We start from the raw sequence: 56,287 nt of genomic DNA, 5'->3' as shown, positions 1-56,287 counted from the left end.
CATGGAGGTCTGCGAGAAGATCAAAGCCAACCCCGAGACCGCCTCGATCCCGGTGATCCAGGTGTCCGGCAACGCGATCACGCCGGCCGACCGCGCCGAGGGGCTGGAGCGCGGGGCCGACGCGTACCTCTCCGAGCCGATCCAGCCCGACGAGTTCGCGGCGACGGTCCGGGCGATGCTGCGCTACTACCGGGCGCGGCAGCGGGCCGAGCGGATGGCGGCCCGGCTGAGCATGCTCGCCGAGATCACGTTGCTGCTGAACGAGGCGGAGGGCTTCGAGCGGCTGCTGTCGGTGGCCGCCGAGGGCTGCTCCCGGCTGGTGGACCGGTTCGCGCGGGTGCTGGCGGTGTCGCCGGACGGGACGCTGCGCAGGTTCGCCGCCGGGCCCGGCGAGGCCGCCTCGGCCCGGCCGGTGCGGCCCGACACTCTCGACAAGCTCACCGCCATCGCCGTCGGTGACTCCACCGGGGTGTGGACATTCGACCTGGACAATTCGAGATGGGCCGCCATCGTCCCCGACAGCGAGGTGGCCGGGGGCGTGTCGGGCGTGCTGTGCCGTACGAAGTCGGGCAGGCCGCCGGTCTTCGTGGGCGTGGAGTCGGACCGGCCGCTCGACGGCGACGAGATGAGCCTGCTGCGGCAGTTCGGGCAGGCGATCGCCCTGGCCGTCGACGCGGCCCGCGCGTACGCCGAGGAGCACACGATCGCGCTGACGCTGCAGCGCAGCCTGCTGCCCGAGACGATCCCGCCCGTGCCGGGCCTGCGGATCGCCGTGCGGTATCAGCCCGCGGTGGACAACGTGGAGGTGGGCGGGGACTTCTACGAGGTCCTGCGACTGGGCGACCGGGTGCTGATCGCGCTCGGCGACGTGCAGGGCCACTCGCTGCACGCCGCCACCGTGATGGCGGAGCTCCGATACGCGCTGCGGGCGTCGGTGATCGAGGCGGTCGACCCGGCCCGGTCGATGAGCCTGCTCAACGCGGTCCTGCGGCGCTATCACCCCCGGATGACGGCGACCGTCTGCATCCTCCTGCTCGACCCGGAGACGGGTGAGATCGAACTCGTGAACGCCGGGCACATCCCGCCGCTGATGGCGGGCCGGGAGGCGGCCTATCACCGGTTCGGGAACCTGCTGCTGGGCGTGGCCGAGGAGCGGTACCGGGTGGACCGGCTTCACCTGGCCGAGGGCGCCACGATGGTGCTGTTCACCGACGGGCTGATCGAGGACCGCGACAAACTGCTCGACGAGAGCCTGGAGATCGCCCGCCAGCAGGCCGAAGACGTGGGCGAGGACCTGGAGAGCTTCTGCGACCGGCTCATCGCCACGTTCGGAGCCCGCGAGGACGACGTGGCGCTGGTCGCCATCTGCCGCGCGCCGTGCTGACGTCACCCCTGCCGCTCACCGCCCGGTTGTCCACAGCTCCGTTGTCCACAGGGGGCGAGCCGGGGCCGCGACGGGAGCGGGGGACCGAATAGCCTTGGGGCATGCGGAGCCCTTTGCTTGACACATCCGGCGCGGTGGCCGCGCAGGCGCCGGACGAGACGGTGGCGGCCCACTACGGCGACCCCTACGCCGAGCAGCGCGCGCTCGCGGCGGGGCAGGCGCTGGTCGACCGGAGCGACCGCGAGGTCGTGCGCGTCGCCGGGCCCGACCGGCTCGGCTGGCTCAACGACCTCAGCTCCCAGAAGCTGGACACGCTCCGGCCGGGCACGCCCGCCCAGACGCTGCTGCTGGATGGCCAGGGCCGCGTCGAGCACCACCTGACCCTGGTGGACGACGGCGAGGCCGTGTGGGCGCACGTGGAGCCGGGCACCGGGGCGGAGCTGGTCGCCTTCCTGGAGAAGATGCGGTTCATGCTGCGGGTCGAGATCGCCGAGGTCACCTCGGACTACGCGGTGGTCTCCGTCGCCCCGCCCGCCCCCGCGGGTGAGCCGGTGGCTCTTCTGGAGGAGGGCCGCGCGCTTCCCGAGGGGACCGTCGTCATGGGCGGTGACCTGCTCGTGCCGCGCGACCGGCTGGCCGGTCTCCCGGAGGAGCTGGGCCTGCGCCCCGCCGGGCTGTGGGCCTACGAGGCGCTGCGCATCGCGGCCCACGTGCCCAGGCTCGGGTTCGAGACCGACCACAAGACGATCCCCCACGAGGTCGGCTGGATCGGCGTGGCGGTCCACCTGAACAAGGGCTGTTACCGGGGGCAGGAGACGGTCGCCCGGGTGCACAACCTCGGCCACCCGCCCCGCCGCCTGGTCTTCCTGCACCTCGACGGCAGCGTCGACGACCTGCCGCCCCATGGCGCCCCGGTGACGCTCGGCGTGAGCACCCCGGTCGAGGCGGAGCCGGAGGCGGCCGTGGAGGGCGCCGCCGAGCCCGGCCAGCTCGGGTTCGTGGGCTCCTCGGCCCGCCACTACGAGCTGGGCCCGATCGCCCTCGCGGTCGTCAAGCGGACGGTGCCGGTGGACATCGACCTGCTGGCCGGTGGGGTGGCGGCGAGCCAGGAGGTCGTCGTGCCGCCGGACGCGGGCCGCAACGTGCACATCGACCCCGCCCTGCGCCGCCGCGTCCGCTGACGGTTCCCCCGCCGATCAGCCCTGCTGGTCATGCGCGTCAACCGGCCGGGCCCATCCCCGGCCGGTGAAGATCACGCCTCGTCCGGAACCTGTGCCCCGGAGGCCCGCGTGGAGGCTCTCGTGGGGGCTTGCGCGGGGCTCAGACGTCGAGGACGAGGGTGATCGGGCCGTCGTTGGTGAGGGTCACCTTCATGTCGGCGCCGAAGAGGCCGGTCTCGACCCGCGCGCCGAGCGTCCGCAGCTCGGCCACGACCGCCTCCACCAGCGGCTCGGCCACCGGGCCGGGAGCCGCCGACTGCCAGGTGGGCCTGCGGCCCCTGCGGGCGTCGCCGTACAGGGTGAACTGGCTGATGACCAGCAGCGGGGCGCCGACGTCGGAACACGACTTCTCGCCGTGCAGGATCCGCAGCCCCCAGAGTTTGGCGGCGAGCCGCGCCGCCTCGGTCCGGCCGTCGGTGTGGGTGACGCCCACGAGCACGAGCAGGCCGGGTTCGTCGATCGCTCCGACGACACGGCCCTCCACCACAACCGACGCGGAACTGACCCGCTGTACGACCGCACGCATGCCCCCGGATTCTGCCATGTCCGGGGCCTTCGTAGACTGCGCCCCATGTCGGAGATAGTGGTAGAGGTCGTCCGTTCGGGATTCGTCGAGTCGGTGCACCGCGCACGCGTGCACGTGATCGGGGCGGACGGTTCCCCGGCCCTCGTGCGCGGGGACACGGCGAGCCTCGCCTCGCCGCGCTCCGCGATGAAGCCGCTGCAGGCGCTCGCGATGGTCCGGGCCGGCCTGCCGCTGGAGGGGGAGCTGCTCGCGCTGGCCGCCGCCAGCCACAGCGGGGAGTCCTTCCACGTCGACGGCACCCGGAAGATCCTCGCGGGCGCGGGGCTGGACGAGTCCTTCCTGCGCTGCCCCGAGGACCTGCCGCTGGACGAGGAGGCGAGCCGCCAGGTCCTGCGGCAGTACGGCGAGGCCCGCCGGATCTACATGAACTGCTCGGGCAAGCACGCGGCGATGCTCGCCACCTGCGTGGTCAACGGCTGGCCGGTGGACGACTACCTGCATCCCGGGCACCCGTTGCAGCGCGCGATCCGCGCCACGGTGGAGGAGCTCACCGGTGAACGGGTCGCGGCGACCGGCGTGGACGGCTGCGGCGCGCCGCTGTTCTTCGTCTCGATGGCGGCGGTGGCCCGCGCCTTCCGCCGCCTCACGCTCGCCCCCGACGGCAGCCCCGAGCGGCGTGTCGCCGACGCGATGCGCGCGCACCCCGAGTGGACGAGCGGCACGACCCGGGCCGAGGCCGTGCTGATGCGGGCCGTCCCCGGGCTGTTGGTGAAGTCGGGGGCGGAGGCGTTCGACGCCTTCGCCGACGCCGAGGGCCGGGCCGGCGCGGTGAAGATCGTGGACGGCGGCGGCCGGGCCCGCGTGCCCGTCACCGTCGCCGCCCTGCGCGCGGCCGGGATCGACGCCCCCGAGCTCGCCGGGCTCGCGACCACGCCGCTCTTCGGCGGCGGCGTCCCGGTCGGGGAGGTCCGCGTCCACGCCGTCTGACCGGCCGCCGTCACTTTCCGGCCGCCGTCGCTTTCCGGCCGCCGTCGCTTTCCGGCCGCCGTCACTTCCAGACGCGGTCGAGGAAGGCGGCGATCAGGGGAGCGATCTCGGGAAGCCGGTCCTCCAGCGCGAAGTGACCGGTGTCGAGTACGTGCAGTTCGGCGTCGGGCAGGTCGCGCAGGTAGGCGTGGGCTCCGGGCTCGGGGAAGAACGGGTCGTCGCGGCCCCACGCGATGAGCGCGGGCGGCTGGTGCCGGCGCAGCCATGCCTGCCAGATCGGATACCGCTCCACATTGGTGTGGTAGTCGAAAGCCAGGGCGACCTGTGCCTCCTTGCGTCCTGGCAGGTCGAGGAAGTGCTGGTCGAGGGTCCAGCCGTCCGGCGCCACCAGGGTGGGGTCGGCCGTCCCGCCCTCGTACTGGGCACGCGTCGCCTCCTGCGTCAGCAGCGTGCGCACTCTGTCCTCGTCGCCCTCGACGTCCGGGCGCAGCGCGACGAAGGCGCGGGCGCCCGCCGACAGCCCCTCCTCGTACGCGTTGCCGTTCTGCACGACGAGGCCGGCGATCCATTCGGGGTGCCGGGCCGCCAGCCGGAAGCCCACCGGGGCGCCGAAGTCGAAGACGTACATGACGAACCGGGTCAGCCCGAGCCGCTCGGCGAAGCCCTCCGTCACGTGGGCGAGGTTGTCGAAGGTGTAGGTGAAGCCGGTGGGCGCCTCGGTGTGCCCGAAGCCGGGGTAGTCGGGCGCGATCAACCGGTAGCGGGCGCCGAGCACGTCGATCAGCCGGCGGAACTGGTGTGAGGCCGAGGGGAATCCGTGCAGCAGCAGCATCACGGGGACGTCGCCGCCGCTCTCGTCCGGGACCGACTCTCGGTAGAAGACCCGTACGCCGTCGACGTCGACGTGCCGGTGACGCGTGCGCGGAACGGTGAACATCGCCATCTCCTAATGCTCCCTTCATTGACTTAGGCATTAGGTACGACGATCGTTAGCCTAATGCCTTTTCAAGGGATCTAGCATTAGACGCATGACCGATTTCGTCCCGCTGACCGGGGAGCCGCTCGCTCTCGATCTGATCAACACCCGGCCGCGCCTGTCGGGAGCCCCGGCCGATCTGATCGCCACGATCGAGGGACTGCGGGCCTGGCTGGCCCTGGAGGCCGATCGGCTCGCCGGAGTGCTCGACGCGGACGGCGTCGCGCCGCCGCTGAACGACCGCGACCTCACCGCCGTCCATGAGGTGCGGGATCACGCGCGGGCCGCCGTCGAGCGGGCCCGCCGGAGCGGCCGTCCTCCCGAGGCGGCCCTGCGAGGCATCAACCGGGCACAGCGGGCGGCGCCCGCCATCCGAGAGCTGACGTGGGACGGCACCGCCCTCACCGTGGCACCCCGCAGGGACGGGTCACCGGGCGTCCGCCTGGCCGCGGTGCTCGCCGAGGCCGTTGCCGATCTGCTGACCGATCCGGCGGTCGCGACCGTGCGGGAGTGCGCGGCCGACGACTGCGTCATGCTGTTCCTGCCCACGCATCCGCACCGGCGCTGGTGCTCGGCGACGCGATGTGGCAACCGTGCCCGGGTCGCCCGCCACTATCGGCGCCACCGCGCCGACTGACCCGGAAAGGGGGGCGGGGGATCAGAGGGAGCGGAACTGGCGGGATGACGAGATCGCGCCCGAGGTGGTCAGCGTGAACGTCCGCATCGAGTCGGCGAACCTGGACAGGTCCCACTCCGCCGGTCCCTGGTACCAGTACAGGTGGTCGGCCTGCCGGCCGTCGCCGGTGAACGCGCCGACGATCCTCGCCCATCGGTCCACGTTGTCGAAGATCACCGCGTACGGCAGGTAGCGGGAGAACAGCTCCACCCGGCGGTCCGGGGGCACGTCGTCGACGCTCGCGTGGGCGAGGTACTCCCGGAAGCCGAGCGTGTGCGCCAGCGCCTCGGCGCCCTTGGCGGTCTTGGCCGGCATGTACTGGCCGCCGAAGGCCAGGGCCGCGCCCGCGATGATCAGAGCCGGTCCCAGCAGGCCGTACGACGTGAACCAGGCGAGCAGGACCGTGGCGACCACCCCGAGCGCGAGCACCGCCACCCCGAGGGTGGTCCAGCGTGACCGCACCGAGTCGGGCCGCCGGGCGAACCAGCCCTGGTCCACCACGTCCTGGTAGAGCGCGTCGCGCACCGCCGTGAGGCGCGCGGCGAAGGACCCGTGCAGCTGCGACAGCAGCACTCTGTCGCGGCCGTCGAAGACCGCCTCCCAGAGTGCGCGCTCGTAGGGGAGGAGGTCGCCGATCGGGGCGCCGGGCAGCTTGACCAGGCACCAGTCCGGGGCCTCGTACGTCTGCCGGGGCTGCTCGTCGATCCGCAGGAAGCCGCGCACGGCGAGGTCGACGAGGGTCGCGGTCACGTCGACCACGTCGGCCTGCTCGTCGACCAGCGTGCCGATCTGCCCGGGCCGCACCCCGTCCGGCGGGGTGAAGCGCCCGTCGCCGTGTCCGCTGACCTGTCCCATCCAATCGCTTGTGGTTCCGGCGGCCTCACCGCCGATCACCCGGGCGTCGCGCCCGCGCGTCCAGTAGAGCAGCGCCACGCCGCCCAGCAGCAGGACCAGCAGCGCCGCGAGAGACCCGCCGGTCACCGCGTTGAGCGCGAACGCGTTCGACAGCTCGAACCTGCGTTCCAGGATCGGGGCCGCACCGGTCGCGCCCTTCGGATAGCCGACGACGACGGTGAGCGTCTGGCCCTGCCGGAGGTCCTGCTGCTCGAACGTGGCGGTGGCGCCGGTCTCGTCGACCGACGCGCCGGTGCAGGCTGTGGCCGCGCCCGGCTCGCCCGCGAAGCAGGACAGGTTCTGCACCCGGCCCGGGCCGGTCACGGTCACCACCGCCTCCCGCACCGGGCCGGACACCGCGAACCAGCGCAGCTCCTCACCCCCGCCGCCCGCGCCGTCGGCGACGGGCGCGACCGCGCCGGTCACGTCGTACTCGACCGTGCCGCCGAACGTCAGGGTCTCCCCGTCGTACGAGCCGCCCTTGACGTTGGAGAGGCGGTAGACGCGGTCGTGGCCGTCGTCGAAGCGGGTGCGGGTGATCGGCGTACGCCGCACCGTCCCGCCGGCGGGGGCGACCGTCTCCTTCACGTGGAGCACACCGTCCCGGCGGAGCTCCAGAGTCACCTCGTCCTTCTCGACCGGCGCCGTCACCGCGGCCCCTGCGGGCTGTGCGTACGCGGGTTGAGCGGGTGCGGGCGAGGCGTGCGCGGGGGAGACGGCGAGGACGGCGAGGGCGGCGAGCGGTGCCGCCGGTCCGAGCCGGCGCGCGAGATCCAGCATGAGCCGAAACCTTATCGGTCCCCTCCGACACGTTTCGCGGGGTCGGTAGGGTTACCGTCCATGGGACACACCCGGTTGTACCGGAACGGCGTCCTGGAGGCCGAGGGCTTTCCGGTCGCCGACGTCTCCGAACACGTCAAGGATCCCGCGGCCGTGGTGTGGTTCGACATGTGCGACCCCACGGAGGAGGACCTCCACGCGATCAGCGAGGAGCTCGGGCTGCACGCCCTGGCGGTGGAGGACGCGCTGCAACGCCGGCAGCGGCCCAAGCTGGACGTCTACGACGGCCACATGTTCCTGAGCGTCTACGTTTCGGCCTTCGATGCGGAGTCCGGCCGGGTGCGGGTCACCCCGGCCACCGCCTTCATCACCCCGAACGCGCTGGTCACCGTGCGGCAGTCGGACGAGTTCTCGATCGAGGAGGTGATGCGGCGCTGGGACGACGGGGCGGACCTCGCCCGGCACGGCGTCGCGTTCCTGCTGCACGGCCTGCTCGACTACGTGGTGGACAGCCACTTCGAGGCCGTCGAGGCGATGGACGAACAGGTGGAGGACCTGGAGGACACGGTCTTCGGCGAGCGGCCGGTCAGCCCCGGGGAGCAGCGGCGCACGTTCGAGCTGCGCAAGAGCCTGGTCATGCTCCGCCGGGTCGTGATGCCCATGCGGGAGGCCGTGAGCACGCTCCTGCGCCGCAACGGCACGATCGGCGACGGGGAGATGGCGCCGTACTTCCAGGACGTGTACGACCAGGTCCTGCGCGCGAGTGAATGGACCGAGTCGCTGCGCGACCTGATCGGCAACATCCGTGAGACGCAGCTGACCATGCAGGACAACAGGATGAACCTGATCATGAAGCGGGTGACCAGCTGGGCCGCGATCATCGCGGTGCCAACCTTGATCACCGGATTCTACGGCCAGAACATCCCGTTCCCCGGCTTCGGGCATCACTGGGGCTTCTGGACGTCCAGCGCGCTGATCGTGGTCGTCTCCGCCGCGCTCTACCGGGTGTTCCGGGCGCGCGACTGGCTCTGAGCCGGCTCTGAGTCGGCTTCGGGGCGCCGCCCCCGTCACCAGGGTCCGTACGGGCCCTGGTTGCCGCCGCCCTTCTGCTCGTTGACCGCGGGCTTCACGTCGGCGAGGTAGATGCCCGCCGCGATGACCGCCGCGATCGTGAAGATGCTCAGCGCGCCCAGGTACTGGACCGCCGCGGCGAAGGTGAACAGCGTCGCGAAGCCCAAGATGATCAGCCAGAGCTGCTTGGTCTGCTTGCCCGCCGCCGGGAAGGCCCGGGCCGGGATGCGCACGGCGTGGACCAGCGCCACGACGCACAGCAGGAAGGCCGCCAGGGAGAGCAGCCAGAAGATGATGGAGAGGATTCCGTGCAGCCCGAACATTGGTTCTCCGCATGGTCAAGGTCGCCGACGACCCCAGACTAATGGGCGCCGCCGACAGGTGGCGTGGACGGCGGCGGCCCGCCTCCCGGAGGGGGAGACGGGCCGCGGTGTCGCTCGCGCGGGCGGGAGATCAGCCGCGGTTCGCGGTGGTGGCGCGGGAGCGGCCGGCCGTGGTCCGCTTTCCTGTGGTGGTCCCGGTGGTGGCCTGGGCGGCGATCGCCGGCTCGGCGGTCTCCGAGACCTCGGTGAGCTCCAGCGCGGCCTCACCGCTCACCCGGCTGACGACCTTGCGGCCACGGGTGGCGAGGTCGTCGTACAGCCGGTTGATCTGGGTGGCGGCGGCGTCGGCGTAGCCCTTGGCCTTCTCCGGCAGCTCACGCGCGACGGTCTCGGCCCTGTCCTGCACGGTGAAGGCGTAGGCGCGGGCCTTCTCCGGCAGCTCACGCGCGACGGTCTCGGCCCTGTCCTGCACCGTGGAGGCGTAGGCGCGGGCCTTCTCCACGGCGAAGTCGCCGGCCCCGGTCAGGGCGTAGAACGGCTTGCTCTCGGTGATCTTCTTGGCCTGGGTGACGATGGTGGTCATGGGTTATCCTTCCTGCGAATCCGGCGTCAAGCCGTCACGCGAGGGAACCGGGTCGTCCCCGAGATGCGCAGCCGATTGCGGCGGTTGCGCGGCGCCGGCCCGGTTCTCCTTGCGGAACGACTCGTAGATATCGATGAGCACCTGGCGTTGCCGCGAGGTGAGCGCCACGTCGGCCCGGATCGCGGCCAGCACGTCGCTGTGCGGCTCGCGGTCCTCGATGAGGCCGGCCTGGACGTACAGCGCCTGGGCGGAGATGTGCAGACCCTTGGCGATCTGGTTCAGTATCTCCGCGCTCGGCTTGCGCAAGCCCCGTTCGACCTGGCTCAGGTAAGGGTTCGACACGCCTGCCTGCGCGGCGAGCTGGCGGAGTGAGATCTTCGCCTGCTGCCGCTGCTGGCGGATGTACTCACCGAGCGAGCCGACCTTGGGCAGTTCCATGTCCCCAGTCTGCATCGCACTGCTTGCAATTGCAAACTCGATGGCTAACTTCAGCTAACACCCAAGCATGCGCAAGGAAACGGTCGAGCCGGGAAGCGGTCTCAGCCGGGGAGCAGCCAGAGCAGCGGCGCGCTGGTCGCGAGCACCACCGACCCGGTCAGGATCAGGAAGCGCTGCGCGGGGGGAAGGGCCACCTCGGGACGCACGAGCCGGTCGACCCTGGCCATCACGCCCGACGACGCGGACGCGCCGAGCGCGCCCTGCGGGGTGGGCAGCGCGGCCGAGGTGCCGAACCGCAGCAGGGCCGTGGCCAGCCTGCGCGGGCAGCAGCGCCGGCGGGCGCGGTCGTCGGCGGCCATCTCGATCAGCAGCTCGACCGACGCCTGCGCGTCGCGGACCAGCTTCGACCACGGCAGGGCGCGGCGCAGGGCGGCGAACGGCAGCAGCACCAGGTCGTGGCGTTCGCGCACGTGCGCGGCCTCGTGGGCGAGCACGGCCTCCAGCTCGGCGGACGACAGCAGGTGCAGAGTGCCGTCGCTGATCACGACCTGCGACTTCAGCCCGGGCAGGCAGTAGGCGGCGGCGCCGGGGAAGTCGACCACCCGCACGCCGGGCACGGCCGGTTCGTCCCTGGCCACCAGCGCGAGCAGCAGCCGGTGCCTGCGGCGGGCCCGCAGCGTCTGCGCCCCCGCCGCGAGCGGCAGGGCCACCAGCACCGTGAGCAGGGACAGGCCCGCGACCAGCGCGGCCAGCCGGATCGCGTCGTACGGGTCGCGCACGCTGGAGCCCACACTCGCCAGGAAGCCCGCCAGGAACTCGGCCAGGCCGTGCACGACCCCCTTGCCGTACGGGCCGAGGGCGAAGGCGAGCAGGGCGCCGGTGGAGGCGAGGCCCCAGGTCACCCCGAGCGACTGCCACAGCAGGATCGCCGTGCGCGGGGCACGCCAGGTCCAGCGCGCGAAGGTCAGCCGCCACGCGGCCAGCGCGCAGGTCGTCGCGAGCGCGGCTAGGACCGCCGCCGCGATCACTCTTCCCCCAGCTCCGTGAGCGCTTTCCGGAGAATCTCGGCCTCGGTCCCGGAGACGGCCCGGGCGAAGCGGGTCAGCGCCGCGTCCCGGTCGCCGGTCATGTCGAGGGCTTCGAGCATGAGCTCGGCGACGTACGCGTCGCGGCTCGCGGCGGGCTGGTAGCGCCAGGCGCGTCCGTCCCGGGTGCGGGTGAGGAACCCCTTCCGGGACAGCCGGTCGAGCACGGTCATCACGGTCGTCGGCGCGAGGTCGCGGTCCTCGATGAGACGCCCGACCTCGCGGGCGGTGAGCGGTGCGTTCTCCGCCCAGAGGATGTCCATGATGCTGCGTTCGAGCTCTCCCAGTCCCTTCACACCTCCAAGGCTACCTGGGGTAGTACTACGTCCTGTAGAGAGGTGACGCACATGGACATCGTTCTGGTCGAGGGAGACATCACCGAGCAGCGGGTCGACGCGGTCGTCAACGCGGCCAACTCGTCCCTGCTGGGCGGCGGAGGCGTGGACGGGGCCATCCACCGGCGCGGCGGCCCCGCGATTCTGGAGGAGTGCCGGGCGCTGCGCGCCTCCCGGTACGCGGGAGGACTGCCCGCCGGGCAGGCCGTCGAGACCACCGCCGGACGGCTGCCCGCCCGATGGGTGATCCACACGGTCGGGCCCGTGTACTCGCGGGGTGAGGACCGATCCCATCTGCTGGCCTCCTGCTATCGGGAGTCGCTGGCCGTCGCCGACCGGCTGGGCGCCGCCACCGTGGCCTTCCCCGCCATCTCCACGGGGGTCTACCGGTGGCCGATGGAGGACGCCGCCCGCATCGCGCTGACCACCGTACGGATGACCACAGCGCGGCAGGCCGCCTCCACCGTCCGCGAGGTGCGGTTCGTACTGTTCAGTAATGCAGCCTATGCCGCGTTCGAGACCGCTCTCGCGGAGTCGCCCTGAGCGTCGGGCCGGAGTTCACAGCCACCTGATCATGTAGATCTCGTCCCGCTCGTCGCCAGGGGCCAGCCGGATCGAGCGGGGCACCCGGCCGACCTCCTGGTAGCCCGCGCTCGCGTAGAAGGCGTCCACTCCGGTGCCGCCGCGGCAGGTGAGCTGCAGCGCCTCCAGGCCGATGGACCGCGCGGCGTCGTCGGCCGCGCGCAGCAGGGCCCGGCCGTACCCCCTGCCCTGGTGCTTGGGGTGGACCATGACCCGCAGCACCCACCGCCAGTGCGCCCGCAGGAGCGAGTCGTTGTCGGCCAGGATGAGCCAGGCGGCGACCTCGCCGTCGTCGCCGAACCCGGCGAGGAGGCGGTCCGGGGCCGCCGGGCCGCCGCCGGAGCGGGTGCGGGCGAACGCCTTCTCCGCCGTCGGCCTGATGACGTCGGGCGTCACGGGAGGCACGAAGCCCACGGCGCCGTCCGCGTTGGTCACCTCCGCCCAGCAGTGCAGGAGCTGCTCGAAAAGCTCGGGGGTCATCTCCGGGTCGAGGACGAAACGCATGGCCCGGACGTTACCAACCGCCGGAGGAGCCGACGGGGGAGACGCCGCTCCAGGGAAGGGTCAGCTCGCCGAGCCGCCACCGTCCCGGGCCTCCCGTCGGCGGCAGGGTCTCCACAGGCCAGTCCCGCGCCACCAGCTCGGCCGCTTTGATCCAGCGCTGCCGGGCGCCGTACGCGCCGAAGGGGGCGCAGGTCGCCCAGGCGCGGTCCCAGTCCGCCAGGAACGCGTGCACCGGCTGCCCGGGCACGTTGCGGTGGATCAGCGTCTTGGGCAGCCGTTCGGCCAGGTCGGACGGCCGCCCGAAGCCGGTGAAGCGAGCCGCGAAGGTCAGCGTCCGCGGCCCCTCGGCGCCGAGCGCCACCCAGGTCGCGCGGTGGCCGATCTCCGAGCAGGTGCCCTCGACGACCACTCCCGAGGGGTGCAGGCCGGCGCGGAGCAGGTCCCAGTGCGCCCACGCCTCGTCCTCGCCGTACTGCCTCAGCACGTTGAACGCGCGGACGATCAGCGGCGGGCGGGGGACCGGCAGCTCGAAACCGCCCCTGACGAACGACAGCCCCTCCCGCTCGTACGGCCTGGCCGCCGCGACCCGCCCGGGGTCGATCTCCACGCCCACCACCTCGACCACCGGGCAGACCCGGCGCAGCCGGGTGAACAGCTCGGTCGTCGTGACGTGGGACGCGCCGTAGCCGAGGTCGACCACCAGCGGCGGCGCCGTCCCCGCGCGGCCCGAGCGCAGCAGCGGGCCGTACACGGCGGCGATCCAGCGGTCGCAGCGGCGCAGCCGGTTGTGCCCGGTGGTGCCGCGGGTGACCGCCCCGACGGGCCGTCCGGGCCGGGCCGGCCTCATGACCCGGACGTGACCCGGTGCACCTTGTGCTGGGCGGCCTGGGCCCGGGGCCGCACGACCAGCCGGTCGATGTTCACGTGGGCCGGGCGGGTCACCGCGAAGGCGATCACGTCGGCGATGTCGTCCGCGGTCAGGGGATCGGGGACGCCCTCGTACAGCTTGGCCGCCCGCTCGGCGTCGCCGCCGAACCGGGTCAGGGCGAACTCGTCGGTCTTCACCATGCCCGGGGCGACCTCGACCACCCGCACCGGCTCGCCGCACAGCTCCAGGCGGAGGGTCTCGGTCATCGCGCTCTGCGCGTGCTTGGCCGCGCAGTAGCCGCCGCCTCCCTCGTACGACACGAAGGCGGCCGTCGAGGTGAGCATCACGAGCACGCCGTCACCCGACGCGACGAGCTTCGGCAGCAGCGCCCTGGTCACCCGCAGGGCGCCGAGCACGTTCACGTCGTACATCCGCTGCCAGTCGTCCACCCGTGCCTCGGCCACCGGCTCCAGCCCGAACGCGCCGCCCGCGTTGTTCACCAGGACGTCGCAGCGGTCGAGCGAGCCGGCCAGCGCGTCCACCGACGCCTGGTCGGTCACGTCGAGCGTCACCGCGCGGACGCCCGGCACCTCGGCCGCCAGCGCGTCGAGCCGGTCCCGCCGCCGCGCCGCGGCCACCACCCGGTATCCCTCCGCGGCGAGCCGCCGGGCCGTCGCCTCGCCGATGCCGCTGCTCGCGCCGGTCACCAGCGCGGTCCTGAGCCCCGGACCGGTCACCGTCGGATCGGTCATCGTCACCGCCATCCTCCCTCCACGCCGCACTTCTGAGCGTCCCCGGGCACCCGGGTCCAGCCACGGGTCCAGCCACGGGTGCAGCCGCCATCCTCTCAGGGCCCCCGGTGCTCACACCTGTCGGGGAATCCGGTGATGATTTTGGTGGTTGTAAGCCTTTCGGAGGTGGTTCGGGTGTCGGTCTTTCGGCGTCGGGTCAACCGCGTCGCGACCATAAGCGTGCACACGTCCCCGCTTGACCAGCCGGGCACGGGCGACGCGGGCGGCATGAACGTCTACATCGTCGAGGTCGCCAAGCGGCTCGCCGCGCTCGGCATCGAGGTCGAGATCTTCACGCGGCGCACCGCGCGCGATCTGCCCCCGGAGGCCGAGCTGAGCCCCGGCGTGCTGGTCCGTCACGTCACGGCGGGGCCGTACGAGGAGCTCGGCCGCGCCGACCTTCCCGGACAGCTGTGCGGCTTCCTGTCCGGCGTCCTGCGCACCGAGGCGATGTACGACCCCGGCCGCTACGACGTGATCCACTCCCACTACTGGCTGTCCGGCCAGGTGGGCTGGCTGGCCAAGGAACGCTGGGGCGTGCCGCTCGTGCACACCATGCACACGATGGCCAAGGTCAAGAACGCCCTGCTCGCGGAGGGCGACAAGCCCGAGCCGGCGATGCGGGTGCTGGGCGAGGAGCAGGTCGTGGAGGTCGCCGACCGCCTGGTCGCCAACACCGCCGCCGAGGCGGAGGAACTGATCGACCTCTACAAGGCGCCGCGTGAGCGCGTGGCCGTGGTCAACCCCGGCGTGAACCTCGCCGTCTTCCAGCCCGCGTCGAAGGGCGCCGCCCGGCGCCGCCTCGGCCTGCCGCGGGACGCGCACGTGCTGCTGTTCGTGGGCCGCATCCAGCCGCTCAAGGCCCCCGACGTGCTGCTCAGGGCCGCCGCCCGGATGCTCGTCGAGGACCCCTCGCTGCGGTCGCGGCTCGTCGTCGCCTGCGTCGGCGGACCCAGCGGCAACGGCCTCGCCCGTCCCGCGCTGCTCAGCGACCTCGCCGCCGAGCTCGGCATCTCCGACGTCGTACGGCTCGCGCCGCCCGCCCCGCAGCAGGAGCTCGCCGACTGGTACCGGGCCGCCGACGTGACCGTCGTGCCCTCGCACAACGAGTCGTTCGGGCTGGTGGCGCTGGAGTCGCAGGCGTGCGGCACCCCCGTCGTCGCGGCGGCGGTCGGCGGGCTGCGCACCGCCGTCCGGGACGGCGTGTCCGGCGTACTGGTCGACGGGCACGACCCGCACGACTGGGCGCGGGAGCTGGGCCTGCTGACCGGGCGTCCCGACCGGCTCGCCGCGCTCGCCGCCAACGCCGTGGAGCACGCGACCGCCTTCGGCTGGTCGGCGACCGCCGCCCGCCTCGCCGAGGTCTACGCCGGCGCCAAGGCCCAGCTCCACCGGACCCCCATCGCGGTCAGCTCGTAGGAGTGTTGAAAAAGGGCTGCCCGTCGCGAGCGGGGATCCAGGTGGATGCATCGCAAGGCGGAGGAGGAGCTCGTAGCCGGAGGCTACGGGCGACGACGACAACGCAGCGAGGCGCCGCCTGGGCCACGCGCAGCAGGGCATGGCTTTTGAAACACGACTTAGGGTGGCGGGATGAGAACCGAGCTCGAAGCCGTGATCGAGTCGGCGCTGGAGTCCGCCGAGCTGTCCTACGAACAGCCCAGACCGGGCGCGTTCCTGGTGAAGCTGCCGGGCCGGCACAAGCTCGCCACCATGACCTGGCTCGTCGTCGGCGACCAGGCGCTGACCGTCGAGGCGTTCTTCTGCCGGCAGCCGGACGAGAACCACGCCGAGTTCTACCGATGGCTGCTGCACAAGAACGGCTCGATGTACGGCGTCCACTTCGCCGTCGACGCCGTGGGCGACGTGCACCTGGTCGGCCGGCTGCCGCTCGGCGCGGTCACCGGCGAGGAGATCGACCGCATCCTCGGCTGCGTGCTCACCTACTCCGACGAGTCGTTCGACCGTGCTCTCGAGCTGGGCTTCGCGTCGTCCATCAGGCGCGAGTGGGAGTGGCGGGTCAAGCGCGGCGAGTCGCTGGCGAACCTCCAGGCCTTCGCCCGGGTCGTCGACTCCTGACCAACGGGCCGTCAACCGTACGCCGATAGGATTGGCCGCATGGCTACTTTGGTGCTGCTGCGGCACGGTGAGAGCGAATGGAACGTCAAGGGCCTGTTCACCGGTTGGGTGGACGTCACCCTCTCGCCGACCGGCGAGGAGGAGGCGCGGCGCGGCGGGCAGCTGCTCCTCGAGGCCGGCATCCGGCCCGACGTGGTGCACACCTCGGTGCTCACCCGGGCCATCAGGACCGCGAACATCGCCCTTGAGGCGGCCGACCTGCTGTGGCTCCCGGTGAAGCGCTCCTGGCGGCTCAACGAGCGCCACTACGGCGCGCTCCAGGGCAAGGACAAGGCGCAGACCCGCGCCGAGTTCGGCGACGAGCAGTTCATGCTGTGGCGCCGGTCGTACGACGTGCCGCCGCCGCCGATCGCCGACGACGACGAGTACTCCCAGCTCGGTGATGGCCGCTACTCGCTGCTGCCGTCGGAGCTGGTGCCGCGCACCGAGTGCCTCAAGGATGTCGTCGGCCGGATGCTGCCGTACTGGTATGACGAGATCGTCCCCGACCTGACCGGCGGCCGCACCGTGCTGGTCGTCGCGCACGGCAACTCCCTGCGCGCGCTGGTCAAGCACCTGGAGGGCATCAGCGACGAGGACATCGCGGGCCTGAACATCCCCACCGGCATCCCGCTTCGCTACGAGCTCGACGACGACTTCCGCCCGGTCGGCAAGGGCGAGTACCTCGACCCCGCCGCCGCCGCGGCCGCCATCGAGGCCGTCGCCAACCAGGGCAAGAAGTAACCCCCACATCCGTCACCACGGCCGCGCTCCTCCCGAGGGGCGCGGCCGTGTCCGTGTGTGCGACAGCGGACGTGCGCGCCCCGAGCCCGCCGTGCCGGAGGCGCGGCAAGACAGCACAGCGGCGCGGCCTACTTGTAGACGACGGTCTTCTTCGCCCTGCCGGGGAAGACCTCGACCAGGATCCGTACGGCGCCGTCGGGGGGATAGGGCACCTGGGTGACGAGCTCGCGGCCGCGCAGGTGGACCCTGACCCGGTAGGAGCCCGGTCCGCGCCTGGTGAGCCCCTTCAGTCTCTTTCCGTAGCCGTCGACGAGCTCCAGGGAGCCGGTCGGGCTCTCGTACGCCACCTCGATCACCTCCTCCCAGCCTCTGGTCTCCACGGGCGGGCGCCGGGTGTAGGACTCGACGGTCACGCAGGCGTGCCCGACCTCGTCGGCGGCCCAGATCGCGAGTGCGCCCCGGTCGCTTCCCACCAGGTTCCGCACCAGGTCCGGGGCACTGCCCTCGTAGCCGTCCTCCCAGCCGTCGATGGTCCAGAACTCGGTCCACATCGTGGCCCGGCGCTGCCGTACGGGCCTGGTCTCGGGCCGGTGCCGCGGCAGCGCCGCGCACACCTTCTCCTTCCCGGCGACGTACGCGTCCGACTCCGCCTGTTGCCGATCTTCCTCCGCCTGCCGCGCGCCGGCCACGGCCGGGCACAGGATCGCGAGCTTGCCCGCCAGGGACGCCTCGGGGGCCTCCTGGACGGCCCGCGCGCCGAGGTCGCCTCCGTGCCGGGTCGCCAGCGCGCACAGGTGCCGCCCCTGAGCCAGGACGACCTCGTCCGTGACCTCGTCCCACTCCTCGACAGGGGAGCCGTACGTGGGGTCGGTCGGGAGGCCGTGGCCGCGGACCGCGCAGAGGAAGCGCCGTTCCGCCGTGGTGAGCCCCTTGACGGTGCCGTCGCCGAATCCGGCGCAGTCGAGTTCCGAATCGGTGCTCACTCTGCCGAGGGCGGCCGACCCCGCCGGAAGCAGGACGACCGCGGCCACCGCCAGGGCGGCGGCCGCCGAACGGGCGACCGGGCCGCGCCGTGCGAACCCGCGCCGGGGAACCCGTACGGCGAGCAGCACGAGCAGCGGCGGAAGGGAGTCGTAGAGCCCCCACCCGACCTGCGAGTAGAACACTTCGGGCGGTCCCCACTGCTGCGCGCACCCGGGGCCGAGGGCGGCGTCCAGCGTGGGGAGCAGGAACCCGGGGAAGTGGAGGACGAGCAGCACGACGGCGACGCAACGGCCGATGATCCTGCCGAGCCGGAGCCGCCCCCTCCGGACGCTGAGCCACCAGCCCGCGAAGCCCAGGACGACCAGCGGGGCTCCGTCGGTCGCGAGGAGGGGGAAGCCGATGACCGGGTACGCCGGGAAATAGACAAGGTCATAGATCTCCCACCCCGGGCAGGAGCTCCCGAACGAGACCGTCGAGAAGAAGCCTTCGGTCTCGCCGCCGGTCAGGATCGACGCGACCCAGAAGTAGAGGGTGGGAGCCGTCGCGGTCAGCACCGCCGCCGCCCAGAGGACCCATGATCGTCTCGGCACGGGAGCGCAGACTACGCGACCGGTGCGACAGAACGGATGCGAGAGCCCCGGCCCCCCGAGGACCGGGGCTTTCGCGGCTTCTGTACGCCGTCCCCCGTACGCTGTGGCGCGTCAGCCGGTGAGGGCGTCCGTGTCGCGGGTGCCCGTGACGAGGTACACCACGTCGCGGGCGACGCGTACGGCGTGGTCGGCGTACCGCTCGTAGTAGCGGCCCGCCAGCGTGATGTCGATCGCGGCCTCGATGCCGTGCTCCCAGTCCTTGGAGAGCAGGACGCGGAACAGGCGGCGGTGACGGCGGTCCATGGCGTCGTCGTCCTCCTCCAGCTCCTTGGCGAGGTCGATGTCGCGGGAGGCGATGCAGCTGCCCGCCTTGGTGATCAGGTTCTCGGCGATGGCGCCCATCTCGACGAACGTCTCGCGCAGTTCGGCCGGGATGGCCGACTCGGGGTGGCGCATCCGCGCCAGCTTGGCGATGTGCTCGGCCAGGTCGCCCATCCGCTCCAGGTCGGCGGCCATCCGCAGCGCCGTGATGACGGTGCGCAGGTCGACCGCCACCGGCTGCTGGGTGGCCATCAGTTCGTAGATCGAGGTTTCCAGCTCCATGTGCAGCCGGTCGACCTCGGCGTCCTGGGCGATGACGCTCTCCGCCAGCTGCAGGTCGGAGTCGAGCAGGGCGGTCGTCCCCCTCGACATGGCCGACCGCACCAGGCGTGTCATCTCCACCAGGCGGTCGGTCAGACCGGCCAGCTCTTCGTGATAGGCGTCGCGCATGGCCGCCACGCTACGCGCGCGCCGATGAACGAATTTCGACCGCCGGATGAACTTTTCCGGAAACAGAAGAGTCGTGCCTGGTCGGACAGGTGGAGGAACACGAAATGCCGCCTAGGCTGCTGAATGTGAACGAGTTGCTGGCGAGCCTGGCGGCGATGGGCGGATTCGTCCTCGGCTCCTTCGTCATGCTCGCGATCCGACGGCAGACGTACAAGCCACCCGAGCCGGACCCGGTGGACGACACCCTGCCTCCGGGCGTGGCGTCGGTGCTGGCCGTGCTGCCCTCCTCGGCGGTCGTGCTCGACCGCGAGGACCGGGTGCTGCGCGCGAGCTCGGCGGCGCGTGCCTTCGGCCTTGTACGCGGAGAGTCGCTGATGGCCGCCGAACTGCTCGCGCTGGCCCGGAAGGTCCGCCGGGACGGTGAGATCCGCGAGAGCGAGATCGAGACCGCCGGGCGCAAGTTCGGGCAGGAGTCCACGTCGTTCGCGGTCCGGGTGGCCCCGCTGGGCTCCCACGGGCAGGTGCTCGTGCTCGCCGAGGACCAGACCGAGCGCCAGCGGGTCGAGGCCGTACGCCGGGACTTCGTGGCCAACGTCAGCCACGAGCTGAAGACGCCGGTCGGCGCGCTGAGCCTGCTCGCCGAGACCATAGAGGACGCCGCCGACGACCCCGAGGCCGTCAAGAGGTTCTCCGGCCGGATGCAGCACGAGGCCGCCCGGCTGACCTACCTGGTGCAGGACCTCATCACGCTGTCGCGGATCCAGGGCGGCGAGCCCATCCCCGCGCCGGAGCAGGTGCCGGTGGACGAGACGGTCCACGAGGCCATCGACCGGTGCAACACCAAGGCGGCGGCGAAGGACATCACGCTGGTGGCGGGCGGCACCGAGGGGCTCAAGGTCTGGGGCGACGAGGAGCTTCTCGTCACCGCCCTGCGCAACCTCATCGACAACGCCGTCGCCTACAGCCCCGAGCACACCCGGGTCGTCATCAGCGCCAGGCCGGCCGGGAACGCCGTCGAGGTGAGCGTGAGCGACCAGGGCATCGGCATCCCCGAGAGCGCCCAGGAACGCATCTTCGAGCGGTTCTTCCGCGTCGACGCGGCGCGGTCGCGGGCCACCGGCGGCACCGGGCTGGGGCTCGCGATAGTCAAACACGTGGCCGGCGCCCACGGGGGCGAGGTCACCGTGTGGAGCAAGGAAGGCTCCGGATCCACCTTCACGCTTCGCCTTCCCGCGTTCGGCGGTCAGGCGGTCCCCGTACCAAGCACGACCATCCCCCAGGAGGCCGCTAAATGACTCGGGTACTCGTCGTCGAGGACGAGGAGTCGTTCTCGGACGCCCTGTCGTACATGCTCAGGAAGGAGGGGTTCGAGGTCGCCGTGGCGGCCACCGGCCCCGAAGCCCTGGAGACGTTCGACCGCAACGGAGCCGATCTCGTCCTGCTCGACCTGATGCTGCCGGGCCTGCCCGGAACCGAGGTCTGCCGCTCGCTCCGGCAGCGGTCCAAGGTGCCCGTCATCATGCTGACGGCCAAGGACAGTGAGATCGACAAGGTCGTCGGCCTGGAGCTGGGCGCCGACGACTACGTGACCAAGCCGTTCTCGTCCCGCGAGCTGGTGGCGCGCATCCGCGCGGTGCTGCGCCGGCAGGGCGACGTCGAGGAGATGGAGTCGGCGGTGCTGACCGGCGGGCCGGTCCGCATGGACGTCGACCGGCACATCGTGGCCGTGCGCGGCCGGCAGGTGCAGCTTCCGCTCAAGGAGTTCGAGCTGCTGGAGGTCCTGCTGCGCAACGCCGGGCGGGTGCTCACCCGCGGCCAGCTCATCGACCGGGTCTGGGGCGCCGACTACGTGGGCGACACCAAGACGCTCGACGTGCACGTCAAGCGGCTGCGCGCCAAGGTCGAGGCCGACCCGTCCAACCCCCGCTGCATCCTGACCGTACGCGGCCTGGGCTACAAGTTCGACCCGGCCGAGGAGTGATCCGTACGGCATGAGCCCCTGTCCGGTCGCGGACAGGGGCTCTCGTGTTGCCGCTCAGGGGCGCCTCCGGGGGCCTCACCCGGCAGGGGCGCTCGGGGAGCCGGAGGGCGCGGCCTGGCCGGCCTCGGGCAGCGTGGCGTCCGCCGGCGCCGGGCTCTCGCCCGCCGGGGCCGAGGCCGTCGGCGTGGGCGTCGTCTGCGGAGCCGGGGACAGCGTGGCGTACTCCCGGCTGCGGGTGACGACGGGTGCGACGACCGGGATGTCGCCGGCCTTCTCGAACCGCAGCGTGAGCTGGATGGTCTCGCCGCCGCGCAGCGGCGTCTTCAGCCCCTCGACCGTGACGCCGGTGGTCTTGGCGAGCGTGCCGGGCTCCAGCGCGATGGGGCTCGGCACCTTCGCCGAGGTGGCCTTCTGCTCCTCGGGCACGATGCCGACGAGCTGGTCCGCGGCCCCCGTGCCGTTCAGGACGGTGAGGTGGATCGGCGCCGATCCGCCGGCGGCGATCTGCTCGCCGGAGTCCGGCCCGAGGATGAACGCCTGCGGGATCTTGATGCCGTTCATGCCGTAGGCCTGGCCGGAACCGCCATCGGAGATGAGGACCCCGGCCTCGCCGGGGGCGTACGGCACGTTGGTGTTGGCGTCGAAACCGGCGCCACACGCGGCCAGCGCAGGGATGGCGGCGGCGAGGAGCGCGGCAACGGCGATCGCCCTGCGACGGCTGCTGCTGGTCACGGTACGAGGTCTCCTTGGTACGCACGTGTATGGGCAGCAATCACCTTATCCGCGCCGGTCTCCGGTCCGGCGTCGGCTCCCGCCCGTGACCCGTAGCACCGCAGGTCACCCCTTGTGTCGCATAGGCCCATTCACAGAGTGGATGGCTTGTCAAGCCCCAAAACGAGGCTTTGACCTGCAGTTATGTTTCTTTCACTGTTCCGGGAGGCGGGAACCGCGTGGTACTCTGGAGTACAGCGGAAGGGGTACTCGTCACATGACTTTCCAGGTCGGCGACACTGTCGTCTACCCCCACCATGGGGCTGCTCGGATCGAGGCCATCACGACCCGAACCATCAAGGGTGAGGAAAAGACCTACCTGGTGCTCAAGGTCGACAAGGGCGACCTGACCGTACAGGTACCAGCAGAGAATGCCGAGCTCGTCGGGGTGCGCGACGTCGTCGGCCAAGAAGGACTCGAGCGGGTCTTCGACGTGCTGCGCATGCCGCACACGGAGGAGCCCACCAACTGGTCCCGCCGCTACAAGGCCAACCTTGAGAAGCTGGCGTCGGGAGACGTCAACAAGGTGGCCGAAGTCGTGCGCGACCTGTGGCGGCGCGACAAGGAGCGCGGCCTGTCCGCCGGTGAGAAGCGCATGCTCGCCAAGGCGCGCCAGATCCTCGTCAGCGAGCTCGCGCTGGCCGAGAAGACCAACGAGGACAAGGCCGAGGCCCTGCTCGACGAGGTGCTCAACTCCTGAACATGACATTGCCAAGGGTGGGCGTCGGAGTCGACGTCCACCCTTTCGCTTCGGGAAGAGATCTTCATCTCGCCGGGCTGTTCTGGCCGGGCGAGACCGGGCTGGCCGGCCACTCGGACGGTGACGCGGCGGCCCACGCGTGCTGCGACGCGCTGCTGTCGGCGGCCGGGCTCGGAGACGTCGGCGCGCTCTTCGGGACCGCCGACCCCCGCTGGGCCGGCGCCCCGGGCGTCACGCTCCTGGAGGAGGCTGCACGGCAGGTGCGGGCGGCCGGTTTCGAGATCGGCAACCTGGCGGTGCAGATCATCGGGAACCGGCCGAAGGTCGCACCCCGCCGCGCGGAGGCGGAGAAGGCCCTGGGGGCCGCCGCAGGGGCTCTGGTGAGCGTCAGCGCCACCACGACCGACGGTCTCGGGCTCACCGGCAGGGGCGAAGGCATCGCGGCCATCGCGACCGCCCTCATTGTGCCGACGTGAATGTCCCGTTCCAATCGGACATGCCAACCTGATTGAGACCCGGCGCGTCTCACTATCACGTGGGCGGCGGCACGAACCAGGCGCGGAGTCGAGCCGCCGCCCCCTTTTTTTCTTTCGTGGGATGCATATTCCCGTCCCATGGGGTAGCCCACAGTTCGAGGATGAAAGGGTCACCCTCAACGGGAGGTCGATATGACAATCGCATCCATTCTCGGCGCTATCATCGTCGGCGCGATCGTCGGCGCGGTGGGTCGCCTGCTCCTGCCCGGGCGCCAGCCGATCGGTTGGGTCCTGACGATCGTCGTCGGCATCGTCGCGGCCCTCATCGGTACCGCGATCGCCCAGGCCATGGGTGTTGCCACGACGGATGGCATCGACTGGATCGAACTGGTCATGCAGGTCGTACTGGCCGTCGTCGGTGTCGGCATCGTCGCCGGCCTGAAGCGAGGGTCGCGGGTGTAAGGCACTCGCAAGGTAGGGCGGCTCCCGCCCCAATCAACGGTGCAGGCCCGTCCGGCTCCCCAGCCGGGCGGGCCTGCACCGCGTTCGCACCTGGCCCGCACCGTGTTCGCACCTGGCCCGCACCGTGTTCGCACCTGGCCCGCACCGTGTTCGCACCTGGCCGGCCCACTCCACGCCGGCTGCGGGAACCCGCGGCCCGCCCCTGTTCGGTATGACCCGTCCGTCGCTGCCGCGGGTCCACGTGACCCCCTATGGGCCGCCTCGTCAGGCGGGCGGGCGGGGGGTGCTGCGCATCCGGCCCGACGGCGGTGCCAGGGGCACGGAATCTCCGCCGTCCTGCGCGGTCTCCTGAGAGGACTGCTCGCCGCCCTCGGCGACGTACTGGTCGTGCCGTGCGGCCTGCTCGTCCGGTTCGGCGCAGTCCGCCGCGTGCGCGGGGTCGGGGACGTCGCGGATGGTGCGGAGCGGCTGGGTGTCGATGCCCGCCTCGTCCTGTACGTCATCCACATGTGCGTCGTCTGCTTGCGGGTCGTCCGTGACGCCGTCCGGCTCGGGAGTCTCCTCCGCCGGCTTCGGCCGGGGATGCACGAGGACGTCGCCGGTGTGAGGCCGGACGAGATCACCCCAGCGCACCGGCCGGTTCCGCCGGGGCGGGGCCGTCTGCTCGGCCAGGCCGGGGTCCGCGGAGCTCTGGGGGCCCTCGGGGCCTGCGGGGGTCTCGGCGGAGCCGGTGACGGCAGGGTCGAGCTTCTCGGGAGTCTCGTCGATGACGGGCTCCGGGGCGGGCGCAGCCGCCTCGGCCGTCTCATCGGACGACGCGTTCCGAGCCGGCTCCGTCATCCCCGTGTCGATCTGCGCTGTGCTCTGCTCTACGACCTCTTCGGCGGGCTCCTCCACGGGAAGCTCCGTCACGGGGGGCGTCGGGGGCGCCGCTGTCGGGGGCACGACCGCCAGGGCCTCGGGGTCGGGGTCGTCCCGGTCCTCGGCGGCTTCGGGCACCGTTTCGCCGGGGACAGCCTCGGGAGGCAGCCGTACGCCGTCCTCGTCGGTGTCAGGAGTGACGGCGTCAGGAGTGACGGCGCCGGGCTCCGCGGCGTGGGGGCCGGTCGTCTCGTCGTCCGCCGGCGCGATGGCCGGCAGGGGCGGGGCGTACTCGGGTGGTGCGACCGTCTCGGAGACCGGGCTGACCGGCAGCGGGGGGACATAGCCGGGTGGCGCCACGGCCTCGGGTGCGGGCTGCAGCGAGGCGGCATGCTCCTCGCCGGGCGGATGCGGGGGAGCGTGCCGTTCTTCGCGGACGGCGGGATAGGGGATGGCGGGATAGGGGGCGGTCGCGGCGGGCAGGGGGGCGCGCCTGCTCATGGGCTCGCCGTCGAACGGCAGGAGGCCCTCGTCTGAGTCGCCGTCCAGGTCCAGGTCGGCCCGGTTGGTCCGCACGTGCTTCAGCAGGAGCAGCAGCAACCACAGCCCGACGGTGAGCATCACCCAGGGCAGGAGCGCGACGACGAGCGCGGCGTCCTCGGGATCGAAGGAGACGCCCATGGCGGCCGAGGCGTTCGCGGCGGCGGCGGACGCGAGGAGGACCAGCAGGACGAAGCCCGCCTGCACCCGCACCAGGAGACGCGCGCCCCGCAACACGGGCACGCTGACCAGGGCGACGACGAGCAGGATGTCGAACGCGGCGGGGTAGAGGTAGGCGAGGCGGGGCTCGGCGCGTCCGGAGACGGCCAGCGCCCGCAGATCCTCGAAGGAGAGCGCGCATGCGGCTGCGGCGAGCATCGCGAGGGCGGCGCCCGCGAGCCCGACGGCGAGGCGGCGCAGCACCAGCGGGATTCCGGAAGGGGTATTTCGGGACGGGCGGGAGGCCCTGCCTGCCGCGCCGGGGGGAGTCACGTCCATGGCGTTTCGAGCCTACAGAATCGGACCGGCGGGTTGATCGCACTGGGGTGCCGGCCCGCTTCGTGTCGTGACGGCGCGTCGCGCGGTGTGAAGGGTCGGGCCCTGCTCGGACGGCGAGTCCGGGGCGCGGCCGTCGCGGCACCGGCGCGAGGCTTTCGCGCGGCCCCGATTCGATCAATACCGGCTTTGCTGGGGCTTAAATCGGGACTTATGTGACGTATGTTTCACCGCTCCGCCAGGCGGAGGCATTCACGGCCGCCCAAGTAGCCCTGTGCTGTGGCGTCAGGCGTTAGCCTAGCCTTCGTGAGCCTGCACCTCTACGACACCAGCACGCGTACGGTCCGTGAATTCGTACCCGTCGAGCCCGGCCGGGTCTCGATGTATCTGTGTGGTGCGACCGTTCAGGCTCCGCCGCACATCGGTCACATCAGGTCCGGCGTGAACTTCGACGTCCTGCGCCGATGGCTGCTGCGGCAGGGCTTCGACGTCGTCTTCTGCCGCAACGTGACCGACCTCGACGACAAGATCATCAGGGTGGCCGCCTCGGAGGGCGTGCCCTGGTTCGTCGTCTCCGAGCGCAACCAGCGCGCCTTCACCTGGGCGTACGACCAGCTCGGCTGCCTGCCGCCGACCGTCGAGCCGCGCGCGATGGGTCACGTGCCCGAGATGGTCGAGCTGATGCGGCGTCTGATGGACAAGGGGCACGCGTACGCGTCGGGCGGCGACGTCTACTTCGACGTGGTCTCCTACGCCGACCGGTACGGCAAGCTCTCCAACCAGAAGCTGGAGAACATGCGGGCGGCGGGCGACACCGACACCGACTCGCTCAAGCGCGACCCGCGCGACTTCGCGCTGTGGAAGGGCGCCAAGCCCGGCGAGCCCACATGGCCGACACCGTGGGGCCGGGGCCGTCCGGGCTGGCACCTGGAGTGCTCGGCCATGGCGACCAAGTATCTCGGCGGCACGTTCGACATCCACGGCGGTGGCGTCGACCTGATCTTCCCGCACCACGAGAACGAGATCGCCCAGTCGCAGGCGGCGGGCGACGGCTTCGCGCGCTACTGGCTGCACAACGGCATGCTCAAGCTCGGCGGCGAGAAGATGAGCAAGTCGCTCGGCAACTCGCTGCTGATCCCCGACATGCTGCGCAAGGTGCGCCCGGTGGAGCTCCGCTACTACCTGGTCGCGGCCCACTACCGCTCCGCCATCGACTACTCCGACGAGGCGCTCCAGGAGGCGGCGGCCGGATACCGCCGGATCGAGGGGTTCGTCACCCGGGCCGCCGAGGTGATCCACGACGTGGACGCCGCCGCTCCGCTGCCGCAGGCGTTCGTGGACGCCCTGGACGACGACCTGAACGTCTCCCAGGCGCTCGCCGTGGTCCACGAGGTCGTCCGCGAGGGCAACGTCGCCCTGGCCCAGGGCAACAAGGAGCAGGTCGCCCGGCTGCTCGCCGAGACGCAGAACATGCTCGACGTGATCGGCCTCGACCCGAGGTCGGAGCAGTGGCGTACGACCGGCGACTCGGGGCTGCGGGAGGTCGTGGACGCGCTCGTGGCGGTGGCGCTGGAGCAGCGGCAGGCCGCCCGTGCCCGCAAGGACTACGCGGCGGCCGACGCGATCCGCGACCAGCTCGCCGCCGCGGGCATCGTGGTCGAGGACACCCCACAGGGCCCGCGGTGGGAGCTGGCACGGTAAACGTGGCCCTACGCTAGAGACCATGGCGGGTAGGGCTTCAGGGAAGCCGTCGAAGAAGCAAGGGCCGGCGAAGGGCTCCGGTGGCAAGGTTCGCCGCTCCCTGGAGGGCAGGGGAGCGACGCCGCCGGCGGAGATGCGGCACTGGTACAAGGACAAGGCCCGCGCCGAGCGGATCGAGCGGGAGTCGCGGGGCGGCGCCTCGTCCTCGCGTACGCCGAGCCGTACGCGCAGGGACGACGCTCCCGAGGTCATCGGCGGGCGCAACCCGGTGGTCGAGGCGCTGCGGGCCGGCGTCCCCGCGAGCACGCTGTACGTGGCGCAGCGGATCGACAGCGACGACCGGGTCCGCGAGGCCATCAAGATCGCGGCCGACCGCGGGATCGCGCTGCTGGAGATCGGCCGCGACCGGCTCGACCGGCTGACCGAGAGCACGGTCCACCAGGGTGTCGGGCTGCAGATCCCGCCGTACGAGTACGCGCATCCCGAGCAGCTCGTGGAGCGGGCCAGGGACGCGGCGGAGGTGCCGCTGATCGTCGCCCTGGACAGCGTGACCGACCCCCGCAACCTCGGCGCCATCGCGCGCTCCGCGACCGCCTTCGGCGCGCACGGGCTGCTCATCCCGTCCCGCCGCTCGGCCGGCGTCAGCGCGGGCGCCTGGAAGACCTCGGCGGGCACCCTCGCCACCCTGCCCGTCGCCCGCGCCTCGAACCTCACCCAGACGCTCCAGGCGTACCGGGAGGAGGGCCTCTTCGTGATCGGCCTCGACGGCACCGCCACCGTGGACATCGCCGACGTCGAGCTGGCCTCCGAACCGCTCGTCGTGGTCGTCGGCTCGGAGGGCAAGGGCCTGTCGCGCCTGGTCAGGGAGTCGTGCGACCAGATCGCCCGCATCCCCATGAACGCCGCCGCCGAGTCACTGAACGCCGGCGTGGCCGCCGGGATCGCCCTCTACGAGGTCGCCCGCCACCGCCGCCGGTGATTCCGTCGTGACGGTACGGCCCCCGGCCCACTAAACTCGTGTGGGTAGCAGGCCGCCTTAGCTCAATCGGCAGAGCATCTGTCTTGTAAACAGAAGGTCTGGGGTTCGATTCCCCAAGGCGGCTCTCGTACGACAAGCCCCTGACCAGGTGATTCCCGGTCAGGGGCCTTGTGCTTTCGCGGCTCATCCGGTCTCTTCGGCGTCGTTGGGAGCCACCCTGGGAGCCACCCGCTTCCGTTGCCCCAGCAGAGCGCCGGAAATGGCCTCCGTCGCCGCCCGCCGGTCGCCTTCCATGAGGTGGCCGTAGACGTCTTTGGTGATCGCGACGCTGGCGTGCCCGAGGACTTCGGAGACCACGTGCAAGGGGGTCCCCTGGGCGAGCATGATCGAGGCTCCGGAGTGGCGGAGTTCGTGCGGGTGCCAGTGGCCCAGGCCCGCGCTCTTGGTCAGGCGCGAGAAGACGTGAGAGAAGTTGTCCGGGTCGGACGGACGGCCCGATGAGGTGGGGAAGACCAGGCCGTGTTCTCGCCATGCGTCGCCGGCCTTCAACCGTGCGGCGTTGTGCTTGGCCCGGTACGCCTTGAGCGCGTCGACCAGTTCGGAGGTCAAGGCCAGTGTCCGGCGTGAATTCGGAGTCTTGACCTCGCTGATCACGATCTTCGTCCTGGTCTCGGCGTTCGCGTCCCGGTTCTTGAGCCGCTTCACGGCGTGCGTGATCCGCAGCGTCTTCGCCTCGGGATCGAACGCGTCCCACATCAACCCCAGAGCTTCCCCGCGCCGCAGCCCGAAGACGAGCGAGAGAAGGACGACCAGGCCGAGGCGATGTTCGGCGACCGCGTCGAGGAGTGTGTGCGCCTGATCGATTGTGAGCGTCCGCCCCTCCGACTGCCGAATGCGAGGAGGCAGCGAGAGCGCCGCGACGTTCCGCACGATCAGGCCCTCGCGCTCCGCCTGGCTCAGCGCCTTCCGGAGCATGGCTCGCATGTTGCGGATGAACCGCCTCGGCTTCGGTGGAGACCTCAGGGGTTGATTCCAGCGGGTCCGCTGGGGTGGTGTCGAGCGCAGCAGGAAGCCTCGTGCTTGTGCGGAAGTGCGCCGACAGGATTCTGTGATCGTCATACAGTCCGGGCATGACCCTCAATCCTGCGCAGTCGACCGTTCGTCGGGTCGGAATCCATCCCGTGCTGGTCGCCGTGCTTCTCCTGATCGCCGCGGTAGTCGGTGCTCTCACCACGCACAACCTGCCGTTCGGCTCGAAGGCGCTGACCTACTCCTATGGGACGGCCACTGTTACAGGGGAGGAAGGCTCCGGAGTCGTCACGATCGAAGAGGGAAACATACTTCTTCCCGCGGACATCCCATGGATGGATCGCGGAGGGCGCTCCATCAGCGGGGGACGGCCCGAGTGCCTCAAGGGGGATGGGGACGAACAGGTGAGTGGTGTCCGGGTTGAGGCCGGTTACCTTTGGGTTCGCCTTCCGGACGGCAAGGGCTCGTACCCCATGGTCGGGTGGCTCCGCTGCCTGTGAATACGGCACGGGTCATACAAAAGGGTGGGCCGCGGGCGGGGCGCGTGGCACCGTCCGCGGCCCGGTGGAACCATTACGTCAGCTGCGCAGGCTCCACTTCTGGTTGTTGCCGCCGTTGCAGGCCCAGAGGATGAGCTTCGTGCCGTTGGCGGTGCCGGCCGCGTTGGCGTCGAGGCACAGCCCGGACTGCACACCGGTGATGGTGCCGTTGGAGTTGACGTTCCACTGCTGGTTGGTCTGACTGTTGCAGTCCCAGATGATCACCTGGGTGCCGTTCGAGGTGCCCTGGCCGTAGGCGTCCAGGCACTTGTTGCCGAACACCTGCAGCTGCTTGCCCGACGTGTACGTCCACCGCTGGTTGGTCTGTCCGTTGCAGTCCCACAGCTGCGCCTGAGCGCCGTTGGTCGCCGTGCCGCCACTGACGTCCACACACCGGCCCGACTGAGTGCCCACGATCGTGCCGCTCTGCTGGCCGTTCCCGCCGCCGTTTCCTTGCCTGACGAGCGACTTCGACTCAGCCGATCGATTTCCCTGGGCGTCCACGACGTAGAGCCGGTATTCACCGTTCGTCGTCGGAACGGCGATGGAGGTCGCGGTTCCGTCCGCCCTGGTCATCGTGGCGCCGGCGGTGAAGGACGTCGTGCCCGAGGGAGCCAGCCAGACGGTCTTGCTCGCGTCGCCGGCGCTCCGGATGGGGATCGAGGTCACCCCGGCGGCGACGAACGTGCTGGCGGGCAGGACGTAATCCGGCAGGGAGAGATTGCTCTGCGGGACGATGTTCCGGTACGCGTCCTCGAGCCCGGAGTTCACGGCGATGCCGTAGGCCTGCGACGGCCAGACATAGTCGGAGTACACGAGGATGTCCTGGACCGTGCTGTTCGGCAGGTTCTTGTTGGAGACCTTGTTGATGGGGCCGTAGGTCTGCGTGATGCTCAGGTCGTGCTTACGCCCGAAGTCGTCGGAGTTGATGAGCCACGTGACGTTCTTGTCCACGCTCAGGACGTTGTCGCGGAACGTCATGTTCCCCGAGCCCTCGTCCGGGTGGAGTCCGTACTTGTGACCGGACGGGACGCCCTGCAGGTAGTTGTTGGTGATCGTGGTTCCCGGCTGGTTGCCCAGCGTGTAGATGGGCGCCGTGTCGCTCAGCCGCTGCACCGTGTCGATGATGTGGTTGTAGCTGATGGTGTTGTTCTTCGCCGTGGTGGTCGGCCGGTTGGGCGCGATCGAGCCTGACGACCCGTCGAAGTTCCACCACCCCCAGCCGAGCGTGATGCCGGACCACGGGGTCTTCTCGATGCGGTTGTGCTGGATGGACAGGGTGTCGGCGAAGTAGGCCGAGATCGGGCTGTGCCCGTTGAACAACACGGCGCTGTCGTAGATGTAGTTGTTCTTGATCTCGATGTTCTTGGGCGCGCCTTCGACCTGGACGGGATACTTCTCGCGGTTCGTCGAGGTGTAGTCGCCGATGTAGACATGCTGGGGATGGCCCACGGAGATGGCGGATCCGGCGATGTCGTTGGTGTAGTTCCCGATCAGCTGCGTGTTCACCACGTCGTTGGCCAGGGTGATTCCGTCGACGCCGGTGTGCTGGATCCGGTTGTTCTGCAGGACGAGCCCGTCGGCGTTCTCGAGCTGGATCATGCCGGGCGCCAGGTCGACGTTGCGGTAGTAGTAGGCGTGGAAGTTCTGCTTGGCGTACGCGATGGCGCCGAGGTTGCCCTGCTGGGCCTGCTTGAGCACCGAGCCGGCCACGTTGAACAGGTTCCAGTCGGAGTGCTGGACCGTCAGGCCGGAGAACGTGATGTTCCGGGCGCGGCTGCTCGTGGAGGTGCCGGCGACCCTGAGAAGGGTGGACACGTTGTTCGGCGCCCAGACCGACGCGGTCGTCATGTCTTCCGAGCCCGATTTGTAGTAGTACAACGTCCGGCTCGTCTTGTCGAAGTAGAACTCGCCCGGCGCGTCCAGGAACTCATAAGCGTTCATGACCTTGTGGCTGCCGCCGACCTGGGCGTTGCCGTTGAAGGCGCCCTGGGCGATGGCCGCTCCCGGCTGCTGGAACAGGGCTATACGGTTCGAGCCCTCGGTGGTGACCTGCCTGACGCCCACGATGGCCGTGGTCCAGGTCGTCGCGGTCTCTATCTCGATGTCGTCCTGATTGGCGGCGACGGCGGGAAAGTCGTTCAGGCTGTACTTCGCTCCCGCGCACTGCGAACCGGATTCCCACGCCCAGGACGCCTGTCCCGCCGTGATGGTGTAGGTGCCGTAGCATCCCGCCGAGTTCATCGTCTTCGAGGCCATGAACGCTCGCTTGTCGTTGACATAGAGCGCACGGAGCTTGTTGCTGCGATTCAGCGGGGCTTTCCAGATGTTGCCGCTGTGCTGCGTCCATCCGGTCACCTGGACGCCTCCGGTGAGGACCGGCGTCTCGTTCTGGTACGCGGCGTATGTGACCCGATAGCCATTCGTGCCGGAGTCGGCGGGCGTGAAGTCGATGGTGCTGCTGACCGAATAGGTGCCCCCACGGAGATAAACGAAGATGTCACCCGTCATGTTGGCGTTCACCGTGCGGACGACGTCCCTCGCGCGCTGCAGTGTCCTGAACGGTGACGTGATCGTTCCGGGGTTGGCGTCGTTGCCGTCGGGGGCGACGTAGTAGGTGGCCTGGGTCGCCGCCGAGGCCGGGGTACTACCTGCGAAGACCGGCAGCAGTGCAGCGGCGACGAACACCGCGAGCGCTGCTAACGCCTTCCCAGTGGTGGACAGGGCTGACTTCACGCTCTGTTCCTTTCGCTGATTCCGAGCAGATTTTCACCGCGTAATAACCCCGCCGTGAGAGAACTCCTCGGGGTGTGCCCCGCAGGTGGCTCATTGGTCGCAGTAACGTATGACGTATGCCGAGTGATGTGTGGGGGTAATGTCGCATTAACAGAGGTTTCTGGCAACAGTCGATGGAGTGCGGGGAGGCACCCCTTCACTCACCCGGCGGCGCGATGCCGGGTGATCTTTCCGCGGTGCGGTGGGCCTCCCGTGGGTCGCGGTGGGACGCCGCCGGTCGGGCGTACGGCGGGATCTGGTCGCTCGTGGGTCCGTTCTTCCAGGTCAGGTGCCGGTTCCTCCGCCGTCGTGCCGGTCGCCTTTCGCCTGTCGCGGTCCTGCAGGCGGTGTCAGTGGCGCGCCAGACCCCCTGTCCGGACCGGTCCGCGATTTGGGCGGGCAGAGGGAGGAGCGACTCGCATCACCGGTGGTGAATCGCACATGCTGGTGAAACTTTCATCAACAAAAGCGATCACATTCGATCGGTGGTCCACAGCTGGTTGAGGCTGGAGCGGGCGAGCAGCCGGTCGACGATGCGGTGGCGGTCGGTGCCTGCGGACCGGGCGCCGGTGGCGGTCTCCGGGCGCCCCATGACGCCCGTGTGGTGCGGGGACATCAGCACGACGGTCGTGTCGTACGGCGTCAACTAATTCGGCGCGCGGAATTGTCGGTCGGCGTGGCTAGTGTCTGCTCGTCCTTGTCCTCATCGACAGATGGGAAAACTGTGGGATTACTCAGTAGGGCCGGGCGTCGGATCGCAGGGCTGGCGGGCATCGCGGTCCTCGTGTTCGGTGCTTTCGTTCCCTCTGCGCAAGCCGCACCCCCGCGATCCTTTTCCGGGACGGCTTCCGCCCCACTCGCATCGGCCGGCAATACGGTGCGGAAACTCACTCTCTCATTCGAGCGAACCACTGCGACGAAGTGCCCGGTCACCTTCAATGTCTACGGGACCTTCGAAGGACTCCCTCCGGGTCTGCAGCTCATCCAATACCGCGTCGTCGGCACCGAGCAATGGAAGAACCTGAAATCCCCCACCAGGCACAACGGCAGCTTCACCGCCCTGCTCGCGACTATCGACTGGGAATGGGACTACGAGACGGATCCATCGGGTCATACGTCGGTCCAGATCGAGCTCAGGCAGCCCGACGGTCTGATGTCCGACAAGCTCTACTACTTCGAGTGCGGTATGCCCGGCGCGGACGAGACCTTCGGTGAGACCTCCGAGCCCATCGTCCGGACGCCCAGTGGCGGCCCGCTGGCCGAACTGGTCGCCGATGCCAACCTCGCCGCGGTTCAGGCCCGGTCGGGCGCGGAGGCGGCCCTGGTCAGCAGGTACGGATTCCACCTGGACCTCGACGCGGGCCCGGTCACCTACGAGGAGGTGTTCGCGACGCTTCCGGCCGGGTTCGCGGTGGACGTGTGGGAGGTCACCGGCGCCGCGCTGAAGTCCGTCCTCGCCTACCCGAACGCGCAGGGCTGGGTGCTCACGCCGTCGTCCTCGCTCCGCTACACGCTGGAGGGCGGCGCGGTCACCGAGATGACGTTGAACGGCGTTCCGGTGGCCGACGACCAGGTCATCAGAGTCGCGGCCAACTACGTCCTGGTGGGCGGCTACGAAGGTTTCCCCCGATGGCCCGGAGTCACCAGCGTCTATCGCGGCGGCCCGGACGACAGGGGGGCCCTGGCCACCTATCTGGTGAAGAACTCGCCGGTCAGCGCACCGGCCGGCGACCGGGTCACCATTCGATGAGCATGGTCTGAACAAGCTGATCGCCGGGCGGAATCCGTTCCGCCCGGCGATCAGTGAACCTCGGATCCGGTCACGGCGCTGGAGGACCTTTTACGGGACGCTCCAGAGGAACCAGAAGTTGTACTGGTAATCGCAGTGGTACCAGGTCCACATGTGGTTCTGGACGCCGTAGTCCCCGTACCGGTAGCAGTCGGAGGAGGAGTAGTAGACGTTGCGAAGTGTGTCGGCGTGCGCGGGGGCGGCGTTCGCGACGACCGTCAGCCCACTGATCAATGCGCCGGCGACGGCCAATGATTTGATTTTCCGCACTTACCCTCCTTGGAGCGAATCTCGTGCCGGACTTCCACTGCGAAGCATCACAGCGCGGGCGATATCCGTACAGTTCATCTTCTCCTTCGCTGTTTCCCTAAGAGGCGACCTGCGGCGATGCCGGACAGGCCCTGAAACTTTCCCCGCCAATCTCTGGTCTGCACGGGTTAGGTTGGCCGGGTGGGGATCTATACGGATCTACCGGCCGAGCTGGTGACCGAGCGGCTGCGGTTGCGGCGGTGGGCGCCGTCGGATGCCGAGGACTACCGCGGGTTGTGGCTTGAGCGGGGTCCCACAGCGCTACGGCGGATCGACGCCGAGGGACGCCCGACGCTCGAGGAGATGCGCGGCCGGCTCCTCGGCAATCCGCTGATGGCGGATCCGGGGCTCGGGTTGCTGCCGATCGAGCTGCGGGACACCGGTGAGTTCATCGGGTACTGCGGACTGACCGTCGGCCAGGCGACCTTCGACGAACCCGAGATCGCGTACGAGCTGGCACGACGAGCTCACGGCCATGGCTATGCGACGGAAGCCGCCCGTGCGGTCATGGAAGCCGTGGCGCGAACAGGACGCGGACGGCTCTGGGCGACTGTGCGGGAGTGGAACGCACCCTCGTTCCGCGTCCTCGAGAAGCTCGGTTTCCACCGAAGCGACCGCGTCACCGAGGACGCCGAACGCGGCAACACGATCTGGATGACACGCGTACTCGATCAGAGATAGAGCCGTGAACACCGGCCGCGATCTGTCGAGCCCAGCGCTTCGGTGGTGTGGAGGGCGGGCCTGGGGAAGTATGGCGCTGGAGGGTGTCGATCACCACTGAACGACCGGACGCAGGATGGGCTGGGCATGGCACAGCGTGGCTATTGGCGCGTATCCGACGGCGGTTCCGTGACGGCGGCGGAGGCGCGGGAGTTGTGGGCGGCTGCGGCCTACCCCGTGCTCGTCGAAGTGGCGCGCACGTATCACGCGCTCATCACCTACAAGGAGCTCGCCGAGAAGATCCAGGAGAGCACCGGAATCCGCACGACGACTCTGCTGCACAACTGGATCGGAACCGTCCTCAGCAAGGTGGTTCGGGAAGCTCAACGCCGCGGAGACCCGCCGCTCACCGCTCTCGTGGTGCACACCGATGACGGCATGGTGGGGGAGGGCTACAAGGAAGTTCTTGAGATAGCCGGAGAGCCGCCGGTGGACGATGTCATAGAACGCGAGAAACACGCCGCACGCTCCCGGTTAGCCTGCTATCAGCGCTTCTGCGCGACGCTTCCTCCTGACGGTGGCGTTCCCGCGCTCGCCCCACGACTCCAGGCAGCCGTCGATCGCCGACGCCCTGAGAGACCTCCGCGGATCTGTCTCCGCTGCTCCATGCAGCTTCCGTCAACCGGCGTCTGCGACTCGTGCGACACCTGACCGGATGACAGGAGACCGAGTCCTGCCCGAGATGCGTGGGCACGCTCGTGACGGGGGGCTCGTCCGTAAGCTGAAGGTGTGTCCCCTGAACTTGTCCTGCTCGACGGCGTCCGCTGGCGGGGTGCGCGCGTGGTCGGCTTCCGTGCGCAGACCCTGCTGGCCGTGCTCGCCATGCACGGACGCGCGGGGGTCGGCGACGAGCGCCTGATCGAGGAGCTGTGGCCTGAGGAGGCGCCGGCCAATCCGGCGAAGGCGCTGCAGGTGGTCGTGTCGCGGACCAGGGCGGCGACCCACGCCGATGTGGTGGTCCGGGTCCCGCGCGGTTACCGGCTCGGGCTCGCCGTCGACGAGGTGGACGCGCTGCTGCTCGCCGCGCTGGTGGAGCAGGCACGCGTCGCGCTGGGAGAGGACGACGTGGCGCTCGCGCGCCGCCGCGCCGAGGAGGCGATCGATCTCGGGAAGATCGGTTCGGACGGCGCGACGGGCCCGCTCGCGGAGCTCAGGGGCGTCGCGGCGGGGTGGGCGGCCGAGGCGCGGCGGGTGGCGGCGATCGCCCGTGGCCGGAGCGGCGCCCACGAGGGCGCGCTGCCGCTGCTGGAGGAGGCCGCCGCCGACCGGCCGCACGACGAGGAACTGCTCGCCTGCCTGCTGCGCAGCGAGGCCGCCGTACGGGGCGCCGCCGCCGCGCTGGAGCGCTACGAGCGGTATCGCGCGGCCGTGGTGGAGCGGCTCGGCGCGGAGCCCGGGCCCGAGCTGACCCGCGTGTACGCCGAACTCCTGGCCGCCGACCGGCCGGTGCGTGAGGGCATCCTGTTCGACGGTTCCTCGCTGCTGGGCCGGGACGGCGACATCCGCGCGGTGCACGCCCTGCTCCGGACCAACCGGGTGGTCTCCATCATCGGCCCCGGAGGGCTGGGCAAGACGCGGCTGGCCCACGTCGTCGGCCGGAACGCCGCGCAGCCCGTCGCGCACTTCGTCGAGCTCGTCGGCGTCTCCTCGCCCGAGGGTGTGGTGGGCGAGGTCGGCTCGGCGCTCGGGGTCCGCGACTCGGTCAGCGGGCGACGTGCCCTGACCGCCGAGCAGCGCTCCGACATCCGTGCCCGGATCGCCCGGCATCTCGACCAGGCCCCGGCGCTGCTCATCCTGGACAACTGCGAGCACGTGATCGAGGCCGTCGCCGACCTGGTGGGCTTCCTGACCGTGACGACCCGCGACCTGCGGGTGCTCACCACCTCGCGCGCCGCCCTGTCGATCCCGGCCGAACGCGCCTATCCGCTCGGCGCGCTGCCCGCGCCCGAGGCGGTCGCGTTGTTCCGCCAGCGCGCCACCGCCGCCCGCCCCGGCGTACGGATCGACGACGGCGTGGCCGAGGAGATCGTCGCCCGCCTCGACGGGCTGCCGCTCGCGATCGAGCTCGCCGCGGCCAGGGTGCGGGTGATGTCGGTGGAGGAGATCGCGCGGCGGCTGGCGGACCGGTTCGCCCTGCTGCGCGGCGGGAACCGTACGGCTCCGGACCGGCACCAGACGCTGCTCGCGGTGATCGACTGGTCGTGGAACCTGCTCGACGAGCCGGAACGGCGGGCGCTGCGGAGGTTGTCGCTGTTCGGCGACGGCTTCACGCTGGCCACGGCCGAAGAGGTGCTCGGCCCGGACGCCCTGCACGTCCTCGCCGCGCTGACCGAGCAGTCGATGCTGAGCCTCACCGAGACGCCGCACGGCCTGCGCTACCGGATGCTGGAGACCGTCAGGGAGTTCGGGCGGATGCGGCTGCGGGAGGCCGGTGAGGAGGCGGACGCTCGGGAGGCGCAACGGGCCTGGGCGACGGCGTACGCCGTGGAACACGGCCGCGTGATGTTCGCCGCGGCCCAGTTCACGGCGGTCGACGCGATGCGGGCGGAGGAGGGCAACCTCGCCGATCTGTTCCGGCAGGCCCTCGCCGAGGCCGACCCGGCCGCGGCGATCCAGTTGCTGGCCGGCCTCGGGGCGCTGTGGTCGATCCGCGGCGACCACTCCCGGCTTCTCGTCCACCTGGACGCGATCTGTGAGGTGGTCACCGCCTGGACGCCGCCCCCCCACCTCGTCGAGGTGACCAGGGGCGCCATGCTGCTCACCCTCATGAACAGCATGGTCACCGATCGCCGGGCCGAGCCGGTGCGCGACCTCCTCCAGAGGCTGCCCGTCAGCGCCACGACGGACCCCCGGCTGGTGGCGATGGTCACGGTGCTGTTCGCGTGTCACCTGGGCGACGGGCCCGAGATACACCGCCGGCTGGTGGAGCTGCGCCGGAGCCCCGACCCGCACGTCGCCTCCATGGCGACGCAGATGAGCGTTTACATCCTGGAGAACGCGGGAGACGTGGCCGGGGCGATCGAGGCCGCCGAGCGGACCCTGGCGATGCTGCCCGAGGACGACGGGCCGTGGCTCGCCGCGATCCTGCACACCGCGCTCGCCCACCTGGTGATGCGGCGCGGCGACCACCGGGGGGCGGTCGGGCACGCGCTGACCGCCCTTCCGGTGTTGCACCGGCTCGCGGCGACCGAGGACGAGAGCCAGCTCCGTACGGTGCTGCTGGTCGCCGCCCTCGCCGACGGCGATCTCGCCACCGCCGAGGCCCAGCTCGCCGAGATCACCCGGATCAACGCCGGTGAGGCGGTGCTCGGAGTGTCGGCGATCGCCTCGATGTGCTCGGCCGAGCTCGCCCTCACCCGCGGCGAGACGGCCGCGGCTCTCCGGGAGTATCGCCTGGCCGTCGAGCGGGCGCGTGATCTGCGCCTGCCGAAGAGCAGCCAGCCGGCGGAGACGCCGTGGGTGGTCGTCGCGGTGTCGGTCGCCCTCACGGCGTACGCGTACCACGCCTCGCCGGAGGACGCCGGGTACGGTGAGACGCTGTTCTCCGTCGCCCGGAGCCACAACCCGCTGGCCCCGGGGGGTTCGTTCTCCGACACCTGGGGCCCCGCCCTGTGGTCCGTGGACGACCCCGCCTTCGACTTCCCGCTGTGCGGCACGGTGCTCTTCTCGCTCGGCGCCTGGGGGCTGCTGCGGGGAGCGATGACTCCCCGCGAGGCGATCGGGCTGCTGGTGCTGGCCGAGCGGTTCACGTACCACAACAGCATGCCCAGCATGTCCTTCGAACGGATCGAGCCGTACGCCGAACGGGCCGCGCCCGGGACGCTCGCCGCCGTCAGGGCCGCGTACGGCGACCGGCGCGGCGCGGACCTGCTCCCCGAGGCGCGGCGCCTCGTGGAGCAGGTCTTCGGCCAGGACGGACGGGCGTCACATGTGCCGCTTGTAGCTCCGCACCGACAACGGCGCGAAGATCGCGATGACGACGGCGCACGCGAGGAGCGTCCAGCCCACCTCTCCGCTGACGACTGCGTGGTTGGCGAGGTCGCGGGTGGCCGTGACCAGGTGTGAGACCGGGTTGACCCGGACGAACGCGGCCAGCCAGCCGGGCAGCGTCTCGACCGGGACGAACGCGTTCGACAGGAACGTCAGCGGGAACAGGATCATCATCGAGATGCCCTGCACGGCCTGGGCGCTCCGGGCGATCGTGCCGACCCAGGTGAAGGCCCACGCGAGCGACCAGCCCGTGACGACCGCCAGCAGGATCGCGGCGAGCACTCCGGCCGGCCCGCCCTCCGGGCGGTAGCCCATCACCAGCCCCATGGCGAAGGTCAGCGTGGCCGCGATCGTGTAGCGCAGCAGGTCGGCCACCATCGGGCCGGCGAGCGGCGCGATCCGGGCGATCGGCAGCGACTTGAACCGGTCGAAGACTCCCTTCTCCATGTCCTCGCGGAGCTGGGTGCCCGTGGCCATGCACGTCGTCAGCACCGTCTGGGCGACGATGCCGGGGATCATCAGAGGGAGATAGCTCGCCACGTCGCCGGCGATGGCGCCGCCGAAGATGAAGGCGAACATCGCGGTGAACAGGAGCGGCTGGAGCGCCACGTCGAAGAACTGCTCCGGGTTGCGGCGCATCTTCTTGAGCGCCCGCCACGCCATCATCAGGGTCTGGCCGAGCGTCTCCCTGATGGAGACGCGCGTCCGGGCGGACGCCACGCGCTCGGCGGCCCGGACCACCTCGCGGGAGGGTGCGATCACGGTGCTCATCGGTTCTCCTTCGTGCGCTTCTCGTCGTCCCCGTCCGTCTCGTGGCCGGTGAGGGCCAGGAACACCTCGTCCAGGCTGGGCTTGTCCACGCTCACCGAGGTGATCGACACCCCGGCGGAGCGCAGCGCGATCAGTACGTCCGCGGCGAGGTCGGCCTGGTCGAGGGGGACGTTGAGACGGCCCTTCTCCGGGCTGAGGACCGGCTCGGAGCCGAGGACGCGCCGTACGACCTCCACGGCCGTGGGCACCTCGCCCGGATCGGCGAGCAGCAACTGGAGGGTGGAGTCGCCGACGGCGGTCTTCAGTTCGTCGGGGGTGCCCTCGGCCACCTTGCGGCCGTGGTCGATGACGGCGACGCGGTCGGCGAGCTGGTCGGCCTCGTCCAGATACTGCGTGGTCAGCAGCACCGTGCAGCCGTCCGCGACCAGACCGCGGATGGTGTCCCACATCTGGCCGCGCGTACGCGGGTCGAGACCGGTGGTCGGCTCGTCGAGGAAGATCAGCGGTGGCCTGGTGATCAGGCTGGCCGCCAGGTCGAGACGCCGGCGCATGCCGCCGGAGAACTGCGAGATCGGTTTGTCGGCGGCGTCCTCCAGGCCGAACTGACCCAGCAGCTCGGTGGAGATGCTCCGCGCGCGCGGCCCGGCGACGCCCTGCAGGCGGCTGAAGAGCCAGAGGTTCTCGCGGGCGGTCAGGTTCTCGTCGACCGACGCGTACTGCCCCGTGACGCCGACCAGCTGCCGGATCACGTGCGGGTTGCCGGCCACGTCGACCCCGAAGATCTCGGCGCGGCCCTCGTCGATCTTCAGCAGGGTGGCCAGCATGCGCAGTGTTGTGGTCTTCCCGGCGCCGTTCGGGCCGAGGACGCCGAAGATCTCGCCCGAACGCACGTCGAGGTCGATGCCGTCGACGGCGCGGTGCTCGCCGAACGTCTTCACGAGCCCTCGCACCCGTACGGCCAGATCGGTGCCCCCGGCCGGGGCCGGGCCGCCTCCGGAGGGTCGGAATTCTGTGATGCTCATGCCATCACTGTCGGCGGCCCGGGTTTCACGGTGCCCTCGGCCAGGTTTCACCGGTTGCCGCGACTCGGCCAGAGCCGAGATCGAGCCCGGCCCCGGAGCGCCGGCCGGGTAGTCGTCGGGCTCACGTCCAATCGACGTCAAAAGGATCGGGCAGACCCTGTTCCTCCGCCAGGGATCGGGTGCGCGTCACGAAGCCGGGGGCGGCGGTCTGCAACACGTCGAACTGGCGCCGGCTGAGAGCGATCGGCCGGAAATTCCCGCCCAGGAGACCGCGCTCCACACAGTTGGTCCAGATCGCCAGGCCCAGCAGGGCGTCGACATCCGGAACGTCCCTCCTCCACAGGGAGAAGCGACCGTCGAGCTTCAGCACGTCGAGCAGCCTGTCGATGAGGTCCGCGGCGGATTCGTCGCTGACCGGAGGCACGAGGATGTAGCCGCTCGCCCGAAGGTCGAGGAGGTCGAAGAGGCCGAGCGTCGTGAACAGACCACTAGCGAACGGCGTACCGGCGGACTCAAGCTCCCCAGAGTAGGACGTCCGCAGTTTCGCGTGCACGTCCAGGAAGGCGGTCATGTTCGCCCACCGGTATACCCTCATCCGGCCGCACAGGTCTCTCAGCATCTGTGTGGGAATGCGGTCGGCATGAGTGCGTAGCAGCGCGAGAACGAGGCGGGCGTGCTCGACGGAGACGCTGACGTCTGGTGCCACATCGTGGTGCGTCAAGACGGCGAACAGATAGCCGTACGTTTGGGCGCGGATTTTCCCGGGTGGCGTGAGCAGCAGTTTCATCATCGCCGCCGACCTGCGCCCCAGCAGCACGTCGTCGTCGCTGAAGGGAAGGAGGGCGGCGTACGGTAGCAGGGTCGAGCAGGCGTCCCGGTAGCGACGGGAGTCGAGCATCGTCGCCTCCCGGGTTGCCTGGACGATCGCGTTTCCTCTGGGGATCCTGATGTCCTGCGCCGACAGGAACAGTTCCGTCGCAAGGGGCAGCGACCGGTCCCTGTCGTCGGCGGCGTCGTCCTCGTCGTCCCAGAGACCGATCAGCACTTCCTGGGCGTCCGCGCCCGGCAGGTCGACGCGGATCACCCGCACGATGCTGTCCCACTCGTTGCCAGTGAGCTGCGAGTGCCACAGACGCGTGGTCGATCGCCATGCCGCACGGCGATCCTCGGCCGAGCGTGGAGGGGCGGAGGCGTACAGCTCGCTCAGCGGCAGGGCGGCGGCACCGTCTCCGGTCTGTGCCGCCTGTGCCGCCGAGACGAGCAGGAGCAGGAGCACCAGATTGGCGCTGTAGACCGCGTACTCCGCCGGGGCGCTCAGCTCCACGGGCCGGTATTCGTCGTAGCCGCCCCGTCCCCTCGTCCGCAGGCACCGCCGGAACAGGACGCAGAGGACGGCACGCAGCTCGGCCGGCTCCTCGCCGTCCAGACCGCCGAGCAGGTCGTGGACGAAACCCAGGATCCGCTGCTCGCGCGTGCTGATCACCGCCTTCGACAGGAGCGCGTTCAGCAGCGCGTCGTCAGGGGGAGGCGGACAGGGGTCGTCGGCGGCCTCTCTGGCCCGGCGCGCGAGGCGGCGGACCTCGCCGACGACCCAGCGCGCGACCAGGAACTCCCCGAAGGAGGCGTGGAGGAACTCGTACGTCTTACGCGTGCTCTCCTGCCCGTAGACCGCCTGGGCCTGCTGGACGAACAGGCGGAAGAAGAAACGGCCGGCGAGGCGCTGCGCGACGTCCAGCGCGGCGGCCCTCCGTAGCTCACCGGATGGTGTGCCGATCGACCCCGAGGCGTACGATGATCCGCCTCCGATGGGCAGGACGGCGAAGTCCGCGACGAGTTCCTTGTCCGTGACGGTCTGCCGGCCCCGGTTGAACATGGAGAAGGCGACCGCGGACAACCGGTCCAGTTCCCGCGCGACCGCTCGTCGTCGTTCGTGGTCCGGCAGGGAGTCGTCGAGCTTGCCGACGTCCCGTTCGGCGAACCGGGTGAAGAGGCGCTCGTACAGCTGCGCCTGGCCGATCCCCGGCGTGAGGGCGCCTCCGCCCGAGTGGAACAACGCGAGCATGAAGAGCAGCAGGGGCTGCCGGCACAGTTCTCCCTGTGCCAGTGCCGCTCCCGGGGTGAGGGGAGTCGCCGGGTTCGCGTCGTTCCAGGTGGCCAGCCAGCGCCCGACCTGGTCGTCGTCGAAGTTCTCCAGCCGGACGACGACTGTGCCTTCGGGATAGCGCACCTGGTCGGCGACGGCGGTCCGGCTGGTGACGATCACCGCGACCGGGCGGTCGAGCTCCGCCTCACGCCGCTGGAAGGCCTGCACCCGCTCCAGGAAGTCGTAGTGGCTCACCCCGCTCGCCTGGAGAAGCTCGTCGAACCCGTCGAGCAGGATCACCGGCTGCGCGGTGCCCGATTCGGCGGTGAACTCCGGCCAGGACAAGGTGGTGCCCGTCAGGCTGTTCATCGCCACCTCGATCTGCCGCTGGATCTCGGCGTCGGAGGGGACCGCCCGGAGCTCCACGCGTACGACCAGGAAGTCGGCGGGATCCAGCTCCGCGGCCAGCACCTGCGTGAACAGCGACTTCCCGGCACCGGGCTGGCCGAGCACGACCAGCGGAGTGTCGGCGGCCGGAGTGGACATGAGGTGGTCCATGAGGAACGCCCACAGGTCGTCGCGGCGTTCCTCCTCCTGCCACGAGCCCTCGCTGATCCACCTGTCGGGGGCGGCGGACCTGCCTCTCGTCGGCAGGCTGCGATACGACGGATTGATGTAGATCTGACGCAGCGTCGGTAGGGTCACCGCCTCCGGAACCGTCTCCGCCCTCGCCACCGGCGCGTCCAATTGGCGCCGATAACGCCTGACCAGATCTTCCCGGACACGGCTGGGATCGCGTCCCTGCCCGATCCTGCCGATGATGCTCGTGAGAGCGTGCAGAGTGGCGGTCTGCTCCCTGCTGTCTCGGTGCGCTTTGTGTAGCTCGTCCAGGATGGACCGCATGCCCAGGCGGTGGGCCCAGAACGCCACCTCGGGAAACTCGCTCGCGAGCTTACGCAGATGCTCCTCGTACCATCCGAGAGCGGTCGACGGCAGGTTCCGGCTGAGGACGTCGGTCCAGCGAGCGCGCTGTGTCTCATCCCTCGCGTCCCAGACCGCGGTGCCGGACGCGAAGTGGAGGAGGCGGTCCGTCAGTTCCTCGTAGAAGGCCACGAGCCGGCTCTCCTCGCCGGTCGGCTCGATCACCAGGCCGGGTTTTCCGTTCGCCGTCGTCAGCCTCAGGGCGAGATTCGCCAAACCCTTGCGCCCCGCCGCGAGGCCGCCCCCACCGGCGAGTGCCACCTGTTCGTCCCGGGTCAACTCCAGGGACGCCGTGTTCAGCGCGGTGAGGATCTCGTCGTCCAGGTCGTCCAGTGCGCTGAAGAAGGCGGCCGCCACGACCACGGCGTGCGCGGCCTCGATGAGTTCCGTGCGCCGGAACCTGCTCAGCCCGCGGACCCGGTCGCGCAGGGTGGCGAACAGGCTCTGGCTCAGCTGGTCCACCTCGCCCTTGAGGTCGAACAGGCTCAGCGCCACGTCGCTCCCACCGGCGGAGGCGACCGTCAGGGTGCCCCCCGCGAGCCGGCTCAGCGCGGTGATCACCCGGCTGCTCCCGCCCAGCAGCTTCACCGCGTCGGTGTACGAGAGGGGCTTGTTTCCCATACGGCTCCAGACGTGGCGGTTCGGCTACCGCCCGAAGCTAACACCGGGCGTTGTGATTGTCTGGATATCCGCGGGCCCCCGGCGGCAGGGGCCCGCGGGCCGAGCGGGTCAGGCGTTGACCTCCAGGGCCACGCGTACGGCGGACTCCAGGGCGCCCTCGATCCAGGAGTGCTTGAGCGAGGTGTGCTCCCCGGCGAAGTGCAGCGGGCCTTCGGGGACGGCGATAGCGGGGTGGATCTCGGTCATCTGGCCGGGGGTGAAGACCGCGGCCTCGCCGAAGGCGTAGCGGTTGCGCATCCAGCTCTGGGTCTGGCCGTGGCCGGTGTAGAACTCCGCGATGCGGTCGCCGTGCACCTCCTGCAGCCCGCGCAGCGCGTAGCCGTACCGCTCCTCGTCGTCCATGGAGTCCCAGCGGGTCGCGTCGTCGGCCCACGAATAGCTGGCCAGCACGACCCCGCCCTCGCTGCCGGGCACCGGATGCGAGGGGAAGTACATGAACCGGTTGGCGTTGTCGCAGACCGATCCGCCGCCCGTCACATGCGTCAGCGGCCCGGGGCGGTAACGGCCGCCGAGTTCGCGCTTCCAGTCCTCCTCGGTGAACTCCCACCAGCGCCTGCCGAACTCCAGCAGCACCTTCGTCGCGGAGTCGTAGTGCAACTCCATGATCGAGCGGCGCTTGGCGTAGGACAGGGCCGGTGCGATCTCGACGTGGCGTAACGCGGAGAACGGCACCGTGATGATCGCGACGTCGCCCTCGAACGTCTCGCGCCGCCCCTGCCGGGTGAACTCGTCCTCCGTGCTGCCCGCCTCGCTGACGGTCGAGATTCGCACGCCCCGGCCGGAGGTGTCGATCCGCATGGCCCTGCGGTCCATGCGGATCTCGTCGCGCAGCCCGGGCTCCAGCGCGTACGGCAGCGATCCGCTGCCGCCGGTCATCTCCCAGTAGGTCACGTCGGGGTTGACGAGGCTGCGGGTGAGGAACGTGTGCATGAACGACAGCGGCAGGCGGGAGGTGAGGTTCTCCAGCGTGCCGATGGCGTCGATCGCCTCGTCGCCCAGCTTCGCGTGCTCCTTCAGGTAGGCGTACATCGAGTAGCCGTCGAAGTCGTTCAGCAGCCGGGCCCAGCCGTCCACCAGTTCCGGCAGCGGCTTGTCGGCCCGCTTGCCGCCCCGGACCACGGAGAAGTAGTCCCTCGCCGGGTCGAGCGCCTCGTCGAGGATCCGGGCCGCGGTCCGGCCGTCCTTGAGCCCGAACGTGGCGTTGACCCTGCGCGGGTCCGCGGCGTACTCGTCCCTCCGCTGGGTGACGCCGTTCACGTGGATGAACGTGTGGTTCATCCGCGGCGGGGCGGTGAAGTCGCCCTTCGGCGGGCCGGAGCGCCACACCTGTCCCTGCCGCGAGGTGTAGACGACCGGCGGCACCGGTCCCTTGGGCAGGACGCCGGGCGTCACGTCGACGTTGTAGAAGGGGCGGCGGGTGATCCCCAGCTTGTCGATCAGCGCCAGCGTCAGCGGATGGAAGTCGGGGATGCGCATCGCCCCCGCCTCGGCGTACTGGCGCCGGTCGCGGAACCCCGAGCGGAAGGTCTTGATCCGGCCGCCGATCCGGTTGCCGTTGGCCTCGATGACGGTGACCCGGTGCCCCGCCTGCTTGAGCAGCGTGGCGGCCACGAGCCCGGAGATGCCGGCGCCCACAACCAGGACCCTCTTGGGCGTACGGGCCCGGGGGAGACCCTTGTCGATCAGCACCTGGAGATACCGGTGCTTGAGGTCGGTGCCGTCCTCCCCGACGAGCAGGAGATCACGCGCCACCCGAAGACAGGTCTGCCGGCGCTCTCCCGCGTACGGCGCGCGGGCCGCCGAGGCGGGGGCCGCGCCCAGGGACGGGCCGGCGACGGACGCCACCGCCCCCAGCCCGGCCAGCTTGGCGAATCCTCGCCGGTCGATTGTGACCACGAACTCCTCCTCCACGAGATGGTTGCGGAGAGTGAGTTTCGAGACCGTGGCCGTACGGCGGCACGCGACGCGCCGGGGACGGGTAACTGGTGCCCCAGGAAATGGCCAAGCGCGGGTCAAGCGACGGGCGGCTCCTCGTCGAGCAGCCGTTCCCAGAAGATCTCGTCCCGCCATGCGCCGTCCACGAGGATGTGCGCGTGGGCGATCCCCCAGGGCCGGAAACCGTTGGCGCGCAGCACGTGCTGCGAGGCCAGGTTCTCCAGTCTCGTGTGCGCCTCCGCGCGGCGCAGGCCGAGGTTCCGGCGCATCACCGTGAGGGTCTGTGCCACGGCTCGCGTCGCATGCCCCTCGCCCTGGCGGGTCGTCGCGACCCAGTAGCCGAGGAAGCCCTTGCCGAAGGGGCCGCGCAGGATCGTGCTCACGGTCACCTGGCCGACGACCTCGCCGCCGGCCGTGATGACGGCGGGCCACCGGTCACCCCGGCGGTGGTCGTCGAGCAACCCCTCGATGCGGGCCTGCTGCCCGGCCGTGGTGTAGAAGCCGTCGGGCTGCGCGGGCTCCCACGGCGCGTGCTCCCGCCGGTCGCGGGCCTTGTGCGCGGCGATGACCTCGGCGTCGTCCACCCGGATGAGCCGGATCGAGGTGGTCTGATCCGCCATGTGGCCTTCTCTCTTCGTAGCCGTCAGGGGCGAGCCTCGCCGGGCGAATCCGCATCGGGTCTGGCCCGTCACGACAAATGACGATATCGACGCTCCGCACCTCTACCAGCGGTATGCGGATCGCCGGTGTGACGCCGGGAGCGCCCGGCGAGGTGGAGCCGGCGCTGGAGACGCGGGTGTGATCGGACCGCGTTGACAGGAGGAGATCGCGCCGGTTCTAATGATCGGCGTGCCGCGTGGCGCCGATCACACGGACGCTGCCCCAGGGAGGCAGCGATAGGCCGATCGGCAGCCGGGCCGCACCTTCGTGAAGGGACCTCCGCCGTGAGTACACACTCCGCGTCTCCCGCCTGACGCCGCGCTCCGCGCTCGCGCGTCGCGGCTGAGCCGCCGCGTTCCTGTGCCTCCGGTGCGGTTCTCGCCGTCCGGCCGCGTACGGAAATCTCCGCCTGCCGGTCTTTCCGTGTGTCGATGTGCCCCGAGCGGCATGCCGGTACGCGCCGTCACCGCACCTCACCCCGGCCTGCCCGGGCCCGCTCGCTGCCGCCTGTCGCGACGACCGGCCGGCGGCCCGGCGGTGCACCGTGCCCGCCCTTGTATTCGTTCGTCCCACGCTCTTGGAGTTCATCAGTGTCCGAATCGTTCAACCAGTCCGTCATCGACGAGTTCCGCGCCAACGGCGGCAAGGTCGGCGGCCCCTTCGAGGGCGGAGACCTGCTCCTGCTGACCACCGTCGGCGCGAAGTCGGGAAAGGAGCACACCGTTCCGCTCGCTTACGTCCGTGACGGCGACCTGCTGCTGGTCGTCGCGTCCGCGGCCGGCGCCCCCCGCCATCCCGCCTGGTATCACAACCTGCTCGCGCGTCCGGCCGTACGGGTCGAACTCGGGGAGGAGGTCTTCGACGCCGTCGCGGTGCCGGCCGAGGGCGCGGCGCGCGAGCGGTTGTTCGAGCACGTCGTGCGGGTAGCGCCCGGCTACGGCGACTACCAGGCCCGTACGGCCCGCACCCTGCCGGTCGTCTTGCTGGAGCGCCCGGAGGTGCCCGCCGAGGTGCCCGAGGACGTCACCACCATGGCGGGCAAGCTGCTGGAGATCCATGCCTGGCTGCGCGCCCAGCTCGGGCACGTACGGGAGGAGGCCGGGGCCCACTTCGCCGAGCGGGCACATCACGAGGAGACGCGCGGCGCGGGGGAGGCGGGGACCGCGAGGCCGGGCGGGGCGGAGCGCGGCGATCTAAGGCTCGGGTTGCGGCTCCGGCAGCACTGCCTGGCGTTCTGCCAGGGCCTGGAGCTCCATCATCGGGGCGAGGACGCCGCGGTCTTCCCGGCGCTCGCGGACATGCACCCGCACCTGCGCGACGCCCTCGACCGCCTCGGCGAGCAGCACCGGGTGATCGCACGCGTCCAGGGCGAGCTGGTCGCCCTGCTCGACGGGATCGGCACGGCCGAGCCTCGGCGGTTCATGGCGGAACTCGACCGCATGTCGGAGGAGCTGCGGGCGCATCTCGACGACGAGGAGGAGTGGCTGCTCCCGGTCCTGGCGCAGATCCCGTTCCCGCCGGTGCCCGGTCCGCCGCCGTCCGATCAGCCGGGAAAGTGATGGCTCGCGGCTTACGGCGCGGCTGGACCGTTTCAAGGCGGGTCCCTACCATTGGCCCGTGCGGCTGAACGTCCTCGGTCCCATGGAACTCGTCGTGGCCGGGCAGGCCGTACCGCTGGGGCCGCCCAAGCAGCGGGCGCTCCTGGCCCTCCTCGTGATGCAGGCCGACCGGGTGCTCCCGGCCGACCTGCTGGCCGACCGGCTGTGGTCCGGCAGCCCGCCCGGCAGCGCCCAGGGCAGCATCCAGGTGTACGTCTCCAACCTGCGCCGTTGTCTGGAGCCCGGCCGGAAGGCGCGGACGCCGTCCGCGGTCCTCGTGAGCGCCGTGGACGGGTACGGCCTGATGACCGGCGGGCTCGACCTCGACACGCGGGACTTCGACGCGCTCGTGTCCACGGGGTCGGGCCACCTCGGCGAGGGACGGAACGAGGAGGCCGTCGCCGTCCTCGCCGAGGCGCTCGCCCTGTGGCGGGGAGACGCGTACGCCGACGTGCGCGCCGAGGACTGGGCGCGGCCGGAGATCGCCCGGCTGGAGCAGCTCAGGCTCGACGCGGTCGAGGGGCTGGCGGAGGCCCTGCTCGACCTGGGCCGCCACACCGACGTCGTCGCGCGGCTGGAACCGTTCGTCCACGACCACCCGCTGCGGGAACGGGCGTGGGAGATGCTGGTGCTGGCCCACTACCGGTCGGGCCGCCAGGCGGCGGCGCTGGAGTGCCTGCGCAGGGTGCGCGAGGTGCTCGCCGGCGAGCTGGGCATCGACCCCGGGCCGCGGCTGCGCGAACTGGAGACCGCCGTCCTGCGCCAGGACGCCGCGCTGACTCCGGCGCGGAGGCCCGCCCCGCCACCGACGCAGCGGCCCGTGACGCGGCCCGCGCCCGGCCGGCACGCGGATGACGGGCCGTTCGTCGGCCGCGAGAGCGCGCTGGAGTTCCTGGCCGGCGCGGCGAAGGCGGCGTCCGCGGGCCGGCAGATCGTGCTCCTGGACGGCGAACCGGGGGTCGGCAAGACGAGCCTGCTCAGGAGGTTCCGCGCGACGGCCGGCGTCCCCGTGGGGTGGGGGTCGAGCCCCGACCACGAGACGGCGCCCGCCCTGTGGCCGTGGGAGCAGGTGCTGCGCGATCTCGCGGACGCCGTGCCCGGGGCCGCGCTGCCCGAGGAGGTCCGCACGTTCCTGTCGGGCGGGGTGGAGGCGATCCCGGCGTACGACGCGCAGGGGGCGCGGCTGCGCTTCTTCGAGGCGGTCGGCGCGTTCCTGGCCGATCTCGGCGCGGTGGTCGTCGTCCTCGAGGACATCCACGCGGCCGACGACGCGACGCTGCGCCTGCTGGTCCACGTGGCCTCCACCGCGCGGCCGGGCCTGCTGGTCGTGGCGAGCTTCCGGCGGCACGAGGCGTCGGCGCTGACCGCCACGCTCTCGGCGCTGTCCCGGCTCGGCGCCCGCAGGCTGGAACTCGACGGTCTCGCGACGGAGGAGGTCCGCGCGCTCGTACGGGAGCTGTCCGGCCGCGACCCCGGCAGCCGCAAGGCCGGGGAGCTGCGCGGACGCACCGCCGGGAACCCGTTCTTCCTCACCGAGCTGGCCCGGGCGGGCGAGGAGCTGCCGCAGGGCGTGCTCGACGTCGTGCTGCACCGGGTGGCCGGGCTGGGAGAGGAGGCGGCCGGCCTGCTGGAGCTGGCCGCGGTCGCCGGCGACGAGTTCGACGCGGCGGTCATGGCCGAGGTCGCCGGACGCGGCCTGGGAGACCTGGTGCCCTCGCTGGACGCCGCGCTGGCGGCGGGCCTGATCCGGGAGTCGGGCGACAGGCTGGGCGGATACGCGTTCGCGCACGCCCTGGTGACCGACGCGCTGCTGTCGCGCCGCTCCCGCCTGTGGCAGGCGGGGGTGCACGCGCGGCTGGCGGGCGTGCTCACCCGCGCGTACGGGGACCGGGACGACCAGGCCGCGACCATCGCGCGGCACTGGCTGGCGGCGGCGGAGCTCGGGCCTGAGCCGGCCCGCATGGCGACGAGCTACGCCGCCCGCACGGCGCGGGCGGCCATGCGCAGGCACGCCCTCGACGACGCGGCCACCTCCTGGCAGGAGGCGCTCGCCGTGTCCGAGCTCGCCGGGGCGGGCGCGGGCGAGCGGTTCGAGCTCGCCGTGGGCCTGGCCGAGAGCCGCTACGCCGCCGGGCGGTTCGACGAGGGCTACGAGGCGATCGAGCAGGCGCTGGCGCTGGCCGGCGACGACCTGGACAAGGCGGTGCGGGCCGCCGACATCGCCATGGGGCACGGCGTCTGGGTCCCGTTCCGCTACGGCCTGGACGTGGCCGTCCTGCAGGAGTCGATCGAGCGCGCCGTGAGCGCGCTGCCTCCCGCCTCGGCCTCGTGGGCGACGGCGCAGGCCGTACGGGCCGTCCTGCTCGCCCAGACCGGCCGTGAGGACGAGGTGGATCCGGTCTCGTCCGAGGCCGTCACGGCGGCCGAGCGCCTGGAGGACCAGAATCTGCTGCGGCGGGTGCTCCACCTGCGGCTCGTCGCCATGCAGGGGCAGGACTTCATCGTCCAGCGAGCCGAGACCGCGCATCGCCTGCTCGCCGAACCCGACCTGTCGCCGCAGCTGGAGGCCATCGCGCGGCTCCATGTCGCCGCCCACCTGGCCGAGCAGGGCCGGGTGGCGGACGCCCGCGCGGCGCTCGCGGAGACCGACGGGCTGCTGCGCGAGCTGCACAGTCCCACGCTGGCGATGCAGGCGGCGGTCGCGCACGCGGGGCTCGACCTGTTCCTGGACATGCCGGACCCGTCCCGCCACTACGGGCCGGTCAGGGCGACGCTGTCGTTCTCCGACCTCGCCTACTTCGAGGTCGCCATGCTCGCCCAGCGCTACGAGACGCTCATCAGGGAGGACGCGCTCGCCCCGGAGGCGGAACGGCTGGAGGAGATCGTCCGGCGCACCGGCGTGCCCGGGTTCGTCTACCTCCTGGCGTACGCGCTGTCGGGACGGGGGGAGGTCGAGCGGGACCGCGCCCGGCGGCTGCTGCGGGAGACCCCTCCGCCGCCGCGCGACTACACCTGGATGATGGCCATGATGGTGCGGCTGCACACGGCGATCCGGCTCGGAGAAACGGACATCGTGCGGGAGGTGCACGACCTGTTCCTGCCGTTCTCCGGCGGCCTGCTCGTGAACGGCATCTGCACCACGGTCACCGGAGCGTACGACGGCCATCTGGGCGAGGCGCTGCTGGCGCTCGGCGACCGGGCGGCGGCGCGCGAGCGGCTGCGGGACGCGGTGCGCCTCCTCGAACAGGCCGGGGCCGGCTACTGGCTGTCTAGGGCCCGCCAAGCCCTCGACAAGTGCTCATAAGGGCAGGAAACGCACGCTGTTCCCCACAGGCGAGAGGGAACAGAGAGATGATCACACAAGACGACCTGGCCGGTTTCCTGCTGATGCACGCCGGATTCCGCGCGGAGTTCGGCCGCCTCGCCGAGGCGTGCCGCGACCCCCGCGACGGCGAGCACCGGGAACTCCTGGAGGAGCAGCTCACGCTCGTGCTGGAGATGCTCCACGCCCACCACACGCACGAGGACACCACCCTGTGGCCGAAGCTCGCCGGCCGCGACCCCGAAGCGGGGGCCGCGCTGGCCGAGCTGGAGGCCGAGCACGCCGTGCTCGACCCGCTCGTGGCGGCCGCCGCCGACCGCGCGGTCCCGATCCCGGAGCGCGTGCCCGTCCTGCGGCGGCTGCACGAGCTGGTCGGCGAGCACCTCGACCACGAGGAGCGGACGGCCGTGCCGCTGATGCTCCGGCACCTCACCGCCGACGACATCGAGGCGGACAAGCGCCAGGCGATGGCCGACTTCGGCCGCCGCCGGGTGCCCGTCATCTTCGGCTGGCTCGCCTCCAGCGCGGACGCCGGTCTGCTCGCGACCGCGTTCGCGGACCTGCCCGGGCCGGCCCGGCTGATGTTCCGCCTGTTCTGGTGGCCCGCCTACCGGCGCCGGTTCACCCGGCTGTACGGCACCGCCGCCGCCCTGCCCGCCGTTCTGCCCGCCGTTCCGGAGGCGTGATGGGCGCGCTCGTCACCACCTGGCCGCGCGAGGCGGCCGAGCTGTTCGGACGTGCCGTGGTGTGCGAGTACGCCTCGCTCACCCGCGACGGGCGGCCCGTCACCTGGCCCATGGCGCCCTACGCCGGGGCGGGTGGCACGCTCGACGTCAGCACCGGCCTCACCTACCCGGACAAGGCGGAGCGGGCCCGTAGGAACCCGCGCGTCGCCCTGCTGTACTCCTCCGCCGAGGGCCCCGGCCGGGCGCCCGTGGTCCTCGTCCAGGGCCGGGCGACCGTGCGCGACGCGGATCTGCAGGCCGGCACCGACCGGTATGTCCGCGAGTCGCTGGCCGCGAACGCGGGCGGCATGGCCGGGATGCCGTGGTTCCTCCTGAAGCGGCTGGGGTGGTACTTCGCCCGCATCTGGGTGGAGGTCACCCCCGAGCGGATCGTCTGGTGGCCTGAGGGCGACCTGTCCGGGCCGCCGGAGGAGTGGGCCCATCCCGGTGAGCCGGTCGCGCCTCCCTCCGACCCCGCCCCGAAGGGCCCGCGCTTGCCGAGCCGCTCGGCTCCGCCCGCGGACTGGCGGCCGTTCGCCGAGCGCGCCGCGCGGCTGGGCGAGCCGGTCGTCACCATGGTCGCCGGCGGCCGGCCGCTGCCCGTGCGCGCCCGCGCGGCCGTATGCACCGGGACGGGTTTCAACCTGCGGCTTCCCGCCGGCATCGAGGCGGCCGACGGGCCGGTGTGCCTCACCTTCCACCGGCACGGGCCGGCCCTGGCCTGGCAGGAGAACGTGGTGCTCGTCGGGACCGCGACAGGGGATGGCGACCGGCTGAGCGTACGGGTCGAGCGGGCGCTGAACGACTGGAGTCTGCCCCGGGGCGGCGCGCGGTTCCGGTCGTTCCTCGGCGAGGGCAGGAAGCTCAGGAGCCGCCTTCGTTCCGAGGCCGCGCGCCGCGGCCAGCCCGTCCCCGTCGTCCGCCGCCCGCGCGCCTGATCCCACGTCCGTACGGCAGCATGTCGGGGGTGGAAGGGAAAGGATCACCGCTGTGGCGTGACCGGAACTTCATGGTCTTCTGGGGCTCGCAGACCCTGTCGGTCGCGGGGGACTCGTTCGCCCTGATCGCCGTCCCGCTGCTCGTGCTGCACGTGACCGGGTCGGTGGCGCAGATGGGCCTGCTGACCGGCCTCGCGAGCGCGGCCTCGGTGGCGGCGGGGGTCTTCGCCGGGGTCCTCGCCGACCGGCTCGACCGCAGGCGCCTGCTGATCTGGTGCGACCTCGCCAGGATGGCGTTGTACGGGATCGTGCCCGTCGCCTGGGCCTTCGGGCCGAAGATCTGGCTGCTCTACGTGGTCCTGCCGGCCGCCGAGGCGATCGGCATGGTCTTCCAGGTCACGTACGTCACGGTGGTGCGCAACCTGGTCGAGCCGAGCCGGATCACCGAGGCGAACGGGCGGCTCGGCGCCACCTCCGCCGCGGCGGGGATCGGCGGGCCGCTGCTGGCCGGGGTGGTCGCGGGCTGGGCCGGGCCGACGGCCGCGATCGCGGTCAACGCGGCCAGTTTCGGGATCTCCGCGCTCGGCGTCGTGATGATCAGATTCGGGCAGCCGTCGGCGGCGCGGGGGGTCTGGCAGGCAGGGGAGGCTCCCGAGGGCCAGGAGGACCAGGAGGCCCGCGGGCCCTGGCGGGAGATGCTCGCCGGGGCCCGCTTCCTCTGGCGGCAGCCGGTGCTGCGCGCCCTCACCGTGCTGCTGTCGTTCTTCATCTTCCTGACCCTCGGGCTGACCGACGTGCTGATCTACCACCTGAAGCACGACCTCGGCCAGCCGGACGGGGCCGTCGGAGCCGTGCTCGCGGTCGCCGGGCTCGGCACCGTCGCCGGTTCGCTCCTGGTCGGTCCCGTACGCCGCAGGCTGGGGTTCGGCGCGTCCTGGATCGGGGCGATCGCCGTCGCCGGGCTCGCCGTCGTGGGGCTCGGCACGTCGGGCGGCGTACCCGCGGTCGCGGCGGCGGCCGCGGTCTACCTCGGCTGTGTCAGCGTGGCCGGGATCGCCTCGATGTCGCTGCGCCAGCAGGTCACCCCCGACCACCTGCTCGGCAGGGTCACCTCCGCCTTCTGGACCATCCACTTCTCGCTCGGGCCGGCGGGGGCGGCCGTGCTGACCTGGGGCGCGCAGCGTCACGGGGTGGCGGCGGTCTGCCTGCTGGCCGGGGTGGCCTGCCTGCTGATCGCGCTCGCCGCGTTCTTCACCCCGATCCGGCAGCCGAACCCCGAGCTGTCCGGCGCCGCGGGCTGACACTCACTCCGCTCAGGCCCCGCCGCCGGAGGGGGCGCCGAAGGCGGCGGTCAGGGCCGCGCGCAGAGCGTCACGCTCCTTGTCGTCGGGGCGGGGCGAGTCGGAGGCCCAGGCCACGTAGCAGTCCGGCCGGACGAGCAGCGCGGCGGGGGCGTTCCCGCCCGCCTTGCCGGTGACGAGGTCGACGCGGTCACGCCGGCCCTCCAGCGCCCCGGCCAGTGCCGCGTCGGGGGTCAGATCCAGGAGCAGCGGGCGGGCCGTCCTGGTCAGCTCGGCCAGCCGTACGGGGCCGGTCTCCGTCTCCAGCGTGAGGTCGGGGGCGAGCCGGCCGGTGAGGGGATGGCCCCCGCCGAGGTCATACCTGATGTCGGCGCCGGACATCAGGTCGGCGATGTGCTTGGTGGTCCGCTCGTCCCGCAGCAACTCGGTGAACAGCGCGCGCAGCGCGGTGACCTCCGGCCCGGGTGCGATCAGGGCCGACTGGGCCTGCGTGTGCATGACGACGCGCTCGGCGGCCGGCCGCCGCTCGGTCTCGTACGTGTCGAGCAGGCCGGGCGGCGCCCAGCCGCGGATCTCGGCGGCGAGTTTCCACCCCAGGTTGATCGTGTCCTGGAGACCCAGGTTGAGGCCGGGGCCGCCGATCGCGCTGTGCACGTGGGCGGCGTCGCCGACCAGCAGCACGCGGCGGTCCCGGAACCGCTCGGCCAGGCGGGTGTTGCCGCCGCTCAGCCGGCGCAGCAGGTGCGGGCCGTCCCCGGCCGGCGGGCCGAGCGGCAGGTCGGCGCCGAGCACCCGGCGCACGCTCTCCCGCAGGTCGTCCAGCGTCGGCGGCTCGTCGCCGCCGCCGTCCCGGTCCCACTCCGTGGTGTTCACGAGCGTCCCGGTGGGGAACGGCGCGTACACGAACAGGCCGTGATCGGTGCGGT

General features: G+C 71.4%; 50 protein-coding genes, 1 tRNA gene and 1 pseudogene (2 of these 52 cut by a window edge). 27 read left to right on the top strand and 25 right to left on the bottom strand.

From position 1 onward, the window contains the following. On the top strand, window positions 1–1,384 hold the 3' portion of the coding sequence (locus F5972_RS03765; RefSeq protein ID WP_150931025.1) for a SpoIIE family protein phosphatase. 191 nt of this gene lie to the left of the window's left edge; only the last 1,384 of its 1,575 coding nucleotides appear in the window; its start codon lies beyond the left edge, outside the window; the stop codon is at window positions 1,382–1,384. A 101-nt stretch (window positions 1,385–1,485) separates the two neighbouring features. Next, complete coding sequence (gene ygfZ / locus F5972_RS03760; RefSeq protein ID WP_150931024.1) at window positions 1,486–2,565, top strand: CAF17-like 4Fe-4S cluster assembly/insertion protein YgfZ; 1,080 nt, start codon at window positions 1,486–1,488, stop codon at window positions 2,563–2,565. A gap of 139 nt (window positions 2,566–2,704) precedes the next feature. On the opposite strand, the gene dtd is transcribed toward ygfZ, so the two are convergent. Beyond that, window positions 2,705–3,130: a D-aminoacyl-tRNA deacylase gene (gene dtd, locus F5972_RS03755; protein WP_150931022.1), complete on the bottom strand. Its 426-nt coding sequence runs from the start codon at window positions 3,128–3,130 to the stop codon at window positions 2,705–2,707. Between the two features lie 45 nt (window positions 3,131–3,175). On the opposite strand from dtd, the gene F5972_RS03750 reads away from it, so the two are divergent. Next, the gene (locus F5972_RS03750) at window positions 3,176–4,117 is read left to right on the top strand and encodes an asparaginase (RefSeq protein ID WP_150931020.1); all 942 of its coding nucleotides are present in this window, start codon (window positions 3,176–3,178) and stop codon (window positions 4,115–4,117) included. Window positions 4,118–4,178: 61 nt separating this feature from the next. On the opposite strand, the gene F5972_RS03745 is transcribed toward F5972_RS03750, so the two are convergent. After that, the gene (locus F5972_RS03745; protein ID WP_225311126.1) at window positions 4,179–5,054 is read right to left on the bottom strand and encodes an alpha/beta fold hydrolase; all 876 of its coding nucleotides are present in this window, start codon (window positions 5,052–5,054) and stop codon (window positions 4,179–4,181) included. Window positions 5,055–5,145: 91 nt separating this feature from the next. Here F5972_RS03745 and F5972_RS03740 point away from each other — a divergent pair, with 91 nt between their 5' ends. Then, window positions 5,146–5,730, top strand: a complete 585-nt coding sequence (locus tag F5972_RS03740; protein WP_150931016.1) for a CGNR zinc finger domain-containing protein — start codon at window positions 5,146–5,148, stop codon at window positions 5,728–5,730. Between the two features lie 21 nt (window positions 5,731–5,751). Here F5972_RS03740 and F5972_RS03735 read toward each other — a convergent pair whose 3' ends face one another. After that, complete coding sequence (locus tag F5972_RS03735; RefSeq protein ID WP_150931014.1) at window positions 5,752–7,443, bottom strand: DUF2207 domain-containing protein; 1,692 nt, start codon at window positions 7,441–7,443, stop codon at window positions 5,752–5,754. A gap of 60 nt (window positions 7,444–7,503) precedes the next feature. Between F5972_RS03735 and F5972_RS03730 the strand changes: the two genes are divergently transcribed. Then, the gene (locus tag F5972_RS03730) at window positions 7,504–8,475 is read left to right on the top strand and encodes a magnesium transporter CorA family protein (protein ID WP_150931012.1); all 972 of its coding nucleotides are present in this window, start codon (window positions 7,504–7,506) and stop codon (window positions 8,473–8,475) included. Between the two features lie 35 nt (window positions 8,476–8,510). Here the strand turns inward: F5972_RS03730 and F5972_RS03725 are convergent, their stop codons facing one another. The 5 genes from F5972_RS03725 to F5972_RS03705 all read right to left on the bottom strand — a co-directional run bounded on the left by F5972_RS03725 (window position 8,511) and on the right by F5972_RS03705 (window position 11,239). Then, window positions 8,511–8,837, bottom strand: coding sequence for a DUF2516 family protein (locus F5972_RS03725; protein ID WP_150931010.1), 327 nt, complete (start codon window positions 8,835–8,837; stop codon window positions 8,511–8,513). 130 nt (window positions 8,838–8,967) lie between these two features. Then, complete coding sequence (locus tag F5972_RS03720; RefSeq protein ID WP_191909923.1) at window positions 8,968–9,420, bottom strand: hypothetical protein; 453 nt, start codon at window positions 9,418–9,420, stop codon at window positions 8,968–8,970. 3 nt (window positions 9,421–9,423) lie between these two features. After that, window positions 9,424–9,858 carry a helix-turn-helix domain-containing protein gene (locus F5972_RS03715; RefSeq protein ID WP_150931008.1) on the bottom strand — a complete coding sequence of 145 codons (435 nt, stop codon included), beginning with the start codon at window positions 9,856–9,858 and terminating at the stop codon, window positions 9,424–9,426. 101 nt (window positions 9,859–9,959) lie between these two features. Continuing rightward, window positions 9,960–10,886, bottom strand: a complete 927-nt coding sequence (locus F5972_RS03710) for a M56 family metallopeptidase (RefSeq protein ID WP_150931006.1) — start codon at window positions 10,884–10,886, stop codon at window positions 9,960–9,962. Continuing rightward, window positions 10,883–11,239 carry a BlaI/MecI/CopY family transcriptional regulator gene (locus F5972_RS03705; protein ID WP_150931004.1) on the bottom strand — a complete coding sequence of 119 codons (357 nt, stop codon included), beginning with the start codon at window positions 11,237–11,239 and terminating at the stop codon, window positions 10,883–10,885. Before F5972_RS03705 ends, F5972_RS03710 begins: the two co-directional genes overlap by 4 nt. A 51-nt stretch (window positions 11,240–11,290) precedes the next feature. Between F5972_RS03705 and F5972_RS03700 the strand changes: the two genes are divergently transcribed. Then, on the top strand, window positions 11,291–11,821 hold the full coding sequence (locus tag F5972_RS03700) for an O-acetyl-ADP-ribose deacetylase (RefSeq protein WP_150931002.1): 531 nt from the start codon (window positions 11,291–11,293) through the stop codon (window positions 11,819–11,821). Window positions 11,822–11,836: 15 nt separating this feature from the next. Here the strand turns inward: F5972_RS03700 and F5972_RS03695 are convergent, their stop codons facing one another. Genes F5972_RS03695 through F5972_RS03685 form a run of 3 tightly spaced genes read right to left on the bottom strand, consistent with a single transcriptional unit; the run spans window position 11,837 to window position 13,984 of the window. After that, window positions 11,837–12,364 carry a GNAT family N-acetyltransferase gene (locus F5972_RS03695; RefSeq protein WP_150931000.1) on the bottom strand — a complete coding sequence of 176 codons (528 nt, stop codon included), beginning with the start codon at window positions 12,362–12,364 and terminating at the stop codon, window positions 11,837–11,839. Window positions 12,365–12,374: 10 nt separating this feature from the next. Beyond that, a complete protein-coding gene (locus F5972_RS03690; RefSeq protein WP_150930999.1) occupies window positions 12,375–13,211 on the bottom strand; it encodes a class I SAM-dependent methyltransferase in 837 nt (278 codons plus the stop codon). Continuing rightward, window positions 13,208–13,984, bottom strand: coding sequence for an SDR family NAD(P)-dependent oxidoreductase (locus F5972_RS03685; RefSeq protein ID WP_150931305.1), 777 nt, complete (start codon window positions 13,982–13,984; stop codon window positions 13,208–13,210). Before F5972_RS03685 ends, F5972_RS03690 begins: the two co-directional genes overlap by 4 nt. Window positions 13,985–14,158: 174 nt before the next feature. Between F5972_RS03685 and mshA the strand changes: the two genes are divergently transcribed. From mshA to F5972_RS03670, 3 genes are all read left to right on the top strand, one after another. Beyond that, window positions 14,159–15,442, top strand: a complete 1,284-nt coding sequence (gene mshA / locus F5972_RS03680) for a D-inositol-3-phosphate glycosyltransferase (RefSeq protein ID WP_225311125.1) — start codon at window positions 14,159–14,161, stop codon at window positions 15,440–15,442. A gap of 171 nt (window positions 15,443–15,613) precedes the next feature. After that, on the top strand, window positions 15,614–16,099 hold the full coding sequence (locus F5972_RS03675; RefSeq protein WP_150930995.1) for a type III secretion system chaperone family protein: 486 nt from the start codon (window positions 15,614–15,616) through the stop codon (window positions 16,097–16,099). Window positions 16,100–16,138: 39 nt separating this feature from the next. Next, entirely contained in the window at window positions 16,139–16,882 is a 744-nt protein-coding gene (locus F5972_RS03670) for a phosphoglyceromutase (RefSeq protein ID WP_138460544.1), read from the top strand. A gap of 128 nt (window positions 16,883–17,010) precedes the next feature. On the opposite strand, the gene F5972_RS03665 is transcribed toward F5972_RS03670, so the two are convergent. Together F5972_RS03665 and phoU are read right to left on the bottom strand one after the other, a co-directional pair. Continuing rightward, on the bottom strand, window positions 17,011–18,456 hold the full coding sequence (locus F5972_RS03665; RefSeq protein WP_150930993.1) for a hypothetical protein: 1,446 nt from the start codon (window positions 18,454–18,456) through the stop codon (window positions 17,011–17,013). A gap of 111 nt (window positions 18,457–18,567) precedes the next feature. Then, complete coding sequence (gene phoU / locus F5972_RS03660; protein ID WP_150930991.1) at window positions 18,568–19,227, bottom strand: phosphate signaling complex protein PhoU; 660 nt, start codon at window positions 19,225–19,227, stop codon at window positions 18,568–18,570. Between the two features lie 104 nt (window positions 19,228–19,331). Between phoU and F5972_RS03655 the strand changes: the two genes are divergently transcribed. Together F5972_RS03655 and F5972_RS03650 are read left to right on the top strand one after the other, a co-directional pair. Continuing rightward, window positions 19,332–20,522, top strand: a complete 1,191-nt coding sequence (locus tag F5972_RS03655) for a sensor histidine kinase (RefSeq protein ID WP_150930989.1) — start codon at window positions 19,332–19,334, stop codon at window positions 20,520–20,522. Continuing rightward, window positions 20,519–21,208, top strand: a complete 690-nt coding sequence (locus F5972_RS03650; RefSeq protein WP_111697679.1) for a response regulator transcription factor — start codon at window positions 20,519–20,521, stop codon at window positions 21,206–21,208. Before F5972_RS03655 ends, F5972_RS03650 begins: the two co-directional genes overlap by 4 nt. A 75-nt stretch (window positions 21,209–21,283) precedes the next feature. Here F5972_RS03650 and F5972_RS03645 read toward each other — a convergent pair whose 3' ends face one another. Then, complete coding sequence (locus F5972_RS03645) at window positions 21,284–21,940, bottom strand: copper chaperone PCu(A)C (RefSeq protein ID WP_191909922.1); 657 nt, start codon at window positions 21,938–21,940, stop codon at window positions 21,284–21,286. A gap of 256 nt (window positions 21,941–22,196) precedes the next feature. Between F5972_RS03645 and F5972_RS03640 the strand changes: the two genes are divergently transcribed. The 3 genes from F5972_RS03640 (at window position 22,197) to F5972_RS03630 (ending at window position 23,617) form a co-directional block, all read left to right on the top strand. Then, on the top strand, window positions 22,197–22,679 hold the full coding sequence (locus tag F5972_RS03640) for a CarD family transcriptional regulator (protein ID WP_030510364.1): 483 nt from the start codon (window positions 22,197–22,199) through the stop codon (window positions 22,677–22,679). 2 nt (window positions 22,680–22,681) lie between these two features. Beyond that, window positions 22,682–23,155 (top strand): 2-C-methyl-D-erythritol 2,4-cyclodiphosphate synthase, encoded by a 474-nt coding sequence (gene ispF, locus F5972_RS03635; protein WP_225311124.1) that lies wholly within the window; start codon window positions 22,682–22,684, stop codon window positions 23,153–23,155. A gap of 192 nt (window positions 23,156–23,347) precedes the next feature. Beyond that, window positions 23,348–23,617, top strand: coding sequence for a GlsB/YeaQ/YmgE family stress response membrane protein (locus tag F5972_RS03630; RefSeq protein WP_150930987.1), 270 nt, complete (start codon window positions 23,348–23,350; stop codon window positions 23,615–23,617). Window positions 23,618–23,881: 264 nt separating this feature from the next. Here F5972_RS03630 and F5972_RS03625 read toward each other — a convergent pair whose 3' ends face one another. Then, the gene (locus tag F5972_RS03625; RefSeq protein ID WP_150930985.1) at window positions 23,882–25,516 is read right to left on the bottom strand and encodes a DUF2637 domain-containing protein; all 1,635 of its coding nucleotides are present in this window, start codon (window positions 25,514–25,516) and stop codon (window positions 23,882–23,884) included. Window positions 25,517–25,819: 303 nt separating this feature from the next. Here F5972_RS03625 and cysS point away from each other — a divergent pair, with 303 nt between their 5' ends. The 3 genes from cysS (at window position 25,820) to F5972_RS03610 (ending at window position 28,317) form a co-directional block, all read left to right on the top strand. Further along, entirely contained in the window at window positions 25,820–27,214 is a 1,395-nt protein-coding gene (gene cysS, locus F5972_RS03620; RefSeq protein WP_150930983.1) for a cysteine--tRNA ligase, read from the top strand. Window positions 27,215–27,236: 22 nt separating this feature from the next. After that, on the top strand, window positions 27,237–28,193 hold the full coding sequence (rlmB, locus tag F5972_RS03615) for a 23S rRNA (guanosine(2251)-2'-O)-methyltransferase RlmB (protein ID WP_150930981.1): 957 nt from the start codon (window positions 27,237–27,239) through the stop codon (window positions 28,191–28,193). 51 nt (window positions 28,194–28,244) lie between these two features. After that, window positions 28,245–28,317: transfer RNA gene (locus F5972_RS03610), tRNA-Thr, on the top strand. A gap of 59 nt (window positions 28,318–28,376) precedes the next feature. Here the strand turns inward: F5972_RS03610 and F5972_RS03605 are convergent. Continuing rightward, window positions 28,377–29,168: a tyrosine-type recombinase/integrase gene (locus tag F5972_RS03605; RefSeq protein ID WP_191909921.1), complete on the bottom strand. Its 792-nt coding sequence runs from the start codon at window positions 29,166–29,168 to the stop codon at window positions 28,377–28,379. 155 nt (window positions 29,169–29,323) lie between these two features. On the opposite strand from F5972_RS03605, the gene F5972_RS03600 reads away from it, so the two are divergent. Then, a complete protein-coding gene (locus F5972_RS03600; RefSeq protein WP_150930977.1) occupies window positions 29,324–29,722 on the top strand; it encodes a hypothetical protein in 399 nt (132 codons plus the stop codon). Window positions 29,723–29,800: 78 nt separating this feature from the next. Here the strand turns inward: F5972_RS03600 and F5972_RS03595 are convergent, their stop codons facing one another. Further along, entirely contained in the window at window positions 29,801–32,497 is a 2,697-nt protein-coding gene (locus tag F5972_RS03595; protein WP_150930975.1) for a ricin-type beta-trefoil lectin domain protein, read from the bottom strand. Between the two features lie 511 nt (window positions 32,498–33,008). Next, window positions 33,009–33,152, bottom strand: a complete 144-nt coding sequence (locus F5972_RS36910) for a hypothetical protein (protein ID WP_191909920.1) — start codon at window positions 33,150–33,152, stop codon at window positions 33,009–33,011. A 261-nt stretch (window positions 33,153–33,413) separates the two neighbouring features. On the opposite strand from F5972_RS36910, the gene F5972_RS03590 reads away from it, so the two are divergent. Next, a complete protein-coding gene (locus F5972_RS03590) occupies window positions 33,414–34,286 on the top strand; it encodes a 5'-nucleotidase C-terminal domain-containing protein (RefSeq protein ID WP_150930973.1) in 873 nt (290 codons plus the stop codon). A gap of 90 nt (window positions 34,287–34,376) precedes the next feature. Here the strand turns inward: F5972_RS03590 and F5972_RS03585 are convergent, their stop codons facing one another. Then, complete coding sequence (locus F5972_RS03585; protein WP_150930972.1) at window positions 34,377–34,595, bottom strand: hypothetical protein; 219 nt, start codon at window positions 34,593–34,595, stop codon at window positions 34,377–34,379. A 180-nt stretch (window positions 34,596–34,775) separates the two neighbouring features. Here F5972_RS03585 and F5972_RS03580 point away from each other — a divergent pair, with 180 nt between their 5' ends. The 3 genes and pseudogenes from F5972_RS03580 to F5972_RS37805 all read left to right on the top strand — a co-directional run. Continuing rightward, window positions 34,776–35,315, top strand: coding sequence for a GNAT family N-acetyltransferase (locus F5972_RS03580; RefSeq protein ID WP_150930969.1), 540 nt, complete (start codon window positions 34,776–34,778; stop codon window positions 35,313–35,315). Window positions 35,316–35,441: 126 nt separating this feature from the next. Continuing rightward, window positions 35,442–36,005, top strand: coding sequence for a hypothetical protein (locus tag F5972_RS03575; protein ID WP_225311123.1), 564 nt, complete (start codon window positions 35,442–35,444; stop codon window positions 36,003–36,005). A gap of 171 nt (window positions 36,006–36,176) precedes the next feature. Continuing rightward, window positions 36,177–37,547, top strand: a pseudogene (locus tag F5972_RS37805) (ATP-binding protein); the annotation flags it as partial. 1,731 nt (window positions 37,548–39,278) lie between these two features. Here the strand turns inward: F5972_RS37805 and F5972_RS03565 are convergent. From F5972_RS03565 to F5972_RS03545, 5 genes are all read right to left on the bottom strand, one after another. Further along, window positions 39,279–40,115 carry an ABC transporter permease gene (locus F5972_RS03565; protein WP_150930967.1) on the bottom strand — a complete coding sequence of 279 codons (837 nt, stop codon included), beginning with the start codon at window positions 40,113–40,115 and terminating at the stop codon, window positions 39,279–39,281. Then, complete coding sequence (locus tag F5972_RS03560; protein WP_150930965.1) at window positions 40,112–41,137, bottom strand: ATP-binding cassette domain-containing protein; 1,026 nt, start codon at window positions 41,135–41,137, stop codon at window positions 40,112–40,114. Before F5972_RS03560 ends, F5972_RS03565 begins: the two co-directional genes overlap by 4 nt. 121 nt (window positions 41,138–41,258) lie before the next feature. Next, window positions 41,259–44,822 (bottom strand): NACHT domain-containing protein, encoded by a 3,564-nt coding sequence (locus F5972_RS03555; RefSeq protein WP_150930963.1) that lies wholly within the window; start codon window positions 44,820–44,822, stop codon window positions 41,259–41,261. A gap of 108 nt (window positions 44,823–44,930) precedes the next feature. Continuing rightward, on the bottom strand, window positions 44,931–46,778 hold the full coding sequence (locus tag F5972_RS03550) for a flavin monoamine oxidase family protein (protein ID WP_225311122.1): 1,848 nt from the start codon (window positions 46,776–46,778) through the stop codon (window positions 44,931–44,933). A 116-nt stretch (window positions 46,779–46,894) separates the two neighbouring features. Continuing rightward, on the bottom strand, window positions 46,895–47,437 hold the full coding sequence (locus F5972_RS03545) for a GNAT family N-acetyltransferase (RefSeq protein WP_150930959.1): 543 nt from the start codon (window positions 47,435–47,437) through the stop codon (window positions 46,895–46,897). A gap of 630 nt (window positions 47,438–48,067) precedes the next feature. Between F5972_RS03545 and F5972_RS03540 the strand changes: the two genes are divergently transcribed. Genes F5972_RS03540 through F5972_RS03520 form a run of 5 tightly spaced genes read left to right on the top strand, consistent with a single transcriptional unit; the run spans window position 48,068 to window position 55,361 of the window. Next, the gene (locus F5972_RS03540; protein WP_150930957.1) at window positions 48,068–49,036 is read left to right on the top strand and encodes a nitroreductase/quinone reductase family protein; all 969 of its coding nucleotides are present in this window, start codon (window positions 48,068–48,070) and stop codon (window positions 49,034–49,036) included. A gap of 58 nt (window positions 49,037–49,094) precedes the next feature. Next, entirely contained in the window at window positions 49,095–52,379 is a 3,285-nt protein-coding gene (locus tag F5972_RS03535) for a BTAD domain-containing putative transcriptional regulator (protein WP_150930955.1), read from the top strand. A gap of 47 nt (window positions 52,380–52,426) precedes the next feature. Beyond that, window positions 52,427–53,083 (top strand): hemerythrin domain-containing protein, encoded by a 657-nt coding sequence (locus F5972_RS03530; protein ID WP_150930953.1) that lies wholly within the window; start codon window positions 52,427–52,429, stop codon window positions 53,081–53,083. Continuing rightward, window positions 53,083–54,060 carry a pyridoxamine 5'-phosphate oxidase family protein gene (locus F5972_RS03525; protein WP_225311121.1) on the top strand — a complete coding sequence of 326 codons (978 nt, stop codon included), beginning with the start codon at window positions 53,083–53,085 and terminating at the stop codon, window positions 54,058–54,060. The genes F5972_RS03530 and F5972_RS03525 overlap by 1 nt, the downstream gene beginning before the upstream one ends. Window positions 54,061–54,089: 29 nt before the next feature. Continuing rightward, window positions 54,090–55,361 carry an MFS transporter gene (locus tag F5972_RS03520; RefSeq protein WP_225311120.1) on the top strand — a complete coding sequence of 424 codons (1,272 nt, stop codon included), beginning with the start codon at window positions 54,090–54,092 and terminating at the stop codon, window positions 55,359–55,361. A gap of 12 nt (window positions 55,362–55,373) precedes the next feature. Here F5972_RS03520 and F5972_RS03515 read toward each other — a convergent pair whose 3' ends face one another. Beyond that, window positions 55,374–56,287 carry the 3' portion of an FAD-dependent monooxygenase gene (locus F5972_RS03515; RefSeq protein WP_150930947.1) on the bottom strand. The gene runs 637 nt beyond the window's last position, so 914 of the gene's 1,551 nt are visible here — the last part of the coding sequence; the start codon falls outside the window, past its right edge; it ends in the stop codon at window positions 55,374–55,376.

This window comes from Microbispora cellulosiformans, assembly GCF_008728085.1.
GTDB lineage: Bacteria > Actinomycetota > Actinomycetes > Streptosporangiales > Streptosporangiaceae > Microbispora > Microbispora amethystogenes.
Note: the sequence above shows the minus strand (reverse complement) of the source record. Positions and strands in the feature narration are given on the sequence as shown.

Bases quoted from the DNA above. Each gene is read 5' to 3' on its own strand.
- ygfZ (WP_150931024.1), top strand. From the start codon at position 1,486: ATGCGGAGCCCTTTGCTTGACACATCCGGCGCGGTGGCCGCGCAGGCG.
- dtd (WP_150931022.1), bottom strand. From the start codon at position 3,130: ATGCGTGCGGTCGTACAGCGGGTCAGTTCCGCGTCGGTTGTGGTGGAG.
- F5972_RS03750 (WP_150931020.1), top strand. From the start codon at position 3,176: ATGTCGGAGATAGTGGTAGAGGTCGTCCGTTCGGGATTCGTCGAGTCG.
- F5972_RS03745 (WP_225311126.1), bottom strand. From the start codon at position 5,054: ATGTTCACCGTTCCGCGCACGCGTCACCGGCACGTCGACGTCGACGGC.
- F5972_RS03740 (WP_150931016.1), top strand. From the start codon at position 5,146: ATGACCGATTTCGTCCCGCTGACCGGGGAGCCGCTCGCTCTCGATCTG.
- F5972_RS03735 (WP_150931014.1), bottom strand. From the start codon at position 7,443: ATGCTGGATCTCGCGCGCCGGCTCGGACCGGCGGCACCGCTCGCCGCC.
- F5972_RS03730 (WP_150931012.1), top strand. From the start codon at position 7,504: ATGGGACACACCCGGTTGTACCGGAACGGCGTCCTGGAGGCCGAGGGC.
- F5972_RS03725 (WP_150931010.1), bottom strand. From the start codon at position 8,837: ATGTTCGGGCTGCACGGAATCCTCTCCATCATCTTCTGGCTGCTCTCC.
- F5972_RS03720 (WP_191909923.1), bottom strand. From the start codon at position 9,420: ATGACCACCATCGTCACCCAGGCCAAGAAGATCACCGAGAGCAAGCCG.
- F5972_RS03715 (WP_150931008.1), bottom strand. From the start codon at position 9,858: ATGGAACTGCCCAAGGTCGGCTCGCTCGGTGAGTACATCCGCCAGCAG.
- F5972_RS03700 (WP_150931002.1), top strand. From the start codon at position 11,291: ATGGACATCGTTCTGGTCGAGGGAGACATCACCGAGCAGCGGGTCGAC.
- F5972_RS03695 (WP_150931000.1), bottom strand. From the start codon at position 12,364: ATGCGTTTCGTCCTCGACCCGGAGATGACCCCCGAGCTTTTCGAGCAG.
- F5972_RS03690 (WP_150930999.1), bottom strand. From the start codon at position 13,211: ATGAGGCCGGCCCGGCCCGGACGGCCCGTCGGGGCGGTCACCCGCGGC.
- F5972_RS03685 (WP_150931305.1), bottom strand. From the start codon at position 13,984: ATGACCGATCCGACGGTGACCGGTCCGGGGCTCAGGACCGCGCTGGTG.
- F5972_RS03675 (WP_150930995.1), top strand. From the start codon at position 15,614: ATGAGAACCGAGCTCGAAGCCGTGATCGAGTCGGCGCTGGAGTCCGCC.
- F5972_RS03670 (WP_138460544.1), top strand. From the start codon at position 16,139: ATGGCTACTTTGGTGCTGCTGCGGCACGGTGAGAGCGAATGGAACGTC.
- phoU (WP_150930991.1), bottom strand. From the start codon at position 19,227: ATGCGCGACGCCTATCACGAAGAGCTGGCCGGTCTGACCGACCGCCTG.
- F5972_RS03655 (WP_150930989.1), top strand. From the start codon at position 19,332: ATGCCGCCTAGGCTGCTGAATGTGAACGAGTTGCTGGCGAGCCTGGCG.
- F5972_RS03650 (WP_111697679.1), top strand. From the start codon at position 20,519: ATGACTCGGGTACTCGTCGTCGAGGACGAGGAGTCGTTCTCGGACGCC.
- F5972_RS03640 (WP_030510364.1), top strand. From the start codon at position 22,197: ATGACTTTCCAGGTCGGCGACACTGTCGTCTACCCCCACCATGGGGCT.
- ispF (WP_225311124.1), top strand. From the start codon at position 22,682: ATGACATTGCCAAGGGTGGGCGTCGGAGTCGACGTCCACCCTTTCGCT.
- F5972_RS03630 (WP_150930987.1), top strand. From the start codon at position 23,348: ATGACAATCGCATCCATTCTCGGCGCTATCATCGTCGGCGCGATCGTC.
- F5972_RS03625 (WP_150930985.1), bottom strand. From the start codon at position 25,516: ATGGACGTGACTCCCCCCGGCGCGGCAGGCAGGGCCTCCCGCCCGTCC.
- rlmB (WP_150930981.1), top strand. From the start codon at position 27,237: ATGGCGGGTAGGGCTTCAGGGAAGCCGTCGAAGAAGCAAGGGCCGGCG.
- F5972_RS03605 (WP_191909921.1), bottom strand. From the start codon at position 29,168: ATGCTCCGGAAGGCGCTGAGCCAGGCGGAGCGCGAGGGCCTGATCGTG.
- F5972_RS03600 (WP_150930977.1), top strand. From the start codon at position 29,324: ATGACCCTCAATCCTGCGCAGTCGACCGTTCGTCGGGTCGGAATCCAT.
- F5972_RS36910 (WP_191909920.1), bottom strand. From the start codon at position 33,152: ATGTCCCCGCACCACACGGGCGTCATGGGGCGCCCGGAGACCGCCACC.
- F5972_RS03575 (WP_225311123.1), top strand. From the start codon at position 35,442: ATGGCACAGCGTGGCTATTGGCGCGTATCCGACGGCGGTTCCGTGACG.
- F5972_RS03565 (WP_150930967.1), bottom strand. From the start codon at position 40,115: ATGAGCACCGTGATCGCACCCTCCCGCGAGGTGGTCCGGGCCGCCGAG.
- F5972_RS03560 (WP_150930965.1), bottom strand. From the start codon at position 41,137: ATGAGCATCACAGAATTCCGACCCTCCGGAGGCGGCCCGGCCCCGGCC.
- F5972_RS03555 (WP_150930963.1), bottom strand. From the start codon at position 44,822: ATGGGAAACAAGCCCCTCTCGTACACCGACGCGGTGAAGCTGCTGGGC.
- F5972_RS03545 (WP_150930959.1), bottom strand. From the start codon at position 47,437: ATGGCGGATCAGACCACCTCGATCCGGCTCATCCGGGTGGACGACGCC.
- F5972_RS03530 (WP_150930953.1), top strand. From the start codon at position 52,427: ATGATCACACAAGACGACCTGGCCGGTTTCCTGCTGATGCACGCCGGA.
- F5972_RS03525 (WP_225311121.1), top strand. From the start codon at position 53,083: ATGGGCGCGCTCGTCACCACCTGGCCGCGCGAGGCGGCCGAGCTGTTC.